This is a genomic window from Pseudonocardia sp. ICBG601 (genome assembly GCF_020496245.1).
On sequence record NZ_JAHLJA010000033.1, the window covers coordinates 1 to 56,777 of the forward strand.

At 74.3% G+C, this 56,777-nt stretch carries 51 protein-coding genes and 9 pseudogenes (1 of these 60 running past the window's edge); 26 read left to right on the forward strand and 34 right to left on the reverse strand.

Annotation, left to right across the window (positions count from 1 at the left end):
- Positions 1-86: 86 nt before the first annotated feature.
- Positions 87-674, forward strand: coding sequence for a C40 family peptidase (locus KPL57_RS69610; RefSeq protein ID WP_308252851.1), 588 nt, complete (start codon positions 87-89; stop codon positions 672-674).
- Positions 675-726: 52 nt separating this feature from the next.
- Here the strand turns inward: KPL57_RS69610 and KPL57_RS12090 are convergent, their stop codons facing one another.
- On the reverse strand, positions 727-1,131 hold the full coding sequence (locus KPL57_RS12090) for an STAS domain-containing protein (protein WP_149662774.1): 405 nt from the start codon (positions 1,129-1,131) through the stop codon (positions 727-729).
- 303 nt (positions 1,132-1,434) lie between these two features.
- Complete coding sequence (locus tag KPL57_RS12095; RefSeq protein WP_226351665.1) at positions 1,435-2,229, reverse strand: SDR family NAD(P)-dependent oxidoreductase; 795 nt, start codon at positions 2,227-2,229, stop codon at positions 1,435-1,437.
- Between the two features lie 154 nt (positions 2,230-2,383).
- Between KPL57_RS12095 and KPL57_RS12100 the strand changes: the two genes are divergently transcribed.
- The gene (locus tag KPL57_RS12100; RefSeq protein ID WP_083696111.1) at positions 2,384-3,016 is read left to right on the forward strand and encodes a TetR/AcrR family transcriptional regulator; all 633 of its coding nucleotides are present in this window, start codon (positions 2,384-2,386) and stop codon (positions 3,014-3,016) included.
- A 9-nt stretch (positions 3,017-3,025) separates the two neighbouring features.
- On the opposite strand, the gene KPL57_RS66310 is transcribed toward KPL57_RS12100, so the two are convergent.
- Together KPL57_RS66310 and KPL57_RS69615 are read right to left on the reverse strand one after the other, a co-directional pair.
- The gene (locus KPL57_RS66310; RefSeq protein WP_308252852.1) at positions 3,026-3,379 is read right to left on the reverse strand and encodes an SDR family oxidoreductase; all 354 of its coding nucleotides are present in this window, start codon (positions 3,377-3,379) and stop codon (positions 3,026-3,028) included.
- A gap of 67 nt (positions 3,380-3,446) precedes the next feature.
- Positions 3,447-4,028 (reverse strand): annotated as a pseudogene (locus KPL57_RS69615) (SDR family NAD(P)-dependent oxidoreductase); the annotation flags it as partial.
- Between KPL57_RS69615 and KPL57_RS12110 the strand changes: the two are divergent.
- From KPL57_RS12110 to KPL57_RS12120, 3 genes are read left to right on the forward strand one after another with little or no spacing between them, the layout of a single operon-like run.
- Positions 3,921-4,850, forward strand: coding sequence for a hypothetical protein (locus KPL57_RS12110; RefSeq protein WP_226351666.1), 930 nt, complete (start codon positions 3,921-3,923; stop codon positions 4,848-4,850). The pseudogene KPL57_RS69615 and the gene KPL57_RS12110 sit on opposite strands and share 108 nt — an antisense overlap.
- Positions 4,787-5,245: a CdaR family transcriptional regulator gene (locus KPL57_RS12115; protein WP_226351667.1), complete on the forward strand. Its 459-nt coding sequence runs from the start codon at positions 4,787-4,789 to the stop codon at positions 5,243-5,245. Before KPL57_RS12110 ends, KPL57_RS12115 begins: the two co-directional genes overlap by 64 nt.
- Complete coding sequence (locus tag KPL57_RS12120; protein WP_226351668.1) at positions 5,215-6,045, forward strand: alpha/beta fold hydrolase; 831 nt, start codon at positions 5,215-5,217, stop codon at positions 6,043-6,045. Before KPL57_RS12115 ends, KPL57_RS12120 begins: the two co-directional genes overlap by 31 nt.
- 6 nt (positions 6,046-6,051) lie before the next feature.
- Here KPL57_RS12120 and KPL57_RS12125 read toward each other — a convergent pair whose 3' ends face one another.
- A complete protein-coding gene (locus tag KPL57_RS12125) occupies positions 6,052-6,804 on the reverse strand; it encodes an IclR family transcriptional regulator (protein WP_226351669.1) in 753 nt (250 codons plus the stop codon).
- A 65-nt stretch (positions 6,805-6,869) separates the two neighbouring features.
- Here KPL57_RS12125 and KPL57_RS12130 point away from each other — a divergent pair.
- A pseudogene (locus KPL57_RS12130) lies at positions 6,870-7,767 on the forward strand (IS5 family transposase).
- Here the strand turns inward: KPL57_RS12130 and KPL57_RS12135 are convergent.
- The 3 genes and pseudogenes from KPL57_RS12135 to KPL57_RS12145 all read right to left on the reverse strand — a co-directional run bounded on the left by KPL57_RS12135 (position 7,764) and on the right by KPL57_RS12145 (position 11,720).
- On the reverse strand, positions 7,764-8,762 hold the full coding sequence (locus KPL57_RS12135) for a cytochrome P450 (RefSeq protein WP_308252853.1): 999 nt from the start codon (positions 8,760-8,762) through the stop codon (positions 7,764-7,766). The pseudogene KPL57_RS12130 and the gene KPL57_RS12135 sit on opposite strands and share 4 nt — an antisense overlap.
- Positions 8,763-9,014: 252 nt before the next feature.
- Positions 9,015-9,995, reverse strand: a pseudogene (locus tag KPL57_RS12140) (2Fe-2S iron-sulfur cluster-binding protein).
- Between the two features lie 54 nt (positions 9,996-10,049).
- Complete coding sequence (locus KPL57_RS12145) at positions 10,050-11,720, reverse strand: FAD-binding dehydrogenase (RefSeq protein ID WP_226351670.1); 1,671 nt, start codon at positions 11,718-11,720, stop codon at positions 10,050-10,052.
- A gap of 530 nt (positions 11,721-12,250) precedes the next feature.
- On the opposite strand from KPL57_RS12145, the pseudogene KPL57_RS72030 reads away from it, so the two are divergent.
- Positions 12,251-12,709 (forward strand): annotated as a pseudogene (locus KPL57_RS72030) (serine protease); the annotation flags it as partial.
- Here the strand turns inward: KPL57_RS72030 and KPL57_RS66320 are convergent.
- Complete coding sequence (locus tag KPL57_RS66320; RefSeq protein WP_264198017.1) at positions 12,643-12,798, reverse strand: hypothetical protein; 156 nt, start codon at positions 12,796-12,798, stop codon at positions 12,643-12,645. The pseudogene KPL57_RS72030 and the gene KPL57_RS66320 sit on opposite strands and share 67 nt — an antisense overlap.
- 173 nt (positions 12,799-12,971) lie before the next feature.
- Here KPL57_RS66320 and KPL57_RS12155 point away from each other — a divergent pair, with 173 nt between their 5' ends.
- The gene (locus KPL57_RS12155) at positions 12,972-13,865 is read left to right on the forward strand and encodes an arsenic resistance protein (protein ID WP_308187818.1); all 894 of its coding nucleotides are present in this window, start codon (positions 12,972-12,974) and stop codon (positions 13,863-13,865) included.
- A gap of 13 nt (positions 13,866-13,878) precedes the next feature.
- Here KPL57_RS12155 and KPL57_RS12160 read toward each other — a convergent pair whose 3' ends face one another.
- Both KPL57_RS12160 and KPL57_RS12165 read right to left on the reverse strand, forming a co-directional pair.
- Positions 13,879-15,078, reverse strand: a complete 1,200-nt coding sequence (locus KPL57_RS12160; RefSeq protein ID WP_226351671.1) for a homogentisate 1,2-dioxygenase — start codon at positions 15,076-15,078, stop codon at positions 13,879-13,881.
- A 130-nt stretch (positions 15,079-15,208) separates the two neighbouring features.
- Positions 15,209-16,621: pseudogene (locus KPL57_RS12165) on the reverse strand (FAD-dependent monooxygenase); the annotation flags it as partial.
- A gap of 36 nt (positions 16,622-16,657) precedes the next feature.
- Between KPL57_RS12165 and KPL57_RS12170 the strand changes: the two are divergent.
- Positions 16,658-16,999, forward strand: a complete 342-nt coding sequence (locus tag KPL57_RS12170; RefSeq protein ID WP_308252854.1) for a PrpF domain-containing protein — start codon at positions 16,658-16,660, stop codon at positions 16,997-16,999.
- A 73-nt stretch (positions 17,000-17,072) separates the two neighbouring features.
- Positions 17,073-18,368, forward strand: a complete 1,296-nt coding sequence (locus tag KPL57_RS12175; protein ID WP_226351673.1) for an SLC13 family permease — start codon at positions 17,073-17,075, stop codon at positions 18,366-18,368.
- A gap of 180 nt (positions 18,369-18,548) precedes the next feature.
- On the opposite strand, the gene KPL57_RS12180 is transcribed toward KPL57_RS12175, so the two are convergent.
- The 9 genes and pseudogenes from KPL57_RS12180 to KPL57_RS12220 form a co-directional block, all read right to left on the reverse strand.
- Positions 18,549-18,998 carry a hypothetical protein gene (locus KPL57_RS12180; RefSeq protein ID WP_226351674.1) on the reverse strand — a complete coding sequence of 150 codons (450 nt, stop codon included), beginning with the start codon at positions 18,996-18,998 and terminating at the stop codon, positions 18,549-18,551.
- Entirely contained in the window at positions 18,947-19,282 is a 336-nt protein-coding gene (locus tag KPL57_RS12185; protein ID WP_226351675.1) for a nitrile hydratase subunit alpha, read from the reverse strand. Before KPL57_RS12185 ends, KPL57_RS12180 begins: the two co-directional genes overlap by 52 nt.
- A gap of 5 nt (positions 19,283-19,287) precedes the next feature.
- On the reverse strand, positions 19,288-20,139 hold the full coding sequence (locus tag KPL57_RS12190; protein WP_226351676.1) for a hypothetical protein: 852 nt from the start codon (positions 20,137-20,139) through the stop codon (positions 19,288-19,290).
- 53 nt (positions 20,140-20,192) lie between these two features.
- A complete protein-coding gene (locus tag KPL57_RS12195) occupies positions 20,193-20,603 on the reverse strand; it encodes a nitrile hydratase accessory protein (protein ID WP_020625487.1) in 411 nt (136 codons plus the stop codon).
- Positions 20,600-21,238 carry a nitrile hydratase subunit alpha gene (gene nthA / locus KPL57_RS12200; protein WP_226351760.1) on the reverse strand — a complete coding sequence of 213 codons (639 nt, stop codon included), beginning with the start codon at positions 21,236-21,238 and terminating at the stop codon, positions 20,600-20,602. Before nthA ends, KPL57_RS12195 begins: the two co-directional genes overlap by 4 nt.
- A complete protein-coding gene (nthB, locus tag KPL57_RS12205) occupies positions 21,235-21,939 on the reverse strand; it encodes a nitrile hydratase subunit beta (RefSeq protein WP_226351677.1) in 705 nt (234 codons plus the stop codon). The genes nthA and nthB overlap by 4 nt, the downstream gene beginning before the upstream one ends.
- Positions 21,936-23,471: pseudogene (locus KPL57_RS12210) on the reverse strand (amidase); the annotation flags it as partial. The gene nthB and the pseudogene KPL57_RS12210, both read right to left, overlap by 4 nt.
- Positions 23,472-23,606: 135 nt before the next feature.
- Positions 23,607-25,037 (reverse strand): substrate-binding protein, encoded by a 1,431-nt coding sequence (locus KPL57_RS12215; protein WP_226351678.1) that lies wholly within the window; start codon positions 25,035-25,037, stop codon positions 23,607-23,609.
- A gap of 28 nt (positions 25,038-25,065) precedes the next feature.
- Entirely contained in the window at positions 25,066-25,770 is a 705-nt protein-coding gene (locus KPL57_RS12220) for a helix-turn-helix transcriptional regulator (RefSeq protein WP_226351679.1), read from the reverse strand.
- An 80-nt stretch (positions 25,771-25,850) separates the two neighbouring features.
- Here KPL57_RS12220 and KPL57_RS12225 point away from each other — a divergent pair, with 80 nt between their 5' ends.
- Positions 25,851-26,690 carry a hypothetical protein gene (locus KPL57_RS12225; RefSeq protein WP_226351680.1) on the forward strand — a complete coding sequence of 280 codons (840 nt, stop codon included), beginning with the start codon at positions 25,851-25,853 and terminating at the stop codon, positions 26,688-26,690.
- Positions 26,681-27,457 (forward strand): hypothetical protein, encoded by a 777-nt coding sequence (locus tag KPL57_RS12230; protein ID WP_226351681.1) that lies wholly within the window; start codon positions 26,681-26,683, stop codon positions 27,455-27,457. The genes KPL57_RS12225 and KPL57_RS12230 overlap by 10 nt, the downstream gene beginning before the upstream one ends.
- A 91-nt stretch (positions 27,458-27,548) precedes the next feature.
- Here the strand turns inward: KPL57_RS12230 and KPL57_RS12235 are convergent, their stop codons facing one another.
- The 7 genes from KPL57_RS12235 to KPL57_RS12265 form a co-directional block, all read right to left on the reverse strand.
- Positions 27,549-29,108, reverse strand: a complete 1,560-nt coding sequence (locus tag KPL57_RS12235) for a CdaR family transcriptional regulator (protein WP_226351682.1) — start codon at positions 29,106-29,108, stop codon at positions 27,549-27,551.
- Positions 29,109-29,126: 18 nt separating this feature from the next.
- The gene (locus tag KPL57_RS12240; protein WP_226351683.1) at positions 29,127-30,374 is read right to left on the reverse strand and encodes a M20 family metallopeptidase; all 1,248 of its coding nucleotides are present in this window, start codon (positions 30,372-30,374) and stop codon (positions 29,127-29,129) included.
- Entirely contained in the window at positions 30,371-31,285 is a 915-nt protein-coding gene (locus KPL57_RS12245) for a DUF1028 domain-containing protein (protein ID WP_226351684.1), read from the reverse strand. The genes KPL57_RS12240 and KPL57_RS12245 overlap by 4 nt, the downstream gene beginning before the upstream one ends.
- Positions 31,282-32,115: an alpha/beta fold hydrolase gene (locus tag KPL57_RS12250; RefSeq protein ID WP_226351685.1), complete on the reverse strand. Its 834-nt coding sequence runs from the start codon at positions 32,113-32,115 to the stop codon at positions 31,282-31,284. Before KPL57_RS12250 ends, KPL57_RS12245 begins: the two co-directional genes overlap by 4 nt.
- A 41-nt stretch (positions 32,116-32,156) precedes the next feature.
- The gene (locus KPL57_RS12255) at positions 32,157-32,633 is read right to left on the reverse strand and encodes a nuclear transport factor 2 family protein (RefSeq protein WP_226351686.1); all 477 of its coding nucleotides are present in this window, start codon (positions 32,631-32,633) and stop codon (positions 32,157-32,159) included.
- Between the two features lie 62 nt (positions 32,634-32,695).
- Complete coding sequence (gene fgd / locus KPL57_RS12260) at positions 32,696-33,700, reverse strand: glucose-6-phosphate dehydrogenase (coenzyme-F420) (RefSeq protein WP_226351687.1); 1,005 nt, start codon at positions 33,698-33,700, stop codon at positions 32,696-32,698.
- A gap of 6 nt (positions 33,701-33,706) precedes the next feature.
- Positions 33,707-34,696 (reverse strand): LLM class flavin-dependent oxidoreductase, encoded by a 990-nt coding sequence (locus KPL57_RS12265; protein WP_226351688.1) that lies wholly within the window; start codon positions 34,694-34,696, stop codon positions 33,707-33,709.
- A 223-nt stretch (positions 34,697-34,919) separates the two neighbouring features.
- Between KPL57_RS12265 and KPL57_RS12270 the strand changes: the two genes are divergently transcribed.
- The 3 genes from KPL57_RS12270 to KPL57_RS12280 all read left to right on the forward strand — a co-directional run bounded on the left by KPL57_RS12270 (position 34,920) and on the right by KPL57_RS12280 (position 38,800).
- Positions 34,920-37,304: a xanthine dehydrogenase family protein molybdopterin-binding subunit gene (locus tag KPL57_RS12270; RefSeq protein WP_226351689.1), complete on the forward strand. Its 2,385-nt coding sequence runs from the start codon at positions 34,920-34,922 to the stop codon at positions 37,302-37,304.
- Positions 37,301-38,182 carry a xanthine dehydrogenase family protein subunit M gene (locus KPL57_RS12275; RefSeq protein WP_226351690.1) on the forward strand — a complete coding sequence of 294 codons (882 nt, stop codon included), beginning with the start codon at positions 37,301-37,303 and terminating at the stop codon, positions 38,180-38,182. Before KPL57_RS12270 ends, KPL57_RS12275 begins: the two co-directional genes overlap by 4 nt.
- Positions 38,183-38,311: 129 nt before the next feature.
- The gene (locus KPL57_RS12280) at positions 38,312-38,800 is read left to right on the forward strand and encodes a (2Fe-2S)-binding protein (RefSeq protein ID WP_226351762.1); all 489 of its coding nucleotides are present in this window, start codon (positions 38,312-38,314) and stop codon (positions 38,798-38,800) included.
- 19 nt (positions 38,801-38,819) lie between these two features.
- On the opposite strand, the gene KPL57_RS12285 is transcribed toward KPL57_RS12280, so the two are convergent.
- Both KPL57_RS12285 and KPL57_RS12290 read right to left on the reverse strand, forming a co-directional pair.
- A complete protein-coding gene (locus KPL57_RS12285) occupies positions 38,820-39,791 on the reverse strand; it encodes a DUF3048 domain-containing protein (protein ID WP_226351691.1) in 972 nt (323 codons plus the stop codon).
- A gap of 31 nt (positions 39,792-39,822) precedes the next feature.
- Positions 39,823-40,635, reverse strand: a complete 813-nt coding sequence (locus KPL57_RS12290) for an IclR family transcriptional regulator (RefSeq protein ID WP_226351692.1) — start codon at positions 40,633-40,635, stop codon at positions 39,823-39,825.
- A 51-nt stretch (positions 40,636-40,686) separates the two neighbouring features.
- On the opposite strand from KPL57_RS12290, the gene KPL57_RS12295 reads away from it, so the two are divergent.
- Entirely contained in the window at positions 40,687-41,130 is a 444-nt protein-coding gene (locus KPL57_RS12295) for a nuclear transport factor 2 family protein (RefSeq protein ID WP_226351693.1), read from the forward strand.
- A gap of 556 nt (positions 41,131-41,686) precedes the next feature.
- On the opposite strand, the gene KPL57_RS12300 is transcribed toward KPL57_RS12295, so the two are convergent.
- A complete protein-coding gene (locus KPL57_RS12300; protein WP_226350737.1) occupies positions 41,687-42,484 on the reverse strand; it encodes a transposase family protein in 798 nt (265 codons plus the stop codon).
- 39 nt (positions 42,485-42,523) lie between these two features.
- Positions 42,524-43,375: a ferredoxin reductase gene (locus tag KPL57_RS12305; RefSeq protein ID WP_308252856.1), complete on the reverse strand. Its 852-nt coding sequence runs from the start codon at positions 43,373-43,375 to the stop codon at positions 42,524-42,526.
- A 173-nt stretch (positions 43,376-43,548) separates the two neighbouring features.
- On the opposite strand from KPL57_RS12305, the gene KPL57_RS12310 reads away from it, so the two are divergent.
- From KPL57_RS12310 to KPL57_RS72040, 7 genes and pseudogenes are all read left to right on the forward strand, one after another.
- The gene (locus tag KPL57_RS12310) at positions 43,549-44,334 is read left to right on the forward strand and encodes a MerR family transcriptional regulator (RefSeq protein WP_226351694.1); all 786 of its coding nucleotides are present in this window, start codon (positions 43,549-43,551) and stop codon (positions 44,332-44,334) included.
- A 22-nt stretch (positions 44,335-44,356) separates the two neighbouring features.
- Complete coding sequence (locus tag KPL57_RS12315; RefSeq protein ID WP_226351695.1) at positions 44,357-46,126, forward strand: FAD-dependent monooxygenase; 1,770 nt, start codon at positions 44,357-44,359, stop codon at positions 46,124-46,126.
- Positions 46,123-48,009 carry a maleylacetate reductase and hydroxyquinol 1,2-dioxygenase domain-containing protein gene (locus KPL57_RS12320; protein ID WP_226351696.1) on the forward strand — a complete coding sequence of 629 codons (1,887 nt, stop codon included), beginning with the start codon at positions 46,123-46,125 and terminating at the stop codon, positions 48,007-48,009. The genes KPL57_RS12315 and KPL57_RS12320 overlap by 4 nt, the downstream gene beginning before the upstream one ends.
- An 86-nt stretch (positions 48,010-48,095) precedes the next feature.
- On the forward strand, positions 48,096-48,329 hold the full coding sequence (locus KPL57_RS12325) for a hypothetical protein (RefSeq protein WP_226351697.1): 234 nt from the start codon (positions 48,096-48,098) through the stop codon (positions 48,327-48,329).
- 42 nt (positions 48,330-48,371) lie between these two features.
- Positions 48,372-50,190 (forward strand): annotated as a pseudogene (glmS, locus tag KPL57_RS12330) (glutamine--fructose-6-phosphate transaminase (isomerizing)).
- Between the two features lie 41 nt (positions 50,191-50,231).
- Positions 50,232-50,498 carry a hypothetical protein gene (locus KPL57_RS72035; protein ID WP_374203701.1) on the forward strand — a complete coding sequence of 89 codons (267 nt, stop codon included), beginning with the start codon at positions 50,232-50,234 and terminating at the stop codon, positions 50,496-50,498.
- Entirely contained in the window at positions 50,471-50,680 is a 210-nt protein-coding gene (locus KPL57_RS72040; RefSeq protein ID WP_374203705.1) for a hypothetical protein, read from the forward strand. The genes KPL57_RS72035 and KPL57_RS72040 overlap by 28 nt, the downstream gene beginning before the upstream one ends.
- 184 nt (positions 50,681-50,864) lie before the next feature.
- On the opposite strand, the pseudogene KPL57_RS12340 reads toward KPL57_RS72040, so the two are convergent.
- Positions 50,865-51,974, reverse strand: a pseudogene (locus KPL57_RS12340) (MFS transporter); the annotation flags it as partial.
- 265 nt (positions 51,975-52,239) lie between these two features.
- Positions 52,240-52,701: pseudogene (locus tag KPL57_RS72045) on the reverse strand (TetR/AcrR family transcriptional regulator); the annotation flags it as partial.
- Positions 52,702-52,828: 127 nt separating this feature from the next.
- Here KPL57_RS72045 and KPL57_RS12350 point away from each other — a divergent pair.
- Genes KPL57_RS12350 through KPL57_RS12360 form a run of 3 tightly spaced genes read left to right on the forward strand, consistent with a single transcriptional unit; the run spans position 52,829 to position 56,234 of the window.
- Positions 52,829-54,646, forward strand: a complete 1,818-nt coding sequence (locus KPL57_RS12350; protein WP_226351699.1) for an NAD(P)/FAD-dependent oxidoreductase — start codon at positions 52,829-52,831, stop codon at positions 54,644-54,646.
- Between the two features lie 35 nt (positions 54,647-54,681).
- On the forward strand, positions 54,682-54,966 hold the full coding sequence (locus KPL57_RS12355; RefSeq protein ID WP_226351700.1) for a hypothetical protein: 285 nt from the start codon (positions 54,682-54,684) through the stop codon (positions 54,964-54,966).
- Positions 54,963-56,234 (forward strand): hypothetical protein, encoded by a 1,272-nt coding sequence (locus KPL57_RS12360; protein WP_226351701.1) that lies wholly within the window; start codon positions 54,963-54,965, stop codon positions 56,232-56,234. Before KPL57_RS12355 ends, KPL57_RS12360 begins: the two co-directional genes overlap by 4 nt.
- On the opposite strand, the gene KPL57_RS12365 is transcribed toward KPL57_RS12360, so the two are convergent.
- Positions 56,210-56,777 carry the 3' portion of a TetR/AcrR family transcriptional regulator gene (locus KPL57_RS12365; protein WP_226351702.1) on the reverse strand. 101 nt of this gene lie beyond the right edge of the window, so only the last 568 of its 669 coding nucleotides appear in the window; its start codon lies beyond the right edge, outside the window — the gene reads right to left on this strand; the stop codon is at positions 56,210-56,212. The two genes, KPL57_RS12360 and KPL57_RS12365, sit on opposite strands and share 25 nt — an antisense overlap.

Sequence of the window (56,777 nt, forward strand, 5' to 3'; positions counted from 1 at the left end):
TCCCGTCCCTAGGTTCGGCGCAGGTCACCGCCCGGTGACCTGCGCCGCACCCGCCGACCGCGGGCGACCGGGAGGAACCGACCGGGATGAACATCGTGCCGCTCCGGTCCCCGTTCGCGACGACGCTCGTCGCCATGGTCCTGCTGCTCGTCACCGGCGGTGTCGCCGCGGCCGGGCCGCCGGGGACGCCCGAGCAGCGGGTGGCCACCGCGGTCGAGGTCGCCCTGCGCCAGGTGGGGCTGCCGTTCGTCTGGGGTGGCAACGGGCCGGAGAACGGCGACCGCGGATTCGACTGCTCCGGGCTGACCGCCTTCGCCTACGGCAAGGCCGGCATCGTCCTACCGCGGACCGCGCACGACCAGTACCGCCGCGGCCCGCAGGTGCCCGCCGGGGCCGCGCTGCGCCCGGGTGACCTGGTCTTCTACGGCACCGTCGACAAGGTCCAGCACGTCGGTCTGTTCGTCGGGCAGGACCGGATGGTCAGCGCGCCGACGTTCGGGATGCCGGTGCAGACCTCCTGGTACCGGTGGCGCGGCGACGACTACCTCGGCGCGACCCGCCCGGCGCAGGCCACCGACGGCGTCCCGGACCCGGCGGTGCGCGAGACCCCGGACCCGTCGATCCCGGACGAACCCTGGTTCGACGCGCCCGCCGCGCCACCGCTGCCCCGCTGACCGCGCGACCCGCCGGCCCGCGGGACGACGACGCTGCCGCCCACGCGCCGGGTCAGGACGCGTCGGCGACCGGCACGTCGACCGCGACCACGGTGAGACCGGGGCCCGGGACCAGCCGCAGCGCGCGTGCCGCCGGCGCGGCCGGGTCCAGCACCACCACCAGGGAGGCGCCCGTGGCCCGGGCGCGGTCCGCGGCCGCACGCAGCATCGCCACACCACGCAGCCCGAGGAACCCCACCGCGTTCAGGTCCAGGACGACCCGGCCACCGGGCGCGGAGTCGACCGCGGCGAGCACCCGCGCCTCGACCGAGGGGCCGGTCGCGAGGTCGATCTCGCCGGACACGCCGATGACGACGGTCGCGGCAACGCCGCGTCCGACGTGGACCTGCGGGTCGGTGGTGACGGTGTCGGGCGCCGGGACGGCGAGGAGACGACGGGATGGCGTGGGCGCGGTCATGTGTCCGCCAGGGGGAGGTGGGGTCGGTCCCCCACTACGAGGACGGTCGACCCGTGGTGCCGTCGGAGCACGGAGCTGTACCGGACGGCCGAACGGCGACGGCCCCCGAGAGGGTGTCGCCCGTGAGAGACATCGAGCAGATCCGGTCGTCGGATCGACGAGCCCGGACCGTCACCGTAGCCGTCGTCGACACCGGGTGTCCAGGGCGCGGTCCGCTCCTCCGCCGGACCGGCGCCCCGATGCACTCCGCGGGGGCCTCGCCGCCCGGGCCCGGTGCTCCCGGGCGGCGAGGACCCCGGCGGGTCACATGCCCATGCCGCCGTCGGCCGGCAGGCCGGCACCGTTGACGAACCGGGCGGCGTCCGACGCCAGGAACGCGACCACGTCGGCGATGTCGGCGACCTCGCCGAGCCGACCCGACGGGGTCAGCTCGACCACCGCGCCGACCGCGGCCTCCGGGCTCTCGAACAGCCCGAGCCCGGCGGTCTCGACCGCGAGCTTCTGCCCCATCGCGGTCGGGACGAGCCCGGGGTACACGCAGTTGACCCGCACCCCGTAGCCCAGCTTGCCCGACTCCATCGCCGCGACCCGGGTGAGCCGGTCGACGCCGGACTTGGTCGCGGAGTAGCCGCCGATGGCGGGGAACGCGATGGTCGCGGCCACCGAGGCCACGTTGATCACGGCCCCGCCGCGGCCGGCCGCGCCACCCGGGCGCATGGCGCGGAAGGCGTGCTTGATGCCGAGCATCGTGCCGAGCAGGTTGACCTCGAGCATCCGGCGGACGTCGTCGGGCTCGGTGTCGGCGAGCAGCTGGGTGACCTCGACGCCCGCGTTGTTGACGACGACGTCGAGTCCGCCGAACCGCTCCACCGTCTCGGCGACGGCGCTGGTCCATGAGGCGTCGTCGGTGACGTCCAGGTGCACGAACCCGTGCTGCTCGCCGAGGGACTTCGCGAGCGTGCCGCCCGCCTCGTCCTGCAGGTCGGCGACGACGACCCGGCCACCGGAGTCGGCCAGCGCGCGGGCCATCCCCTCGCCCAGTCCCTGTGCTCCCCCGGTCACGAGCACGGTGCGTCCGGTCAGGTCGATCTGCGTCACGGCGACTCCAGTGTCGATCGGTGATGTGGGCCACAGGCTGCCGCGATCTCTGACCAGTTGTCAAGACATCGTCGGGCAGGCGTCCAGAACACCGGCGTCGGAGGCGCGCCGGTCGGTTACAGTGGCCCCCTGGCGGACGACGGGAGGGGGCCGCGTGGCACGGGCGAACCCGGTCGACAAGCACGACGCGCGCCGTCGCGCACTGGCGGACTCTGCCCTGCAGACCCTCGGCGAGCTCGGCTACGCGCGGGCGTCGCTGCGCGAGATCGCCCAGAACTCCCCGTACAGCCACGGTGTCGTGCACTACTACTTCGCCGACAAGCTGGAGCTGATCGTCTACTGCGTGCGGCAGTACAAGGCGGTGTGCGTGACCCGCTACGACGGCGCCGTCGCCGACGCGACGACCGCGGACGGCCTGGTCACCGCGTTCGCGGACACCCTGTGCCAGACGATCGTCGACGAGGCCCCGATGCACCGCCTCTGGTACGACCTGCGCGCCCAGAGCATGTTCGAGCCGAACCTGCGCGAGGCCGTCGGGCAGATCGACCGCACCCTGGAGGACATGGTGTGGCGGGTCGTCACCCGGTACGCCGAGCTCGCCGGCACCACGGTCGCGCTCAGCCCGCACGCCGCCTACGGGATGGTCGACGGCGTGTTCCAGCAGGCCCTGCTGGGGTTCCTCACCGGCGACGACCCGCACGCGCTGGACACCCTGCGCACCGAGGTCCGCGACCTGCTGCCGCTGACCCTGCGCCCGGTGCCGGTCGGCGCGGGCGCCGGGGCCTGATCCCGGATCTCACCGGGACCGCGCGGACAGCCCGCCGTCCACGGGCAGGCAGACGCCGTTGACGTAGGCGGCGCGGTCGGACGCGAGGAACACCGCGGCCTGCGCGACGTCGTGTGGCGACCCCATGCGGCCGGTCGGGCTGGCCTCGTGTCGGGCGGCCAGCGCATCGGGGTCGTCGACGACCTGCTCGCGCACCATCGGGGTGTCGATCAGCCCGGGAAGGACCGCGTTGGCGCGGATCCCCTCGCGTGCGTACGTCAGCGCCAGCGACACCGTGAGCTGGTCCAGGCCGGCCTTCGCCGCGCTGTAGACCGGGTAGACGTAGCCGGTGTCGCGGATGGCGGCCAGCGACGACACGTTCACGATCGCCCCCGCGACCGGCGGCGCGCAGGTGCGGCAGCGTGTGCCGGCAGGTCAGGTAGGCGCTGGTCAGGTTGATCGCGAGCCCCCGGTTCCAGTCGGCGAGGTCCAGCCCGGTGACCTCGCCGGGCACCACGGCACCGACGTTGTTGTGCAGCACGTGCGGCACACCGAGGGTGTCGACGATCCGGGCGACGGCGCGGGCGACGGCGCCGTCGTCGGTGACGTCGGCGGTGACGGCCAGCGCCGTGCCACCCGCGCCGGTGATCGCCGCGGCCACCCGGGCCGCCTCCGCGGCGTCGCGGTCGACGGCGGCGACCACCGCGCCGGCGTCGGCGTAGGCCAGCGCCGCCGCCGCGCCGTTGCTCAGCCCCCGCCCCGCGGACCCCGCGCCGAACACCACGGCCACCCGGCCCTCCAGCTCCCGCACCGGACCCTCCTCGCGTCGCCGTCCCCCGTCACCCTGCGCCCGCGACGGGGAGCTCGGACACCGACCGCCGACGAGCACCCCCGCCGCCGAGTGCTCCGTCTGTAGGATCGCGGCGTGCTCGGCGACGCGGCGACGACGCTGATCGACCGGCTCGCCGACGAGCTGTCCCGGTCGGTCGTCGTCGACGACCCCGCCGTGCAGGTCCTCTACGCCAGCGCGCACTACGGCGATGCCGACGAGACCCGCGTCGCGGCCGTGCTCAACCGCGGCGCCGAGCCGCGGATCCGCGGCTACGTGCTGTCCCAGGGGGTCCTGACCTGGACCCGCGCCGGGATCATCCCGGCCAGCGAGGAGCTGGGCATGCACGCCCGGGTCTGCGTCCCGGTGCGCTGGGAGGGCAGGCTGCTGGCGCTGCTCATGGTGATGGACGCCGACGGCTCGCTCACCACCGGCGAGCTCGGCCGGATCACCGAGGTCGCCGACCGGCTCGCGTTGCCGCTGCTGGACCTGGCGCGCACCGCCGACGCTGCCCACGAGGACGACCGCCGGGTGCTCGACCTCGTCGGCGACGACCCGGCGGCCCGGTCCCGGGCCGCCGCCGCGCTCGCCGGGACGGGCCGGGCCCCACGGTCGGGCGCGGTCGCCGACGTCGTCGCGGTCCCCGGGGCCGGTGAGGACGAGGAGCACGCCCGGATCGCCCTGCGGACGGCCCTGTCCGGGCGCCGCCCCGACCCGTGCGGGTGGCTCACCGCGGTCACCGGCAGCGCCGCGGTGCTGCTCGCCGACCCCCCGGCGGCGGGCGGCGGGGACCTTCCCGGGCGGGTGCACCGGGTCGTCGAACGGGTCGCGGAGCTGGCCCACGGCCGGTTCCGCTGTGTCGCCGGATCGGCGGGCCGGCCGCCGCGCCGGAGCTGCTCGCCGGGTCGGTCGCGCAGGCCCGGACCGCGTGCACGGCCGCGGAGCTGGGCCTGCGGCCCCCGGTGGCCCGGTGGTCGGAGCTCGGGGCGCTCGGCCCGCTGCTCGCGGTCCCGCCGGACCACCTGACCGAGGAGACCCTCCCGGCCGAGGTGCACCGGCTCCGCGCCGCCGACCCCGACGGGCGGCTGGTCGCGACCGTCCGCGCCTACCTCGACGAGGCGGGCAACGGCCCGGCCGCCGCCGCCCGCCTGCACATCCACCGCACCTCGCTCTACTACCGGCTCGACCGGGTCACCCGGCTCACCGGCCTCGACGTCTCCGACGGCGCGACCCGGCTGGCGCTGCACCTGGGGCTCACCGCACTCGACGTCATCGAGGCCGGGCTCGCCTTCGACAGTCGGAGCACGGAACGGCCTGATCACTCGTCCGGCGGAGGTGGTGACCGGAGCCACAGCGCCCCAGACTCTCCGCGGACCCGAGGAGGACACCGATGCCCACCTTCACCACCGCCGACGGCGTGACGCTCGACTTCCGCGACTCCGGCGGCGACGGCGTCCCGCTGGTGATGCTGCACGGCTGGGGACAGACCCAGGCGATGTTCGCCCACCAGCTCACCGGACTCGGCGCCGGCCGCCGCGTGGTCACCTACGACCAGCGCGGGCACGGCGTCTCCGACAAGCCCCACCACGGCTACCGCATCGCCCGGCTCGCGCAGGACCTCGTCGAGCTGCTCGACCACCTCGGGCTCGACCGCGCCGACCTGCTCGGCTGGTCGATGGGCGCCTCGGTGCTGTGGAGCCACATCGACACCCACGGCACCGGCCGGATCCGCAGGCTGGTGCTGGTCGACCAGCCGGCGGCCGTCGCGGCGGTGCCGTGGATGTCGGTGGACGAGCAGGCCGGGTCGGGGGCGATCTTCGACGTCGGCGGCCTGCTCGACCTGGCCGCGAACCTCGCCGGACCGGAGGGCCCGAAGGTGCGGGAGGCGTTCGTCCGCTCGATGTTCTCCGGCACCCCCGCCGAGGACGTCTGGTCCCTGGTCGCCCAGGAGATCACCCACACACCCGCCCACGCCGGAGTGCCGCTGCTGTTCGACCACTGCGCCCAGGACTGGCGCGACGTACTGCCCCGGATCGACGTCCCGACGCTGGTCGTCGGCTGCGAGGGCAGCCACGTGAGCCCGGAGTCGCAGCGCTGGATCGCCGAGCGCGTCCCGGGTGCGCGGCTGCACGTGTTCGGGACCGACGAGGCGAACTCGCACTTCGTGTTCCTGGAGAACCCCGCCGCGTTCGACGCGGTGGTCGAGGACTTCCTGGGCTGAACGCCCTCACGGCGCGGGGTCTCCCCCGGCGTGCGCCCGGGCGATGCCGTGGGCCGCGGCGCGCAGGGCCGGGACGAGGGTGCGGGCCCGGCCGTCGCGCGGCTGCACCGTCGACAGCGCCGCGACGACGGCCCCGTCCCGGCCCCGCACCGGGACCGCGACGCCGGTCGCGTCGGGGTGCACATGGCCCTCGGTGACGACGTGGCCGTCACGCCGGACGCGGGCGAGCAGGACCCGCAACCGGGCCGGGTCGGTCACCGTGGCGGACGTCCGCCGTTCCAGGGGCGCCGCGAGGACGCGTTCCTGCTGGTCGGGCGATGCGTGGGCGAGCAGGACCAGACCGGACGACGAGACGTGCAGCGGCAGCCGCCCGGCGATCCGGGTCAGGTTGACGACGGCCCCGGGGGCGGAGAGGCGTTCGAGGAAGATGACCTCGTCGCCGTCGAGGACGCCCAGCTGCACGTGGTGCCCGACGACGGCGTGCAGGTCCCCGAGGAACGGCAGCGCGGCGGCCCGCAGGGTCAGCGTCGGCGACGCCCGCTGCCCCAGCTCCCACAGCCGCATCCCGATCCGCAGCCGACCGGAGCCGGTCCGCGTGAGCAGGCCCAGCTCGACCAGCTGCCCGACCAGCCGCGACGCGGTGGCGACGTGCAGCCCCGATGCCCGGGCGATCTCGGCGACGCCCAGCTCGGGCCGCCCCGGCTCGAACACCGACAGGATCCGCACCGCCCGGGCCAGTACCGGTTCGCCCGCGACCACGGGTGGAGTGTGCACCTAGGGCGTGTCTCCCAAATAGGCGGACCGGGGTGCGCGATGCTTGATCGGTGCCGCGCACCGCTGTCCTGACCGATGCCCAGTGGGCCCGTCTGGCGCCGCTGTTGCCCTCCTCCGAGGGGCGTCGCGGGCGCCCGTTCCGCGATGACCGCCGGGTGCTCGAGGGGATCATCTACCGGTATCGGTGCGGGCTTGCCTGGCGAGACGTCCCGGCCGAGTTCGGGCCGTGGCAGACGTTGTGGAAGCGGCACCGCCGCTACAGCGGAGACGGCACCTGGGACCACATCCTGGCTGCTCTTCTGGTCGAGGCCGACGCCGCCGCGGTGCTCGGGTGGGCGGTCAGCGTGGACTCCACGATCATCCGTGCCCACCAGCATGCCGCGACCCTCAAGCGCGACACAGGGGGCCGGATCGAACTACACGAATCTGCTCGCCGAACCAGCAGATCACGCGCTGGGACGGTCCCGCGGAGGGCTGTCGACGAAGATCCACCAGCTCGTTGACGGGCACGGCCGCCCGCTGGTGGTCCTCCTCGGCCCCGGCCAGGGCGGCGACTCGCCAGTGTTTCCGCACCTGATGGCGCACCTGAGCATCGCCCGACCGGGCCCGGGACGACCCCGGACCCGGCCCGAACGCGTGCGCGCGGACAAGGCCTACTCCTCACGCGCGATCCGCCGGCACCTGCGCGAGCGCCGGATCATCGCTGTCATTCCGGAGCCCTCTGACCAGCAGGGGCACCGCAAACGACGCGGCTCACGCGGCGGCCGACCGCCCGCATTCGATCCGGTCGACTACCGAAACCGCAACGTCGTCGAGCGCGGGTTCTGCCACGTCAAGCAGTGGCGCGGTCTGGCCACCCGTTACGACAAGCTCGCCCTGACCTTCCGCGGCGGCGCCGTCCTGAAAGCGATCCTCACCTGGCTCCGCGCATTGGGAGACACGCCCTAGGCGGGGGTGACCCGCAGCGGCATCGACGCCCAGGCCCGCATGGTGTTGTTGGGCCGCCGGCGCGGCGGACCGGCGGGCTCGATGGTCGCGACCCGCGCGGCGAGCGCCCGCAGCACCGACTCGGCCTCCAGCCGGGCGACGTGCTGGCCGACGCACTGGTGCAGGCCCATCCCGAACCCGACGTGCCCGGACGGGTCGCGGCCCAGGTCGAAGGTGCCCGCGTCGGGTCCCCAGAACCGCGGGTCCCGGTTCGCCGACCCCAGGAACATCAGCACCTTGCGTCCGGCCGGGACACCCACGCCGGCGATCTCGGTGTCGGTCGCCGTCGTCCGGAAGAAGGTCTGCACCGGCGACTCCCAGCGCACGGCCTCGTCGAACGCGACGCGGGCGAGCCCGGGGTCGGCGCGCAGCCGCGCCCACTGCTCCGGATGCGTGGCGACGGCGTGCAGCACCGCCGCGAGCCCGGTGACGGTGGTGTCGACCCCGGCCGACAGCAGCGACCGCACGACCAGCGGGGCCTGCTCCGGGGTCAGGTCGCCGCGGTCCGCAGCGGCCCAGATGTCGGCGCCGAAGCCGTCGGCGGCCAGCGCCTCCCTGGCGCACTGCGCGTTCACCCACGCCGAGAGCTCCCCGAGCCGCGGCAGCTTCTCCTCCAGCAGCGCGTTGCGCGGCCCGAACGCGTTGAACAGCAGGTCGCCGTAGGGCAGCAGGTTCTCCCGGCCCGCCTCGGGCAGCCCGACGGCGTCGGGGAACACCCGCAGCGGGAACGCCTCGGCGATCGCCGGGACGGCGTCGAACTCGTTCCCGCCGGCCAGCACCTCGTCGACGAGCGCCGCGGCGTCGGCGGCCCAGCGGTCCCGCAGCACGCGCAGCGCCCGGGGGCCGAGGACCTTCCCCAGCACCCGACGCGGCGCGTCGTGGTGCGGCGGGTCGGCCTCCAGCAGCAGCGACGGCGGCCGCCACGGCGCCTCGGTGTGGAAGTTCGCCAGCCCCACCCGGCCCCGGACCGGAAGGACTGCCAGTCGACGAGCGCGGCCCGGACGTCGGCGTGGCGGCCGAGGGCGAGCACGTCGTAGCGGGTGAGCCGGACCAGCGGGCCGGCCGCGCGCAGCTGCTCGTGGAACGGGAGCGGGTCGGTGAGGACCTCGGGGGCGAACGGGTCGACGTCGGTGGTGGGCAGGTGGTCGAGCGCGGCCGTCATGGGCGCTGCCTTCCGTTCGGGGCGGGTACGGCTCAGACACGACCCGTTAGAGGTCGAGGACCAGACGTGGGCCGACCGAGCGCGAGACGCAGACGAGCATGCAGTCGGCGGCGGCGCGCTCGTCGTCGTCGAGGACGGAGTCGCGGTGGTCCGGGACACCGGCCAGGACGGTCGTCTCGCAGGTCCCGCAGGTGCCCTGCCGGCAGGAGGACAACACGTCGACGCCGGCGGCGGCGACCGCGTCGAGGACGCTCCGCCCGGGTGGCACGGTCACGTCGGTCCCGCGCCGGGCGAGGTTGACCTCGAACGCGGGTCGTCGCGACGGCGCGGTCGCCCGCGGGACGAAACGCTCGGTCCGCACGGTGTGCGACGGCCATCCGGCCGTCGCCCGTGCCAGCGCCGCGAGCAGCGGGGCGGGTCCGCAGCCGTAGACCCGGTGTCCGGGGCGGGCGCACCCAGGAAGCCGGGCAGGTCGAGCAGCCCCTGTTCGTCCTGGGGGACGATCCGGACCCGGTCCCCGTGCGCCGCGAGCTCCGCGGTGAACGCCATCGACCCGCGGGTGCGGCCGCCGTAGAGCAGCGCCCAGTCGGCGCCGAGCAGGTCCGCCGTGGCGATCATCGGGAGGATCGGGGTGATCCCGATGCCGCCCGCGACGAACAGGTAGCGCGGGGCCGGGACCAGCCCGAAGTTGTTGCGCGGCCCGCCGAGCCCGATCTCGTCGCCGACGGCGAGCCGGTCGTGGACCCAGGCCGAGCCGCCGCGCCCGGGCGCCCTCGCGCAGCACGGCGACGCGGTAGCGGTGGGCGTCCCACCGGTCCCCGCACAGCGAGTACTGGCGGGTGTGCCCGCCGGGGAGGACGAGGTCGACGTGCGCGCCGGGGGTCCAGTCCGGCAGCCGCCCGCCGTCGGCGGCGACCAGCTCCAGCGACACCACGCCGTCGGACTCGCGCCGGCGGCCCGCCACCCGGACCGTGCGGTTCTCGGCACCGGTCACCGTTTCTCCCCTCGTCGTCGAGGAGCCGAGCATCCGTCGCGCGACCGCCCGCCGGGAAGGCGGGTCTCGCTCAGTGAGAGACGGGGTTCAGAGGGCCCCGGCGAGACTGCGCCCGGCGGCGCGGCCGGAGAAGATGCAGCCGCCGAGGAACGTGCCCTCCAGCGCGTTGTACCCGTGCACCCCGCCCCCGCCGAACCCGGCGGCCTCCCCCACCGCGTAGAGCCCGGGGATCGGCTCGCCGCGGGTGTCGAGGGCTCGGGACTGCAGGTCGGTCTGGATCCCGCCGAGGGTCTTGCGAGTCAGCACGTGCAGCTTCACCCCGATCAGCGGCCCGGCGGCAGGGTCGAGGATCCGGTGCGGCACAGCGACCCGCCCGATCCGGTCGCCGAGCGAGCGGCGGGCGTTGTGGATGCCCTGGACCTGGGCGTCCTTGCTGTAGGGGTTCGCCAGCTGCCGGTCGCGGGCCTCGATCTGGCCGCGGATCAGGGCCGGGTCGAGCGGCGGGGCGTCGGTGCGGGCGTTCATCCCCGCGACGAGCTCGCCGAGGGTGTCGGCGACGACGAAGTCCTCCCCGTGGGTCGTGAACGCCTGGACCGGGCCGGGCGCGCCCTTGCTGAGCAGACGTTCGCGGAGGAAGGCCGCGCGGCGCCCGGAGGTGATGTCGGGGTTCTGCTCGGAGCCCGACAACGCGAACTCCTTCTCGATGATCTTTCGGGTGAGCACGAACCAGGAGTGGTCGTAGGGCGCGATGTCCGGGGTGGTGCGCAGGTGGCGCAGGGTGCCGAGGGTGTCGTAGCCGGGCAGGTACGGCGCGGGCAGCCGCCTGCCCAGCGCGTCGAACCACATCGACGACGGACCGGGCAGGATCCGGATGGCGTGGCCGGGCCAGACCGGGTCCCAGTTCACGACGCCCTCGGTGTAGTGCCACATGCGGTCGCGGTTGACCAGCCGCACGCCCGCGTCGGCGGCGATGTCGAGCATCCGCCCGTCCACGTAGGCCGGCACCCCGGTGATCATCGACGACGGCGGCGTGCCCATCCGCTCCGGCCAGTACCGGCGGACCATCTCGTGGTTCGCGCCGATCCCGCCGGTGGCCAGCACCACCGCGGGCGCGGAGAGCGTGAACTCCCCCGTCACGTCGCGGTTGCTGGGCGCCCCGCGCGGCGAGTCGTCCGGGGCGAGGAGGGCACCGCGGACGCCGGTGACGACGCCGTCGGTGCGGACCAGCTCGTCGACGCGGTGCCGGTGGTGGAAGGTCACGAGGCCGGCCTCGGCGGCCCGCAGCGCGGAGTCGACGAACGGTCCGACGACGCCGGTGCCGGTCCCCCAGCTCACGTGGAAGCGGGGCACGGAGTTCCCGTGGCCGGTCGCGGTGAGGTCGCCGCGCTCGGCCCAGCCGACCGTGGGGAGGAAGGAGATGCCCAGCTCGGTGAGGTAGGAGCGCTTCTCCCCGGCGGCGAACTCGACGTAGGCGCGGGCCCAGCGCGCGGCGTGGGTGTCCTCGTCGTCGAGGCGGTCGAACCCGGCGCTGCCCTGCCAGTCGCTCCAGGCCAGCTCGACCGAGTCGTGCACCCGCATGCGGCGCTGCTCGGGGCTGTCGACGAGGAAGATGCCGCCGAAGGACCACCACGCCTGCCCGCCGAGGTCGACGGGTCCCTCCTGGTCGACGACGGCGACCCGGCGGCCCCGCCGGGTCAGCTCGTGCGTGGCGACCAGTCCGGCCAGCCCGGCCCCGACGACGATCACGTCCGCGTCCATGCCACTCCGTTCGTCGCCGGCCCACCGCACCCCGCCGGGGCGGCCGGTGGACACAGACGTATCAGATCCGCTCAGATCCGCGCAGGACGACGGGAGACGGGCGCGCCGCCGACCGGACCGGATTCACAGCACGTCCACAGCGGTCCGCCCGACGGAGCACAGGGGTGCCCTCTACCGTTGATCGGGTCAGCGGAGGTGAGTCGAGGGAGGTGGACGTGCGGACCGACACCCGGCCCCGCGACGGCCGGTCCCGCCCGCGGTGGCGCCTGCCGGGGCTGCTGGCCGCCGCGCTCGCGGCGTCCGCCGCCGTCGTGCTCACGGTTCCGTCGTGGACACCCGGGCCGCCGCCCCAGGTCGCGACCGCGGCGTCGGCCACGGCGGCCGGTCCCGCCGCCACCCCGGCTCCCCCGACCTCCGCGCCGGCCCCGGCCGGTGCCCCGGTCCCCGCGGGCCCGGCGACGGCCACGCCGGCCGGGCCCGCCGTGCCCGGACCGTCCCTCCCGGTCGTCACCGGTGCCGACGGCACGCCGGTGGCGCGGCCTGCGACCGGCGCCCTGTTCGACGGCCCGGCCGACGCCCCCGGCGACCACTTCTGCTCCGGCTCGGTGGTCGAGTCCGCCACGGGTGACCTGGTCGTGACCGCCGCGCACTGCGTCGCCGACGGCGACGGCACGCCCGCCAGGACGGGCATGAGCTTCGCCCCCGGCTACGACGACGGCACCGCCCCCTTCGGCTACTGGACCGTCACCGCCGCCGCGGTCCCCCCGGGCTGGCTGGAGAGCGGCGATCCCGACTCCGACGTCGCGTTCCTGACCGTCTCACGGCCGGACGGACCGCCGATCCAGCAGGTCACCGGGGCCTACCGGATCGCCTTCGGTACGCCCGGCACCGACGGCGACGACACCCCGGTGACCGCGGTCGGCTACAACGACGGCGACGACGACGCGACGACCGTGTCGGGCACCGCCGGGACGCTCGACGAGGACCAGTGGCAGCTCGACCAGCCCGGCCTGGACCAGGGCGCCAGCGGCGGCCCGTGGCTGACCGGCCCGGACGACTCGGAGATCCTGGCCGTCACCGGCGGCTACCAGCAGGGCGGGGACTCCCCCGACGTCTCCTACGGCGCCGACCTCGGCCCCGCCGCGCAGGCGGCGTACCGCTCGGCGGGGGGACCGACTGAGCCGGCTCGTCGCGTGGTGGGACCGTCACCAGGTCCCGCTGTACCTGGCCGCGATCCTCGCCGGGGCACTCCTGGGTCTCGCCGTCCCGTGGGCCGCGCCCGCGCTCGGGGCCTCGGTCACCCCGGTACTCGCGCTGCTGCTGTTCGCGACGTTCCTCGCGGTCCCGCTGGTCGACCTGGCGCGGGCGTTCACCGGTGCCCGTTTCCTGGTCACCGTGCTCGTGGCGAACTTCGTGCTGCTCCCGCCGGTCGCGTTCGGGCTGTCCTCGTTCGTCGCCGACGACCGCGGCCTGCTCCTGGGGGTCCTGCTCGTCCTGCTCACCCCGTGCGTCGACTACGTCGTCGTGTTCACCGGGCTCGCCGGTGGCGCGCGGGCGCAGCTGCTCGCGGCGACACCGCTGCTCATGGTGGCCCAGCTCCTGCTGCTGCCCGGCTACCTGTGGCTGGCCGCCGGGCCGGAGGCGCTCGCCGTGGTCGAGGTCGGGCCGTTCGCCGAGGCGTTCGTGGTGCTGGTCCTGCTGCCGCTGGCCGCGGCGGCGCTGGTGCAGGTGCTGCACCGGCGACGGCCGGACGGGCGGGTCGCCCGGGTCGAGGGCGCCGCCGCCGGGGCGATGGTGCCGCTCATGGTGGCGACCCTGGCCCTGGTCGTCGCGTCCCAGATCGCCGACGTCGGCGCGCAGGCCCTCACCCTGCTGCGGCTGGTCCCGCTCTACACCGCGTTCGCCGTCGCGGCGGTCGTCGTCGGCCTGCTCGCCGCCCGGGTGGCGCGCCTGGACGTCCCCGCCACCCGCGCGACGGTGTTCTCGGCGACGACCCGCAACTCGCTGGTCGTGCTGCCGCTCGCCCTCGCCCTGCCCGGCCCGCTCGCCCTCGCCCCGCTGGCCGTCGTCACCCAGACCCTGGTCGAGCTCGTCGCCCTGGTGGTGCTGGTGCGGCTGGTGCCGGTGCTCGTCCCCGCCCGGTGAGCCGGCGGCCCCGTCAGCTGTCGGGGCCGCGACCCGCCCAGCTCCACGCGTAGGACGGGTCCTCACAGGCCCGTCCGCCCTCGCCGAGGGCCAGCGGCCGGAACGTGTCGACCATGACCGCGAGCTCGTCGAAGGACTCCGCCCCGAGTGCCCGCTCGACCGCGCCGGGCTGCGGGCCGTGGCTGTGCCCGCCCGGGTGCAGCGAGATCGAGCCCTGCCCGATCCCGGAGCCCTTGCGGGCCTCGTAGTCGCCGCCGCAGTAGAACATGACCTCGTCGGAGTCCACATTGGCGTGGTAGTAGGGCACCGGCACGGCCAGCGGGTGGTAGTCGACCTTGCGCGGCACGAAGTTGCAGATCACGAAGTTCTGGCCCTCGAAGACCTGGTGCACCGGCGGCGGCTGGTGCACCCGCCCGGTGATCGGCTCGAAGTCGGCGACGTCGAACGTGTACGGGTACAGGCAGCCGTCCCAGCCGACGACGTCGAACGGGTGGGTGGGCACCACGTAGCGGGTGCCGGTGATCCCGTGCGGCCCCCCGCGGTGCTTCACCAGCACCTCGACGTCGGTGTCCTCGACGAGCAGCGGCTCGGTGGGACCGTGCAGGTCGCGCTCGCAGTACGGGGCGTGCTCGAGCAGCTGGCCGTGACGCGACAGGTACCGCGCCGGCGGGGTGATGTGCGACGACGCCTCGATCGCGTAGGCGCGCAGCGGCTCGGACCCCGTCGGGACCCACCGGTGGGTCGTGCCCCGCGGGAGCACCACGTAGTCGCCCTGGTCTGCCTCCAGGGCTCCGAACACCGTCTCGACGGTCGCCGAGCCCGACTCCAGGTAGACGACCTCGTCGCCGACGGCGTTGCGGTAGAGCGGGCTGACCTCCCCCGCGACGACGTAGGAGATCCGCACGTCGGCGTTGCCGAGCACCAGCCGGCGTCCGGTGACGACGTCGACCGACTTCCAGTCCGGCGATTCGAGGTCGTGCAGCATCAGGTGCCGCGGCACGAGGGGCCGGTTCTCGGTCAGCGACTGGTCGCCCGGGTCCCAGGGGGTGGCGTCGACGATCGCCGACGGGACGCCCACGTGGTAGAGCAGCGAGGAGTCCGAGGAGAAGCCCTCCTCCCCCATCAGCTCCTCGCGGTAGAGCCCGCCGTCGGGGCGTCGGTGCTGGGTGTGCCGCTTCGGCGGGACGTCACCGGCTCGCCTGTAGTACGCCATCGTGGCCCTCCTCCGGTCCGGTCGATGTCGGTCTCCGCCCCGGTGCCCGCCTCGGCGCCCGCCCCGGCGCCGGCGGCGAGGACGACGGCCCCGTCGGTGGCCCGGGCGGTGGCCCGGGCGGCATCGGAGGCGGGGTCGGTCGCGCGGTCGTGCCGCGGGCGGTCGCGCGGGCGAGGGCGGCCGCGACGTCGTCGCGGGTCGGGGCGGGGAGCACGGCGGCGACGTGGGCGTCCGGGCGGAGTAGCCACACCTCGTCGGGCCGGGCGGCCAGGGCCGCGGACACCGTCGGGCCGGCTCCGTCCCCCGCGGGGGCACCGGCTCCCGCTCCGGCCGGGTCGGCAGCGGATCCAGGGCCGGCTCCCGCTCCGACACCGGCGGCTCCACCGGCGGCGGGGTCGGGGTCGGGGTGGCCGTCCAGCTCGGCGAGGGCGAGCACGCGGACCGGGCCGGGCGCCGCGGACGCCGCCGCGGTGACCGCGTCCGCGTCGGCCAGCGGGCCGGTGAGCAGCAGGAACCCGTCGCGGGCGAGCGCGCGCAGCCGTCCCGGGCCGGCCGGGGTGCGGACCGGGGCGTCGGGGACGAGCACGCCGGGCCCCGCGGGCGGGACCTCGCCGCGGGCGGGCCGCCCGGCGAAGGGACGACGGGCGTCGGCGGTGGTCAGCGGGGAGTCGACGTACCAGAACGGCTCGGACAGCCGGCCGGAGTCGACCCGCGCCCTGGCCCCGGGGTCGGTCGCCGCCGCGGCGAGGACCTCGGAGCGGGCCCGCACCTGCTCGGCGCTGCGCGGGACCAGGAAGTCCATCGTCGCGGTGGTCACGGCGACGTTCTCCCGTGCCGCCGCGTGCCGCTCGGCGTGGTAGCTCTCCAGGAACTCCTCCGGTGCCCAGCCGTGACCGACCCAGGCGATCTTCCAGGCGGCGTTCTCCGCGTCGGCGACGCCGGAGTTCAGGCCGCGGGCACCGAACGGGGACACCAGGTGCGCGGCGTCGCCCGCCAGCAGGACCCGGCCGCACCGCATCCGGTCCACCACCCGCGAGTGGAACCGGTAGACCGAGGACCAGACCACCTCGTGGTCGACGTCGCCGATGACCGCCCGGATCCGGGCGTCCAGCGCGCCGGACGCGGTCTCGGCGTCGAGGTCGTACCCGGCCGGGACCTGCCAGTCGATCCGGTACGTCGAGTCCGGGCACGGGTGGACCAGCACCTGGCGGCCCGGGTTCGCGGCCGGGTCGAAGTGGAAGCGGCGCTCGGCCGCCCATCCCGGGAGGTCGGCGCGGACGTCGCAGATCAGGAAGCGGTCGTCGAAGCTGGTGCCCTCGAAGGTGACCCCGAGCAGCTCCCGCAGCGCATCACCGCGGGCGCCGGCACAGACGACCAGGAAGCTCCCCGCGACCCGGCCACCGCCGTCGACGGTGACCGTGACGCCGTCGGCGGTCTGCTCGACACCGACAACGTCGTGCCCCCAGCGCAGGTCCACCAGTGCCTCGTCGGCGATCCGCTCGTCGAGGATCTCCTCGGTGCGGGCCTGGGAGAGGTTCACGAAGGCCTGGCCCGCACCCCGCGCGAGGCCGCCCGGGCCGTGCCGAAGCTGGCGCTGGTCGCCGAGGGTGCGCCCGGCCGGTCCGACGTGGCCGTCCGCATGCTGTCGATGGGGCGTACGCACCCGGCGCTGGCCGTGACCGGCTCGATCGCACTCACCCTGGCGGCCCGCACTCCCGGTACCGTGCTGCACGACCTCGTCGCGACGGAGCGGGAGGACCTGCTGATCGACACCCCGGCCGGCGTCATCGCCACCGTGCACGGCAGCCGGGACGGCCTGCCCGCGGTCGCGGTGCGGCGCACCGCGCGCCGGATCGCGGACGCCCTCCTGGCCCTGCCGGAGGCCGCGACCGCGGCCGCCGCGGCGGCGCACGCCGCCTGAGCCCCCTCCGGGAGCGGCACGCCGACCGGCTCCCACCCATCACCGGACCGCTCCGCTCACCCGAAGGACAATGATGTCGCCCCAACTCCTCTCCATCCTGGTCCTGGCCGGCATGTTCGTCGTCGCGACGATGCTGCCGATCAACATCGGGATCCTGGCCTTCGTCGCCTCGTTCGTGGTCGGGACCTTCGCTCTCGGTCTCGACGAGAAGGAGATCTTCGAAGGCTTCCCGGTCTCGTTGTTCATCACCGTCGTCGGCGTCACCTACCTGTTCTCGGTGGCGAAGCTCAACGGAACGATCGACCTGCTGGTCGACCAGGGGATCCGCCTGGTCCGGGGCCGCGCGATCCTGGTGCCCTGGGTGCTGTTCGCCGTCGCCGCGGTGCTCACCGCGCTGGGCACCTTCACCCCGGCCGCCGTCGCGCTGCTGGTGCCGATCGGCATGAACTTCGCCTTCAAGTACCGGATCAGCCCGCTGATGATCGGCATGATGGTCATCTGCGGTGCGCACGCCGGCGCGTTCTCCCCGATGGCCGTCTCCGGTGCCCTGGTCTTCGGGATCGTGGCCGACTCCGGCCTCGCGGTCTCCCAGGCCGTGCTCTTCTTCGCCAGCCTCGCGTTCAACGCCCTGCTGGGCGGCATCACCTACCTGCTGCTGCGCAACCGGGGCGAGGAGAGCTTCGTCGAACGGCCCGAGACCACCGACACCGACGACGACCTGCCCACCGGGGGCGGCGGTGTCGCGACACTGGTCCGTACCCGGCCGCAGGTCATCACCTGGCAGCAGCGCGCCACCCTGGTCGCGCTGGTCGGCCTCGTCGTCGGCGCGCTGGCCTTCCACCTGCAGATCGGCTTCCTCGCACTGGCCGCCGGCGCCGTCCTGGCCCTGCTCGACCGCGAGAACCTGGGCAAGGCGATCGACGGCATCAGCTGGCCGACGATCCTGCTGGTCGCCGGCATGGTGACCTACGTCGGGGTGCTGGAGCACGCCGGGACGATCGAGTGGGTCTCCGAGGGCGCGGTCCACCTGGGCGCGCCGCTGCTGGTCGCGCTGGTCCTCTGCCTGGTCGTCGGCATCACCTCGGCGTTCGCCTCCTCGACCGCGATCCTGACCGCGGTGATCCCGATGGCGATCCCGCTGCTGCTCACCGGCTCGCTGCCCGCCGCGGGTGTCATCGCGGCCATGGCCATCTCGACCACGATCGTCGACGTCTCGCCGTTCTCCACCAACGGCGCGCTGGTGCTGGCCAACGCCCGGGGCGGCGACCGGACCCGCTTCTACCGCCAGGTCATCACCTACACCTGCGGCATCGTGGCCCTCGGGCCGCTCGCCGCGTGGGCGGTCCTGGTCCTGCCCGGGGCGTTCTGAGGTCCCCCCGACGTCGGTCCGGGTCCCTCCACGCGACCTGGGGCCCGGGCCGACCCGCACCGTGTGCCGGTACCTGCTCGCAGCGGGTACCGGCACACGGCCCTGCGGGGCCGGTCGTGCGTCGTCGCGGGCCGTCGTCCTGGTCGGGCGGCGGTCGGGCGGCGGTCGGCGCTGCCCCGCTCAGGCGGTGAGCCGGACGGCCTCGGCGGCGGCGCGCACCCAGCCCGCACCGACGTCGTCGACCGGGGCGGTCACCGCGGCCCCGACGAGGGCGGACCGCAGGCCCGGTCGGTCGGTGCCGATCGCCAGGACCAGGGCGAGGGCGCGGAGCTCCCAGGGGTGGTCGAGGAGCCGTTCGTCGAGCACGTAGCCCGGTAGCGCCCTCGCCCACTCCGGGTCCCCGGGCGTTGCCGGGCCGTCGGACGCGACGGGCACGCCGCGCAGGGCAGCCCGTCCGACCTGCGACTCGAGGTCGGCCGGGCCACGGGTCTCCCCCGCCGGCACCCGAGGGACCACGAGGTGGTGGGTGCGGGGCGAGTCGGTCCAGATCGCCGTGCGCACCGCGGGGTCGTCCGGCGTCACGGTCTCGAACAGGTACTCCGAACGCGGCCGGTACCAGCTCGGCGGCACCCCGAGCACCGGCCGCTGCAGCCGGGGGCGGCGGGCAGCACGACGTTGCGCACGGTGTCGGTGTCGTGGTGGGCCCGCCAGATCCGGCCGCAGGCGCACCGGCCCAGGTCGTCGCCCAGCGCGCCGGCGCCACCGTCGCGCGCGGCGCCCGACCAGACCCGGGCCACCGCCCGGGCCCCGGTCCGGGGCCCCACCTCGTCGGCGTGGTGGTCGTACCAGCGGTCGACGGCCTCGGTGGTGGTGAGCCCACGGCGCAGCGCCGCGCGACCGACCAGATCGACCATCAGCATCACGGTGTGCTCCCCGGTGGGTTCGGCGGCGGGTTCGGCAGCGGGTTCGGCTGGGTCGGCCGCGGGTCCGGCGCCGCGCGGGCGCGGAACGAGCGGGCGGCGTCGGCCAGGTCGGACTCGACTGCGGCGGCGGGGCGTACCGGGCAGGCACCGCAGTACCGCCCGGCGGCGGAGGTGGTCCGGAAGGCGAGGCAGCACGCCCGGCGACGCACCGACATCCAGTCGGTGCCGTCGACGCGCACCGCACCGACGACGACCAGACCGCCCAGCCCGGCGTCGTGCAGCAGCGCCCGGGTCGGCCCGACGAATGCGTCGGGACGCGGGCGCCGCCAGGACAGGTGCAGCATGCTCAGCGCCACCGCGTGCGCAACCGCGGCCCGCAGCGTGCGACGCCCGGCCCGGGTCCGTACCGCGAGGTCGTCGGCGAGCGGCAGCAGCGCCCCGTCGAGCAGCGACGCCCGCAGCGCTGCCCGGTCCCCCCGGGCGGGGCGCCCGGGAGCGGCGAGGGCGAGCCAGCCCGGGGTGTGGGGGTCCGGGCCGAGGGAGACCACCTCCGGCCGGGCGTCGAGCAGGACGTCGAGCTCGTGGAACGCGGCCAGGACCGGGGCGGTGAGGCGCAGGGCGTAGCGGTCGAGCAGCAGGACCGCCGCGACGGCACGGCGGTCGGTCCCGCGCTCGTCGGCGACGCGGTCGAGGGTGTCGTCCAGCTCCGGCCCGAGGACCCGGTGGGCCGGGGACCAGCCCCGCGGACGACCGGACCGGGCGACGAAGCGGGGCCCGAGCGGCACGCGGGAAACCAGCACCGTGCCGGGTCCGCCGTCGGCGGGCGCGGATGCGGGGAGCGGCGTCATGACGACGGCACCGGCCCGGTCCGTGGGGAGACGGACCGGGCCGGCGACCGGGTTCAGCGCGTCGCCGGCGAGATCGCGACCGGCTCGCGCCGCGCCTCGTGGTGGTTGGCGTTGCGCGGGGTGGACAGGACCTGGCGGGTCCGCTCGTCGAGGGCGAGGGAGTCCGACAGGGCGCCGCTGGAGGCCAGGGTGGTCTCCAGCGCCTCCAGCCAGTGCAGGTAGTAGCTCCACGGCTCGCCGCCGTCGCCCTTCTCCCACGAGCGGATGGAGTCGATCAGCGAGAGCTGGAACTCGCTCCACTCGTAGTGGCCCTCGTGGTATGCGGCGACGGCCATCGCGAAGGCCCGCACCTCCCACGGCTCGGAGAACGGCTTGTCGGCGCCGGGCATGTCGCACACCAGCTTCTCGATCCGCCGGCGGGCGTCGCCCAGCTCGGTGGCGTCGGTGCGCACCCCCTCGCTCATGCCCCGGCCGCCTCGGTGACCACGGGCTTCGGCGCTCCGACCCCGATCATCGAGTCCCGGGTGACGAGCGCGGCGAGCTGCTCCTCCGACAGGTGCTCGCTGCCGGCCGGGCGCTGCGGGAGCACCCAGTAGCGCAGCTCGGAGCTGGAGTCCCAGACGCGGATCTCGACCGAGTCCGGCAGGGGGTAGCCGAAGTCCTCGGCGAGGACCTTGCGGGGCTCGCGGACGATGCGCGCCCGGAACGGCGGCGCCTTGTACCAGTTCGGCGGCAGGCCCAGGACCGGCCACGGGTAGCAGGAGCACAGGGTGCAGACGATGACGTGCTGGACGGTGTCGGTGTTCTCGACGACGACCATCTCCTCGCCCTGCAGGCCGCCGATGCCCAGCTCGCGGCAGGCCTCGGAGGCGTCGGCGAGCAGACGCGCCTTGAACTCCGGATCGGTCCAGGCCTTCGCGACGACCTTCGCGCCGAGCTGCGGACCGACCTCGTTCTCGTAGACCTCGACGAGGCGGTCGACCGCCTTCGTGGTCACGACACCCTTCTCGATGAGGACCGACTCCAGGGCCTTGACCCGTGCGGCGATCTCCTCCTGGTGCGGAGCGGGGTGTCGGTGGGGTTCGCGGTCATGGGTCAGGCTCCCTGGGCGGCGGGGACGGGGGTGAGGTAGGGCTCCCACACGTCGAAGTAGTTGACGCCGTTGGGGTCCGCGGCCTCGGGACCCCACAGCTCGGCGGCCGTGAACTTGACGGTGTAGAGGTGCTCGGGGCAGTCACCGAGGCCGTTGCCGGCGGTGTCGGGGTAGAGGAAGGTGCCGTGCGCCGCGGTGATCACGCCTCGGTGCCCGCGGATGTAGCGAGCGCGGCGGGTGTGTCCGTACGGGCTCTCGTTCCCGATGACGACCTCGTCGCCGACGGAGAACCGGGCCTCCTTGTCGGACTCGCGGTTGGCGGGGAACCCGTTCGTGACCGCCCAGTCGACGAACTCGACGATCTCGGGGTCGGTCTCGCGCTCGGGCAGCGGCGCGTCCGGGTTCTCCAGATAGTACTGGGTGCGCTTCTCGAGATCGGCCGGGTCGAGGATGCCCGCGACCTCGGCGTAGTGCTCGATCGTGTGCATCCAGTGCTCGTAGTAGTTCGAGAGCAGGTACTCCGCCGGGTCCATCTTCTCGATGCCGTGGCGGAACTGGTCCACGTTGAAGAGTCCGGCACGCGCGCTCTGGGCGAACATGGGGAAGACCCGCTTCTCCCACTCGGCGCGGAACACGGGCTCGCTCATGTGGTCGTTCTCGACCGGTCCGAGACCGTCGGTCCCGCCGAGGTCGAAGACTCCGTTCACTGCTGTCCTCCTACTGTGGCGAGGGCCGGTGGGGCGGGGAAGCCGCCGACGGCCTGCTCGAAGGTGTGCGCGACCCGAAGGACGGTCGCGTCGTCGAAACGCCGGCCGACGATCATCAGACCGACCGGGAGCCCGTCGACCAGCCCGGCCGGCACCGAGACGGCGGGGTGACCGGACACGTCGAACGGGGCACAGTTGCCGACCATCCCCAACGCGGTCGGCAGGTAGGTGTCCAACCCGGCATCGAGCCCGATCAGCTCCGGCGCGGTGTAGGGCAGGGTCGGCATGACCAGCACGTCACAACCACTCAACGCCTGGTCGTAGGCCGCACGCAGCTCGAACGCGAGGTTGCGGGCCATGCCGTAGTAGACGCCGCCGCCGTGGCCGAAGGTGTAGCCGCCCGAGAGCCCGACCAGCTTGACCGTCTTGGACAACTCCGCCCCCCGGGCGAGGCGCTGACGGTGGTAGTGCGCGATCAGCTCCGGATCGTAGAGACCCGGATAGTTCATGCCGTAGGCGTTACCGTCGACCATCTGGTAGGCCGCACCCTCGGTCGCGATGACGTTCCACACCGCCATCCCGTCCAGATGCCACGGGATCGACACCTCCTCCGCCACCAACCCGGCCCCGGCCAGAGCGCCGACCGCGGCACGCACGGCCTCGTCGACGGCCGGGTCGCTCTCCGGGCGACCGAAACCCTCGACCACGATCCCGACCCGCAGGCCGGCGGCCGACTGCTCCAGTGCGGCGAGGTAGTCGACCGGGTCCAGGACAGTGGGCTGACGGGCATCGAACCCGTCGACACCCGCCAGGACCGTCAGCATCAGCGCGGCGTCGGACACCGTGCGGGTGATCGGCCCGAGGTGATCGATCGTGGCCTCGATCGGGAACGCCCCGGTGTAGGGGACCAGCCCGTGAGTGGGCTTGTGCCCCACCGTCCCGCAGAACGCACTCGGGATCCGGATCGAACCACCCTGATCCCCACCCACGGCCAGATCCACCGCACCCGAGGCCACCAGTGCCGCGCTCCCACTCGACGAACCACCGGCATTACGGCCGGTGTCCCACGGATTGCGCACCGGCCACGGCCGCGAGGTGAAACTCGCACCCGAGAAACACAGGTCCTCACACACCGACTTCCCGGTGATCGTCGCCCCCGCCGCCAGCAGCCGGGTCGCCACCGTCGCATCCCGCGACGGGACGAAACCCTCGACCGTCGCCGACCCATTGGTCATCGGCACCCCGGCCAGACAGATGTTGTCCTTCAGCGCCACCGTGCGCCCAGCCAACAGACCCTCAGCAGCACCCGGCACCGACGTCGTCACATACCAACCACCGAGAGGGTTGTCCGCAGGCTCCGACCACACCCGCTCCGGGGCGGCCGGCGCACTCGCGGTGTACAGCTCCTCGACACGATCGGACGCAGCCAGCGTCGCCGCGACCGCCGGACCGAACTCGGCCAGCTCGGCCTCGGACAGGCCGAACGCGTAATGCTCGTTCAACGCCGCCAGCCGGGCGGCATCGGGAGGGGGGTATCGCCATCGGGGTGGTGCTCCTCACGTCGGGGGATGCGAGAAACCTAGGACCGACCCCTCATCGTGTCAACGCTTGCAGACACATTGACAAGATCCGGAAACACGGCGACCCACGCCGGCAACACGGCGTGGTCAGGGGTGCGCGGGGCCGTCGTCCATCGAGCCGAAGGTCGTGCCGCGGGCCTCCGCCAGGTACAGCGGCTGGTCGACGTGGTGCTCGCCGTGCAGGTCCAGGGTCCCGCGGGGCAGGTCGTAGCGGCCGCGCCGGATCTCGTCGGCGACGGCCACCGGGTCGGTCGAGCGGACCTGCCGGGCCGCCGCGGCCCACACGTGGATCGCCTCGAACATCGACTCCGACAGCGACGACAACGGCGGCGCCCACCGACCGAACCGCTGCCGGTACCGCTCCAGGAGCGTCCCGTTGCGCTCGGTCTGCAGGTGCTGGAAGTAGCCGGACACCCCGTGGATCCCCTCGGCCGCGGCCGGCCCGATCCGTTCGAGGGTCGCCTCGTCCATGGCGGGGCCCAGGCTCACCGTGCGGTCCCGCAGCCCCAACGCGTGGCACCGGCGCTCGAAGGCCGCGGCGTCGGCGCCGACGAAGGTGCTCAGCACGACGTCGGCACCGGACGCGGCGATCCGCTCGACGAGCGGGGTGACGTCCCCGCCGCCGAGGGGTGCGTACCCCTCGCCGACCAGCACCGCCCCCTGGCCGGGGAGGATCTCGCGGGCGACGGCGTTGACCGAGCGTGGCCACACGTAGTCGTTGCCCGCGAGGAACCAGCGCCGGCCGCCGGCCGCGCGCATGACCGGACGGGCCGCCGTCGCGAGCTGGGTGGCCGGCCGCTCCCCCAGCCGGATCCGCAGACGGGACTCCCCGCCGCCCTCGTTCATGTTGGTGTGCACGACCAGCACGTCCTGCCCGGACAGGGCGGCCGAGACGGCGTGGTAGGTCGCCGAGGTCGTCATCAGGAAGATCGTGCGGCAGCCGGCCCGGACCAGCCGCATCGCCTCCAGGGCCCCGGTGCCGGGGTCGGTGGCGTCGTCGGCCTCCAGCAGCTCCAGCGGTCGCCCCCCGATCCCGCCCGAGGCGTCGATCTCCTCGACGGCGAGCGCGGCCACGTTCCCCACGGCCGAGGCGAACAGGCTGCCCGACCCGGAACGGCTGGTGATCACCCCGATCCGCGGTCCGTCGGCGGGGCCGTCGGGCAGCGGATGGCCGCGGCGGCGCATCAGCCACTCCAGCCCACGGCGGTCGATCTCGGCGTCGAGCCGGACGCGGGTCCCACCGGGCGCGTCGTCGAACCGCAGCCGGATGCGGCCCCGCCAGGGCTGGTCGTGGGTGATGGTGATGGCCCGGGAGACACGCAGGTCGCTGATCCGGCCCAGCACGTCCACCGGGGGCCCGCCGGCGATCGGTGCGCGCAGCGCGACCGGGGCACCGACGGCGACCCGGTCGCAGACCGCGTCGAACAGCCAGCCGGCGCCCTCGGTGCCGAACCGGTCGAAGACCACCGTCGGGGCCGCGGCGGCGAACCTCTCGACCGCGAGCGCGATCGACCCCACGGTCAGCGCCGATGTGACGACACGCCGGTCATCCGGTCGCGTCGGCCCGATACGTCATGCCCTGATCCTCCACCGCCGCCCCCACCTCGTCGAGGGTCGACTGGAACAAGGCCCGCAGCAGGGCGATCACGTCGGCCGCCGCGCCGTGCGGATCGATCGCGTAGTAGCGGAACCGGCCCGAGCGGCGCTCGGTGACCAGCCCCGCGACGCGCAGCACCCGCAGGTGGGTGGACACCGCGGTGCGCCCGACGGAGGTGATGCGCTCGGCGAGGTCTCCGGCGCTGCACTCCTCCTGCTCGGCGAGCACCGTGAGGATCTCCCGGCGGACGGGATCGGCGAGCGCGTCGAAGGCGAGGCCCGCTTCCTTGCCGCCGCCGCCCGAAGCGTCATGATCTGATGACACGTCAGGATAGTAGCGTGAACCGCTCCGCGACGCGTGCCCGTGTCGCGGTGCTGTGCCCACGGCCACCGAGACCGCGTGCAGGTGGCTCAGCGACCGCCGCATCGCCGGTGCCGACGCACAGGCCTGCCTGTGGGGGGTCGACATCCGCCCCCGAGACAGCGGCATCGAGCCGATCACCATGACGGGATGGACATCATCGAGGTCCGCGGCGGGCAGCTGTCGCGGGACGAGGCGTTCATGGACCGCCTGCCCGTGCAGGTGTTCGCCTGACCGACCCGCACCTGGTCGTACCGCACAGCCGAGGACCGCCAGCTTCTCCGCACCGTGCATGCCGGACCGCCGTTCCCGCCGCCACTGTTGCCTGCGTCGTCGCACCGACCCTCCGACGACCCGACACCCGCGGAGAACCGATGTCACAGGCAAGGAACCGCCCCGTCCCCGAGCTGGAACTCTCCTCGACCGACGACCCGGTGGTCGTCGCCGCGGCGGCCACCGAGGACTACACCCTGCACGCGACGCCGCTGTCGTGGCGGATGAGCCGCTGGTCGCTGGCGAGCGTCTGGTGGGCACTCGCCAGCGCGATGTTCTGGCTGATCCTCGGAGCCCTGGTCGCGCTGACCGTGGGCACGGTGGACGCCATCATCGGCATGGTGCTCGCGGCGCTGGTCTACTCCGCGATCTCCTGGCTGTTCGTCGGGTACGCGGCGCGGACCGGGCTCACCGCGAACCTGTTCTCCCGCGCCCTGTTCGGCTCGCGCGGCTCGGTGATCACCCCGTTGCTGGTGGCCGTGACGGCCGTCTACTTCGCGTGCTTCGGGGGCTCGGTCATCGCGGTGGCCCTGCAGGCGTACTTCGGCGGTCCGGTCGTGCTCTGGTACGCCGTCGTCGTCCTCTACAGCGTCCCGTTGATCCTCGGTGCCGCGCGTGTGTTCCTCGACCGGTTCAACGGGTGGCTGTTCCCGCTCTACCTGGTGGGGCTCGTCGTCGCCGTCGTGTGGGCCGGCCTGGAGTTCGGGTTCGACGGGTCCTGGGCGGACTCGGGGCCCCGCGAACTGGCCGTGAGCGGCCCCGGCTGGTGGTGGGCGTTCACCACCTACCTGGCCGACTTCGTGCTGCTCCTCGCGGCCTGGGACTTCGCCCGGTTCGCCAGGGTCGGGGACGGCGACGTGCGGTTCCACCGCGTGGTGACGTTCGGTCCGATGTTCTACTTCTTCACGATCCTGGTCAACGGCGTCGTCGGGTGTTCGTAGCCCTGACCATCCCGACCGACGGCGCGCTCAGCGAGACCTCCGGGGTGCTCGGCATCGTCGGGCTGATGGGGTTCGTAGGCCTGCTGTTCGTGTGGGTGAGCCAGACCCGGATCAACACGATGAACTTCTACCTCGCCGTCACCAACCTCGAGGGGTTCGTGGCGCGGCTGTCGCGCGTCCGACTCCCTCGGGCCGGGTGGGGCGTCCTGGTCGGGGTGATCGTCTTCGCGGTCATGCTCAGCAACGTCTTCGACTTCATCCTGGTCGCGCTGCGCTACCAGGCCGTGCTCACCGTCACCTGGACGGCCTGCGCGCTGGCCTTCCTGCTCGCCGGTCGGCTCGGTGACGACGCCGACCCCGAGTGGCGGCCCGGACGGGTCGCCCGGTTCGACCCGGTCGGTGTCGGTGCCTGGTCGGCGGGCAGCGTCGTCGGCTTCGCGCTCCTCACCTTCCTGCCCGCGTCGTCGTGGGCAGGCACGTGGGCGCTGCCGCTGGCCTTCGGTGTCTCGCTGCTCGTGCAGGTCGCCGGCATGTGGCTGCGCGGATCCCGTCAGGCGCTGCTGCGGCGCCCGCACGATCCCCGCGACGAGGTCGTCGACGCCTGGTCGGTCCACGTGCGCTGTCACGTCTGCGAGCGGTTCTACGTCGCGGTCGAGATGGACCGGGACCCGTCGGCCGGGCACCGGCCGATCTGTGCCGAGCACGCCCAGGACAGCGCGGCCTACGCCGACGCCGTCCTGGAGGAGGCCAGGGCCACCGGGGCCTGAGCACGGACGGGTCGTCGGCGCCGCGCACTCCCGCGGCGCCGACGGCCCCGGCCTCGGTGCAGGGCTCGGTGCAGGGCTCGGTGCCGGCCGGTCAGTCCGGCACCGAGGCCACCGCGGGCAGCGCGGCCCGCAGCTCGGGGCGCTGCGCGAAGACCGAGGTCTGGAGCTCGGCGACCAGCCGCTGCGCCGGGTCGTCGACGTCGACACCGAACGCGTCGCGGATGCGGGTCAGCCGGTACTTGAGGGTGTTGCGGTGCACGAACAGGGTCTTGGCGGCGGCGGTCAGGTCACCGCAGGCGTCGAAGTAGGCGCGCAGGCTGGGCAGGAACTCCGTCCCGCGGTCGCGGTCGCTGACGACCATCGCGGCGACCCCGCCCTGCAGCAGGCGCGGACGCTGCAGCATCACCTCGGTGAGCTCCGACAGCACGGCGTGGGCGACCGAGTCGTCGAACGACACCACCCGCCGGGAGTCGTCGAGCAGCGGGGTGTTGAGCAGCCGCTCCACCTCGCACCGGGTCTCCCCCAGCTCGTCGAGCCGCGGGAACTCACCGCTCACGGCGGCGCGGACGTCGAGGTGCAGCTGCCGGCCCGCCTGGCCGACGATCTGCTCGGCGAGCGCGGCGACGTCGCTGTCGGGCCCGTCGTCGGAGGGGAGGACGGCGTAGACCCGGCCCTGCCGCGACGTCGCCACGCCCCGGCGGCGGGACGCCTCGACCCGCAGGGCCACCAGGTCCTCCAGCGGGCGCAGCTCGGCCAGCCCACCGGCCGCCCGGCCGCCCTGGGCGTCCGTGGCGAAGGCGAGCAGCCGGAACCGGCTGGTCCCGATCCCCAACCGGGACTCCAGCACCGCGGTGTCGCCCCGTCCGTCGAGGGCGCTGCGCAGCAGGTCGCCGCGGACCCGACGGTCGAGGTCCTCGCTGATGCGCGAACGCAGCATCTGCACCGCGGCCAGCCGGGCGATCTCGGCGAGCAGGTCCTCGGAGTGCTGGTCGAGCTCGCGCTTGGACTCCGCGACCCACACGTAGCCGAGGATGTCGCTGCCCGCCCGGATCGCCGTCACCAGGAGGAACTCCCGGGGCGGACGGCGCTGCAGGATGGACTGCTGCCGGATCTCGTCGATCGGGTCGCCCAGGCTGGAGAACGCGACGACCTCCATCCGCTCGTCGTCGACGATCACCGGGCCCTCCAGCGCGGCGGCCGCGGAGTTCGCGAGGGCGAACAGGTCCCCGAACGGCACGCCGCGCTGGTCCGGGACCGTCGCGACCGCGGCGGACACCGCGGTCCGGGCCAGCGCGTGCAGCTGGTTCCACGACATCTCCGGCGACACCGCGAGCACGGTCGCGCCGTGTCGCTCGGCGAGCGCCCGCAGCGCGGCCCGTTCGGCGTCGCTGTCCACCTTGTAGGCGAACACGATCCCCGGGTCGGCACCGTCGATCGCCGCCTCGGCCTCGGGCGACGCCGGATGGACCCCGATGCCCAGCACGAGGTCGCCGCGCTCGATGCGCTCGACGATCACGGTGTCGGCGATGACGATCGCGCTGACCGGGATGGTGACACCCAGCGGGGCGTGCACGACCTCGACGAAATCGCCGCCGAGCACCCCGAGCAGGTTCTCCAGCCCCAGTGCGGGACCGCCTCCGGAGACCGCCATCGATGCCCTCCGCTCAGCTCACCGGATCGTTCCCCCCACGTCAGTGTGGTGGCGCCGGTCGAGCCCAGTGTCACGCAGCCGTTTCGTGCCCGTAAAGCTGCTGTAGACCAGCGCGTACACGCCGACCGCCTCGACCAGGGCGTCCACCTCGACGTACTCGTCGACGGTGTGGGCGACGGCGAGCTCGCCCGGCCCCAGCACGACCGACAGGATCCCGAGCTGGTTGCGCATGAACCGGGCGTCGGTGGTGAACGGCAGCCCGGTCCGCTCGGCCGGTCGCCCGGTCATCGCGCTCGTCGCCTCGGCGACCTCGGAGACGAACGGATGGTCCCCGTCGATCTCCGAGGCCTCGCAGAACGTCTCGACCTCGATCTCGTAGTCGGCCCCCCGGGTGAGCCCCAGTGACGAGATGCGGTCGACGATCCCGGCGAGCGCGCCGTCGACGGTGTCGCCGGGCAGCATCCGCCGGTCGATGCGCAGCTCGCACTCCTCGGGCACCACGTTCGGACCCGATCCGCCGCGGATGGCACCGACGTTGCACGTCGTGGTCCCCAGCAGCGGGTGCGGGGTCTGGGGGTAGACGTTGTCGTGCAGCACCTGCGCGATCCCGGCGGCGGAGATGATCGCGCTCCGGCCACGGGAGGGTTCGCTGCCGTGCGCCGGGACGCCGCGGGTGAGGATCCGGGCGAACAGCAGACCGCGCTCGGCCAGGCACAGCCGCATGCCGGTCGGCTCGGGGTCCAGGCAGGCGTCCGCCCGGACCAGACCACGCTCCACCAGCGCCGCGGTCCCGAGCCGGCCGCCCAGCTCCTCGTCGGCGACCAGGTGGAAGACCACCTCGCACGGTAGCTCGCGGCAGGTGCGCAGGGCGACGACCGCGGCGGCGACACCGCCCTTCATGTCGGCCGATCCGCGGCCGTAGAGCCTGCCGTGGTGCACGGCCCCGCCGAACGGGTCGTGCCGCCACGCCTCCGGCCGGACGGGGACGGTGTCCAGGTGACCGTTGACCAGCAGCACCGGTTTGCCGGAGCGTTCGGCGTCGCCGGTGCCCACCACCAGGCTCTGCCGGCCCGGGGCGGGCTCGACGACCTCGCCCCGCATGCCGAGGCCGTCGAAGACCTGCTGCAGGTGGGACACCACCTCGGTCTCACCGCCGGGCGGGTTCTCCGAGCGGATCCGGACGAGATCGCGGGTGAGCCCGACGACGTCGTCGACGTCGACCGCGGCCCGGATCCGCCGCGTCGTCGGTGTGGGGACCGTCGTCACAGCAGCTCCTCGATCTCGCCGTGGTCCAGGAAGCCGGCCTCGGCCATCCGGCCGAGGAACCCGCGCAGGCGTGGGTTCTGCCGCAGCGGCCCGGCCAGCCGCTCGCGGGCCGCGGACCGGTCACCGGACCGGGCCAGCAGGACCGCCGCCCAGAAGTCGGCCTCCGGGTTGCCGACCATCACCCGCGCGGCGGCGTCGAGCCGGGCGAGCGCCCGGTCGCGGTCGCCCGGGGACGGCTCGTGGTACGGGCCGACCATCAGGCCGGGGGCGAACATGGTGGAGGACACCGCGTCGAACGCGCGGCGCTGCCCGAGCAGCCGGCGCAGCTCGCCGACCGGGTCGGGGTGGTCGTCGACGCGCAGGTCGACGGGCCGGTGGTTCCAGGGGTCGGAGACCGGTTCGCCGTCGACGACGACCAGCGAGGCGCCCTGGCTGCCCCGCACGTCGCCGCCGGCCGCCTCGGCCGCCTCCATCGCGACCATCAGGCGCTCGGCGAGATCACCGGGGGCCGACCGGTAGGCCGCGAGCATCTCGGGGAGGACCCGGTCGGAGGCGAGCATGTTGCCCTGGACCGCGACCGGCCCCTCGACGATCCCGCCGCAGAACCCGATGCACGATCCGCCGGTCCGGCTCGCCGCGTCCCCGGACCGTCCGACCAGGGCGACCTGCCGGACCTGCGGGTGCGGGTCGGCCGCCACGAGCTCGTCGAGCACCTCGGCCGCGGGGCGTCCCTCGGCGAGCGCGGCCATCCCGGCGCCGGCGTAGCGCCCGTCGACGAAGGCCTGGGTGGCGATGGCACCGACACCGGGGTCCGCCCGGGTGACCCCGGCACCGGGCGCGAAGAAGTGCGACTCGCACCCGACCCCGAGCTGTCCGGTGGCCGGGTCGCGGGCCACGATCGAGTAGGTCACCGCAGCTCCTCCTGGAAGCGGCGGACCGACTCGGCGACTCCCCGGGGGTCCTCCAGCATCGGCAGGTGCCCGATGTCGGGGACGGTCTCGACGTCGACCACGCCCCGGTCGCCGCCGAGCGCGGCGGCGAGCTCCCGGGCCATCTCCGGCGGGCAGGTCGGGTCGTGGGTCCCGACGACGACCCGCGCCGGGGGACGGTCGGTGAGACCGGCCGCGGTGGCCCGGGCGTCAGCGGCGCCGAAGGTGGTGCGCAGCACCGTCACCACGGTGTCGAGGTTCCGGTCGCCGTCGCGACCACCTGCGGCCAGGCCGGTCAGCTCGGCCGCGGCGTCCGCCCGGGCGGCCGGGCCGAGGATCTCCGCACCGTGCGCGTCGAACCACCCGCGGACGCCGAGCGCCCGCAGGTCCTTCTCGGTGTCGTCGAGCACGTCGTCGGACCAGCCCAGGTGCAGCGTGGCACCGAACGCGACGATGCTCGCGACCCGGCCGGGGACGGCCGCGGCCAGCTCGACCGCGACCGCTCCGCCGATCGACCCGCAGACCACGTGCACGCGGTCGAGGCCCTCGGCATCGATCGCCGCGAGCGCGTCACGGGCGTAGTCGGCGGGCAGGTAGGACCCGCCCTCCTCCGACCGCCCGTGCGCCCGGTAGTCGACCGCGACCCGCACCGGCCCGACCTCGGAGACGTCGACCGTGGCCCGCCACACCGCGGCCGCGGTGTTCACGGGATGCAGGTAGAGGACGGCCGTCCGGGTCCTGTCCCCCGCCCAGAGGAGGTAGGAGACCTCCCCCACCGGCCCCCGGGTGTACCGGCGTTCTCCGTACGGCATCGTGCGGTTCTCCTCGACGTGGTCGTCGGTGTGGGGGTGGGTCAGGCGTCCTGCGGGAACCGCGGGCTGGTCGGGTCCGCGACCGGCGACGCGTGGAAGTGCCAGATCCTCCACTCGGGCTTGCCCGTGCCGTCGTCGCGCCGGTAGACCTCGGTCACGCGGAACACCAGCGGCTCGGGGTCGGGCTCCATCAGCCCGGTGCCCTTCTCCTTCTCCCCGGTGACGATCGTGCTCCAGTACGTCGTGAGGTACCCCAGGTTCCCCTCGACGTGGATCTTGGGCTCCTCGACGATCGTCATGTCGGAGAGGTTGAAGCCGATCTGGTGCAGGCCCTCCCAGAGCTTCCACTTCTCGTCCGGCCCGTTGTACTCGTGGCCGTTGAGGTTGAACTGGAGGTACCCGGGGTTGGCGAAGTTCGGGTACATCTTCTCCGGGACCAGCCCGTTGTTGGACTCCAGCCAGGACTGGTGCACCGCGCGGATCGCCGCGACGTCGTCGGGGTTGTTGACCTCGGTCATGGGTCTCTCCTTCTCGTGGGGTGTCAGCGCTCATCGGGGAGCGGCTCGTCGGGGAGCGGGGGTCAGGACAGCTCGCGCAGCCGCGGCAACAGGTCGGCGGCGAACTGGGTGAGGAAGCGCTCCTGGTCGTGGCCGGGGCCGTGGAACACCAGGTGGGTCATCCCGGCGTCGACGTAGGGCCGGATGCCGGCGAGTGCCTCGTCCGGGTCGGAGGCGACGATCCAGCGGCGCGCGACCTGGTCGATCGGGAGCGCGTCGGCGAGGCGTTCCATCTCCTCGGCGGAGGTGACGCTGTGCTTCTGTTCCGCCGAGAGCGACAGCGGTGCCCAGAACCGGCAGTTGTCGCGGGCGGCGGCCGGGTCGCGGTCGTAGGACAGCTTGATCTCGATCATGCGGTCCATACCGGACGGATCGCGGCCGGCGCCGGTGGCACCCTCCTCGACCGCCGGGAGGAGCTTGTCGGTGTAGAGCTCCATGCCCTTGCCCGAGGTGCAGATCATCCCGTCGGCCTGGCGTCCGGCGTAGCGGGCCACCATCGGGCCGCCGGCGGCGATGTAGACGGGCACGGGTGTCGCCGGCCGGTCGTAGATCTTGGCGCCCGCCAGCCGGTAGTACTCGCCCTCGAAGTCGACCGAGCGCTCCGTCCAGAGGGCGCGCATCAGTCGTACCGACTCGCGCAGGCGACCGAACCGCTCCTTGAACTCGGGCCACTCCATGCCGGAGACCGCGACCTCGTTCAGCGCCTCCCCGGTGCCGGCACCGAGGACGACCCGTCCCCCGGTCAGCAGTGCCATCGAGGCGAAGCTCTGGGCCATCACGGCGGGGTTGTAGCGGAAGGTCGGGGTGGTCACCGAGGTGCCGATGACGACCCGCTCGGTCCGCTCCCCCACCGCCGCCATCCAGGTCAGTGCCGACGGGGCGTGCCCCCCGGTGTCGCGCCAGGGGAGGAAGTGGTCCGAGACCCAGACGCTGTCGAGGCCGACCCGCTCGGCGAGCACGGCGTTCTCGACGAGGTCACGCGGGCCGAACTGCTCCGCCGAGGCCTTGTAGCCGATCCTGAGTGTCATCGCCGGTCAGACGAACCGGGGCAGGACGGTGGAGGCGACCAGCTCCAGCTCCTCCGCGGCGGTCTCGGCGACCACCGGGGAGAGCACCACGCTGGTGGCGCCGGCGGCACGGAGCTCGGTGATCCGGCGGGCGACGTCGTCGGGGTCGCCGGCGACCGCGAGGGTGTCGATCCACTCGTCGGGAAGCTCCTCGGCGAGGGTGTCCGGATGGGCGGTGAGCAGCTCGGCGATGGTGTCGTTGTAGCCGAAGGCGCCGGTCAGCGGGTTGTGCGGGCCGACGGCGGTGATGTAGGCGGCCAGGGCCGGACGGACCGCGGCCCTGGCCTTCTCCCGGTCGGTGCCGACGCTGGTCAGCGCGAAGGTCGGGACCAGGTGCGTCGTGCGGCCCGACCGCGCCATCCCGGCCTTGATGTGCTCCAGCGCCGACTCCAGGTAGGCGGTGCCGGCGAGCACGCTCATCACGGTGCCGTCGGCGATCCGGCCGGACAGCGCGAGCGACTTCGGGCCGAGCACCCCGGTCAGGATCGGGACGTCGCCGTCGACCGGATGTGCCGCGGTGACCTGGCGGAACGTGAACTGCTTGCCCTCCCGGTCGACGGTCCGCCCGGCCAGGAGGTCGCGCACACCCTCGACGCACTCGGTCAGCGCGGCGAGCGGGGACCGGGCGGTGACGCCCATCTGGTCGGTCCAGAACGGCACGCCGTGGCCGATGCCGGGGAGGAACCGTCCGGGGAAGGCGCGGGCCAGCGTGGCGGTCTCCATCGCCAGGACCGCCGGATGGCGGGCGACCGAGGCGACGATGCCGACGCCCACCCGGATCCGCTCGGTGGCGGTGAGTGCGAGCGCGGCACCGGTGAAGCCGCCGTAGCAGAAGTAGTCCTCCGCGACCCAGAGCTCTCCGAAGCCGAGCCGCTCGGCCGCGGCGGCGATCGCGGGGATCTGCTCGGGCGGGGTCGAGGTGGCGACGAAGACGCCGATGGGCGCGGGGTCGGTCATGGGGTCCTCCGGTGCGGTCCTGCCGATCTCGACCGCGGACGTCGCGATGCGGTCCGCCGGTCTCGGCGCTGGTCGTCGACGAGTCTGTGGGTCGCGACTGACGGTCGACAATCGTCACAGCGACGAATCGGAGCCCCTCGTTCTGCCGATCTGTCAATGGACGCCGGAGGTGACCGGCACGACGCTGGCTCACAACCTGACGTCCCCCACCGAAGGACCCACCGTGACCCAGCAGCATCACCGACCCGGGCTGATCGGTTCCCGGGTGCGCCGCAAGGAGGATCCCCGCCTCCTGACCGGACGGTCCTGTTTCGTCGACGACGTCGTGCTCCCCGGCATGCTCGAGGCCGCCGTGGTGCGCAGCCCGCACCCGCACGCACGGATCGTCTCGATCGACGTCTCCGCCGCGCTGGAGCTGCCCGGCGTCTTCGCCGTGCTCACCGGTGAGGACGTCGCGGCCGCCTGCGCGACGCCGCAGACCGTGGTCTGGCGGATGATCCCCGACCAGCTGATGACCGAGCAGTACGCCCTCGCCGTCGACAAGGTCCGCTACGTCGGCCAGCCGGTCGCGGCCGTGGCGGCCGTCGACCGGTACGTCGCCGAGGACGCGCTCGGCCTGATCGAGGTCGAGTACGAGGAGCTGCAGCCGGTGGTGACCCTCGACGAGGCACTCGCCGAGGGCGCGCCGAAGCTCTACGAACAGTGGCCGGACAACATCAGCTGCCGCCAGACGATCCCGAAGGGCGACGCGGCGACGGCCTTCGCCGAGGCCGACGTCGTCGTCTCCGAGACCCTCCACTACGGACGGCAGATGGGCACCCCGCTGGAGACCCGCGGGGCGGTGATGAGCTGGGACCCGTTCACCGGCCACCTCGAGGGCTGGATGTCCACCCAGTCCCCGAACCTGACCCGGGACCTGCTCGGCGAGGTCCTGGGGCTCGACGTCGACCACATCCGCGTCATCACCCCCGACGTCGGCGGCGGGTTCGGCAACAAGTTCGACTTCTACGGTGAGGAGGTCCTCGCGGCGCTGCTGTCGAAGCGGACGGGCCGGCCGGTGAAGATCATCGAGGACCGGCTCGAGAGCTTCGTCGCCAACGCCCACTCCCGCGAGCAGCGGATCGAGGTGTCGGTCGCGGCGAAGGCCGACGGCACCATCACCGGGATGCGCGGGACGGTGTACGCGGTGCTCGGCGGCTCGCTCGCCACCGTGGGCATCGGGCCCTGCTGGCTGTCCATGGCGCTGATGGCGGGCCCCTACGACATCCCCAACGTCGAGGGCACGGTCGTCGGGGTGGTCACGAACCGCTCGCCCTACGGCTCCTACCGGGGCTGGGGGCAGCCCAAGGCGAACTTCGCCCACGAGCGGATCATCGACAAGCTGGCGCACACCCTCGGCCTGCCCGCCAACGAGGTGCGGCGACGCAACCTGATCGCGCCCGAGTCGTTCCCCTACCCCAGCCCGGTCTTCTTCTACGACAGCGGCAACTACGCCGAGTGCCTCGACACCGCCGAACGTGCGGTCGCCGAACGCGGCTGGGCCGCCCGTCGCGAGCAGGCCGCCGAGGAGGGCCGCTCGCTCGGCATCGGGTACGCGTTCCACATCGAGATCAGCGCGCTGGGCCCGACCAAGATCATGAACCAGGCGGGGTTGCAGCACGGCTCCTTCGACGAGGAGGTCGTCCGGATGGACTCCGCGGGCGGGGTCACCGTCCGCACGGGGCTGTCCGCGATGGGGCAGGGCATCGAGACCGCTCTCGCCCAGGTCGCCGCCGACACCCTCGGCGTGCCCCTGTCCTCGGTGACGGTGCTGTCCGGGGACACCCGGACCAACCCCTTCACCGGCTACGGCACCGGCGCCAGCCGGGGCGCCGCGCTCGGCGGCGGCGCGCTGCTGCGGGCGAGCAGCAGGCTCCGGGACAAGATCCTGCGCATCGCCGCGCACATCCTGGAGGCCTCCCCCGACGACCTGGAGGTCGCCGACGGGCGGATCTCGGTGCGTGGCATCGCCGACGGCCGGTCGCTCACCATGCGCGAGATCGGCGACGCCGCCTACCGCCGCCTCGACGGCGCCCTGCCCGACGGCGAGGACCCCACCCTGGAGGAACGCGACGTCCTCGACCCGGAGAACGTCGCCTTCTCCTACGGGACCAGCGCCGTGCTGACCGAGGTCGACCGCGAGACCGGGCGGGTGACGCTGCTGGACTACCTGGTGGTCCACGACTGCGGCACGGTGATCAACCCGACGATCGTCGACGGCCAGATCCACGGCGGCGCGGCGCAGGGCATCGGCGGCGCGCTCTACGAGGAGATCGTGTACAGCCCCGAGGGCCAGCCGCTGACCACCACGTTCATCGACTACCTGCTGCCCACCGCCTCGGAGATCCCGCCCTTCGAGACGCTGCACATGACCACCACCGCCGACCACATCCCCGGCGGGTTCAAGGGGATGGGCGAGGCCGGGACGATCGGCGCCGCGTCGGCGATCGTCGCCGCCGTCGAACACGCCGTGGAGGACCTCGGCGTGCGCCTGACCCGGCTGCCGGTGACCCCGCCCCGGCTGCTGACGGCCATCGAGTCCGGCACCCCCACGGAGGAACTGTCGTGAAGCCCGCACCGTTCGACCACGTCCGGGCGCGCAGCGTCGAGCACGCCGTCGAGATCCTCGCCGCGGAGGACGGCGACGCGAAGATCCTCGCCGGGGGCCAGAGCCTGGTGCCGCTGCTCGCCATGCGGATGGCGCAGCCGACCGTCCTGGTGGACCTCGGCGGATGCGCCGACCTCGCCTACGTCCGCGACGGCGGCGACCACGTCGAGATCGGGGCGATGACCCGCACCCGCGACGTCGAGATCTCACCGCTCGTCCGGAGCACGGTGCCCCTGCTGCCGCTGGCCCTGTCCTACGTCGGGCACGTCACCATCCGCAACCGGGGCACCTTCGGCGGCACCGTCGCCCACGCCGACCCCGCCGCGGAGGTCCCCGCCGTGCTGCGGGCGCTCGACGCCACGGTCGTCGTCACCGGCCCGCGCGGCACGCGGACGGTCCCGGCTGCCGACTTCTTCCTCGGCTTCCTGCTCAGCGCGGTCGAGCCCGACGAGGTGCTCACCGCGGTCCGGGTCCCCACCCAGGCCCCGGGGACCGTCGCCGCCGTCGAGGAGTTCACCCGCCGGCACGGCGACTTCGCGATGGCCTCGGTGCTCGGCGCGGCCCGGATCGGTGCCGACGGCACCGTCGCCGACGTCCGGCTGGTCCTCGGCGGGGTCGGCCCGACCCCGGTGCGGGCCGACGACGCCGAACGGCTGCTGGTCGGGCGGGCGCCGTCCGAGGAGCTCGTGCGCGCGGCCGCCGACGCCGCGGTCGAGGCGACCGACCCCACCGGCGACGTGCACGCCCCCGCCGACTACCGCCGCACCCTGGCCCGCGTCCTGACCCGGCGCTGCCTGTCCACCGTGCTCGCCGACACCACGAGGAGCCACGCCGCATGAGCGCATCGACCGACACCGACCGTGACGCCGGGACGCCGGGACGCCGGGACGCCGGGACGCCGGGACGCCGGGACGCACGACACCACCGACGGCGACACCGCTGACGGCGACACCACGCGTCCGGTGCGCATGACGGTGAACGGGCAGCCGGTCCGCCACCACGTCGAGCCGCGCCGCACCCTCTCCGACTTCCTGCGCCGCGACTGCGGCGCCACCGGGGTCCACCTGGGCTGCGAGCACGGGGTGTGCGGGGCGTGCACCGTCCTGCTCGACGGCCGCACGGCCCGCTCCTGCTGCACCCTCGCGGTCCAGGCCGACGGCGGCGCGGTCACCACCGTCGAAGGACTCGCACAGGGCGGTGAGCTGGATCCGTTGCAGGAGGCGTTCTGGCGTCACCACGGCCTGCAGTGCGGGTTCTGCACGCCCGGCATCCTGCTGACGGTCACCGAGTTCCTCGCGGAGAACCCCGATCCCAGCGACGAGGAGATCCGCGCGGCGATCTCGGGGAACATCTGCCGGTGCACGGGGTACCAGTTCATCGTCGACGCCGTCCGCAGCGCCGCGGCCGTGCTGCGCGGCGAGCCCGCGCCACAGGCCCCGGTGGACAGGGAGGGGTGACGGCCGCCCGGCCGGCCGGTCACCGCGCGGCGAGCAGCACCCAGGTGTGCCCCGGACGCACGGGCATCTCACGGCCGTCGGGGGTCGTGAGACGGAGGGGGTCGGCGACGGCGGGACGGGACCACCGTGCGGGGAAGGAACGCCCCTCGCGCAGGACCTCGGCGTCGCCCGCCCCGACGGTGAGCGCGATCGGGGAGACCGAGCCTGCGCTGTCGCGGACCGACGACTCGGCGACGGCGACCCGTTGCACGACCACCGTGTCCGCCCGTACCGGCCTCCGGTCCGGACCGGAGACCGCGGTCCGGTCGCCGGTCGCGACCGTCCAGGTGTCGTCCTGCGCGCTCCAGGTGACGGTGACGGTGGTGGCCCCGACCCGGACGGAGCGCTGCGGGACGGGGGCTCCCCCGTCCGGCGCCGGGCCGAAGCGCAGGCCGATGTCCTGGACCGGCCCCGCCTGCGGCACCCGTCCGCGCAGTGCCGTCAGGTCCACGTAGACGTTCAGCGGCGCCGGCCGCCGGTCGTCACGCCGGAACGCCTCCGGCAGGTCGCGGGGCACGACCGGGACCACCGCGGCCGCGCGGAGCCGGTCCATGACCGGTGGCGCGGCGCCGGAGAAGACGAGGGCGGGCCGGCCGTAGGCGCCGAGGACGCCGATGTCGGTCTCCCGGGCGCTGCGCACCGGCCCCACCGAGCGCGGCAGCTGCGAGGCGAACACCGCGAGCAGTCGGGTGAGACCACCCTCGACCGGCTCGACGTAGACGACGTCGGCCGCCTCGACGCCGTCCCACGGGCGCGCCGCCGCGGTGTTGTCGATCTTCACGGCGAACACCCGTGCCCCCGGCTCGGAGGGCAACCCGGTGAGCGGTGACAGCAGCGGTGCCGGTGTCGCCGGAGCGGTAACCGGCCCCGGGACCGCGGGCGACGCCGCGCATCCGACGGCGCCCGTCAGCACCAGCCCGAGGAGGGCCGCGACCACCGGATGTGCACGCACCGGCGCACGGTACTCCCGCGCCGCCCGTGCGTCAGCGGTCGAGCGGCGGGTGCTCCGGCGGCAGGACGTCGAGTGCGTACCGGCGTCGGGTCGCGTCGGGGCCCAGCATCGCCGACAGCGGACCCGCGATGTCGTCGGCGGCGGCCCGCACCGTGCCCGCGAGCCTCCGGAGACCGTCCTCGTCGACGGCGGCCTGGGGCCCGGACAGCGACAGCGCACCCATCACCTCCGACACCGACGTCAGCGGAACCGAGATCCCACGCCGACCGGCGTGATTGGCGGCGGAGGAGAAGGCGAACCCGTCGTCGCGGATGCGGCGCAGCTCCGTGCGCAGTGCGCCGTCGTCCTCCCCCGCGCGGGCCCCCAGGACGGCCTCGATCTCCGACTCGGGAAGGTGGGCGAGGATGGCCCGGCCGCTGCATCCCCGGGTCAGCGGTGACCGCTCGCCGATCCGAGTCCGCCACGACGGGTCGTGGTCGTGCGGAGGCACGGCGGCCAGCAGCAGGACCCGGTCGTAGCCGCTGCGCACGTGCAGCCGCGCGCTCAACGACGTACCACCCGCGAGCCGGACCAGGACCGGGTAGGTGAGCGCGCGGAGCTCGGGCCAGGGACCGAGCAGGGCACCCAGCCCGATCGCCCGGGTCCCGACCCGGTACCCCCGGCGGCCGACGTGGTCGACGAAACCTTCCTCCTGCAGGGCCCGCAGCACGCGGTAGGTCTGGCTGACCGGTGCGCCCAGCCGCTCCGCGACGGCGGGCAGCGCCGCCGGCTGCTCCATACCCGCCAGCGTCTCCAGGACCACGACCGAGCGTGCGAGGACCGACGTCGTCGGCGTAGTTGTCACGAGGTGCAACTTAGGTCGTCCGGCGCCGTCGCCCGACTCCAGACTGGATCCATGCACAACGACACGATCTCCGAAACGATCACCGACCGCACCGAGCTCTTCGCCCACCTCGCCGACCCCGCCACGGCCGCGACGTTCTTCGAGCGGGTGGCCGACGACGTGTCCTGGACGGTCGAGGGCACCCATCCCCTCGCCGGGCACTACGCGTCCAAGACCGCCTTCACCACCGCGACCTTCGACCGCCTCGGCCCGCTCATGCGGGACGGGGTCCGGCTCGAGGTGGTCGACCTGCACGTCGCGGGAGACGTCACGGTCGCCGAGTTGCACGCGACGTCGACGACCCTCGACGGAGCCCCCTTCGACAACGACTACTGCTGGGTCTGCCGGTTCGACTCCCCCGAGCCCGACGCCCGCATCGTCGAGGTCCGCGCCTACCTCGACAGCGCGATGGTCGCGTGGACGGTGAACCGCAACGAGGCGCTGAAGTCGGGCTGACCCGCACGGCGGCGTGTCCGCCCCGGTCGCGCATCACGGGACCAGCGGTGGTCGGGCCGTGCCGGTCGTCCTCCGCCCGATCGAACCCGCCGGGCAGGAGCCCGACGCGGGGCCGGGCCGCCCGCGGATGCGGTGCCGCCCGCCGCTGACCGATCGCCACCTCTGGGTCGTCGCCGGCGAACGGTGGTCAAGCGTGTTCTGCAACCCACGTTCACACCCGGCCCGACCCGGCGGATCAGCCTCTTGCGGACCGAGGCGCTGCCTCCGCCGGCGCGAGTCGCAACACCACTCCGAGGAACGACGGAGAAGGGCTTGACCCGAGCGACGGCGATGGTTAACTTCGCACCCGCGAAACGTGAACGACCTGAACGCCAGAGGGACGGCGAAGGATCGAGACGAGCGGGAGGGTGATCATTAGAGAAGCCCCCGGACATCTGGATCAGTAGAAGTGTCTCTGTAGTTGCGGGGCCCGGCCATCAGGCCGGGCCCCGCACGGCGTCATGGGTCATCGACGGTTGCGGGCAGTGAGCCTTTTTCAACCTGACGTTTGTGCTGGTCAGGTAGCTGTGATCATGAGGGTCTGGACCGCGGCGACGAGCTGGGTGGCCTGGTTGGGGCTGGAGCGGATCTTGCGGAGGATCTTCCAGTTCTTCAGCTCGGCGTTGACCCGTTCACCGGGTGCCCGTCGTCGGGCGTGGGCGGCGTTGACCGCTTTCTGATTCGCTGACAGGGGCCGGTACCGGCCGGTGTCGAGGTCGCGGCGGCGGCGTCGGTGGGGGACGGTGATCGCGGGCCCGCCGCCTTGGTAGGCGGTGTCAGCGATCGCCCGCACCCCGGCGGTGTTGACCGCGTCGATGATCCCGTGGGCGCGGGCGGCACCCATGTCGTGCCGGGCTCCGGGTAGCGGTGGGGAGATCCACACCAGCCTGCCGACGGGGTCGGCGATGACCTGCACGTTCAGGCCGTGGCACTTGTGTTTGCCGGAGTAGAACGCCCGGTCGTAGCCGGATGTCATGCCGACCCGGTCGATACGCAGCAGCGTGCCGTCCAGGATCACGAACGCCTTCCCAGCGGCGACGGTGATGGCCTGTTCCAGGGTCGGGGCGAGCGCGGCGAGCAGACCGATCGCCTCGGTCAGGTACCGGTACACCGTCGCGGTGCTCACCGCGAACCCGCAGGCCAGGGCAGCGTAGGTCTCGCCCTTACGCAGGTAGGCGAGCACCAGCAAGGCCTGCCGACCGGCTGAGAGCCGGCGCCAGCGTGTTCCACGCTGACGCCGATGCCCCCGGAGAAGATCAGCAAGATCACGGACGCTACGGCTGGACACGTTCATCCCGGATGGGTAGGACAGCACACGGGGCTCCTGGCAGACGACGGTTCGCCACCCATCCGTCTACCAGGAGCCCCACCCCGGCCGGCCTTCACGCCCCTGACCAGCACAAACGTCAGGTTGAAAAAGGCTCAGTGCTTCGCCCCGGCCCGCGGACTCCCACAGCTCCTCGGCCTCGTCGAGCATCGCCTCCGGCCCGCACGCCCAGGTACTGCGCTCGCGCCAGTCCGGGCAGTACTCGGCCAGCCCGGCGGGGGTGAGCCTGCCGCGCTCCCCGGTGAGGTGCAGCTGCACCCGCAGCGACGGGTGTCGCGCGGACAGCGCGTCGAGCTCGGCGGCGAAGATGACGTCGCCGTCGCGCGGAGCCGAGTGCACGAGCACCACGTCGGTCACGGTGTCGCGACGGTCCAGGGTGCGCAGCATCGCCATGATCGGGGTGATGCCGCTGCCCGCGGTGAGGAACAGCAGCTGCTCCGGTGGCGGGTCGGGAAGCACGAACTCGCCCTGCGGCAACGCGAGCCGCACCACCGTGCCGGGCCCGACGCCGTCGACGAGGTGGCGGGACAGGAAGCCCTCCGGCATCGCCTTCACGGTGATCGAGATGTGCCTGCGGTCGCGGCGCGGCTCGGAGGTCAGCGAGTAGGAGCGCCAGTGGAAGCGGCCGTCGACCTCGACGCCGATGCCGACGTACTGGCCGGCGCGGTGGTCGAACGACCAGCCCAGGCCGGGCCGGATGACCAGGGTGACGGCGTCGGCCGTCTCGGGCACGACCTTCACCACCCGCCCGCGCAGCTCCCGCACCGACCACAGCGGATTGAGCAGCAGCAGGTAGTCGTCGGGCAGCAGGGGCGTGGTGAAACGGGCGGCCGCCTTCCGTGCGCGGCGCAGTCCCCTCGGCAGTACGGCGTCGGTCATGACCCACCTCGTCGTCGCGGTCGGGACCATCGGACCCGATCTCGATGGCGACGGCAAGTTGGGATGGCGACACCCTCGCCACCAGTGAGGACGAGGTCGGCCCCCGACCTGCGGGAACGTTACATCGGTTTCGTCGACAACGATGTCGAGATCGGCTGTCTAGGATCGTCGAGGTGGCGGACTTCCCGATCGAGGAGCTGGCCCGCCGGGCGGGGATGACCGTGCGGACGGTGCGCTCCTACATCACGCGCGGGCTGTTGCCGCCGAGCGGACGGGCCGGGCGGGCCGCCCGCTACACCGAGGCCCACCTCGACCGGCTCGACCTGGTCAACGGGCTGCGGCGGCGTGGTTTCTCCCTCGGGGCGATCGAGGTGCTCGTCACCCAGGACCCCGGACGGACCGCCGAGGAGGCGCTGCGGCTCTACCGCGGGATGCTCGCCCCGTGGCAGCCGGAGGAACCCGTCGAGGTGGACGGGGCGGAGCTGCCCGGGCATCTCGGGCTCACCCCGGACATGGTGTCCGCCGACGAGCTGGTCCGGCACCTGTGCGAGACCGGCGTCGTCGAGACCACCGAGGACGCACGGCTGCGCATCCTGCGACCGGACCTCGCCCGGGCCGCGGCCGAGGCCGTGCGGCTGGGCATCCCGCCCGCCGCGCTGGTGGGGCTGCGCCGCAGGCTCGACGACCACACCGGCGCCGTCGCCGAGATGTTCGTCGAGCTGTTCGCCCGGCAGGTGTGGGACGGCTACGTCGAGGCCGGGCTGCCCGCCGGCGACGCACCCCGGATCCAGCAGACCGTCGAACAGCTGCAGCCGGTCGCCACGCTGGCGCTGCTGTCGTCATTCCGCTCGCGCATGCAGGACGCGATGGACGCCTTCATCACCCGGATCTCCGACGACATCTCCGCCGACGCCGGGCGCGCCATGGGGATCCGGACGACCGACCTGGACGATCGTTGACTGCTCAACCATAATCCGGTCCGTGAGCGACACCGTGACGACCGACGTCCTCGTGATCGGCAGCGGGCCCGCGGGCTCGTCGGCGGCCCTGTTCCTCGCCGGTCTCGGCGTGGACCACCTCGTGATCACCAAGTACCGGTGGACGGCCGACACCCCGCGCGCGCACATCACCAACCAGCGCACCGTGGAGATCCTGCGCGACCAGGGGGTGGAGGCCGACGTCGTCGCGGAGGGGACGCCCTCGCACCTCATGGGCGACACGGTGTTCTGCACCGCGCTGGCCGGCGACGAGCTCGGCCGGGTGCGGACCTGGGGCACCCACCCGGCGCGGCGCGCCGACTACACCCTGGCCAGCCCGTCGTCGCACTGCGACCTGCCGCAGAACATCCTCGAGCCGATCCTGGTCGGCCGGGCCGCCGAGCGCGGCAGCCGGATCCGCTTCGACACCGAGTACCTCCACCACGTCCAGGACGACGACGGCGTCACCGTCACCGCGCGGGACCGCATCACCGGCGCCGAGCTCACCATCCGGGCCCGCTACGTGATCGGCGCCGACGGTGGGCGCAGCGCCGTCGCCTGGGACGCGGGCCTGCCCTTCGACGGCCGCGGCGAGCTCGCGGGCAGCATGAACATCGTCTTCGACGCCGACCTCACCGCGCTGGTCGAGCACCGGCCGAGCGTCCTGTACTGGGTGCTGCAGCCGGGCGCCGACGTCGGCGGCATCGGGATGGGCGTGCTGCGCATGGTGCGGCCGTGGACCCGCTGGATGGCGATCTGGGGCTACGACCTCGCGGGTCCACCGCCGGAGCTCGACGACGCCGCGGCCACCGCGATCGTGCACGACCTGATCGGTGACGACTCCGTGCCGGTGACGATCCGCTCGACCTCGGTGTGGACGGTCAACGAACAGTGGGCCACCCGCTACCGGTCGGGACGGGTGTTCTGCGCCGGTGACGCCGTGCACCGCCACCCGCCGTCGAACGGGCTGGGCTCCAACACCTCGATCCAGGACTCCTACAACCTGTGCTGGAAGCTCGCGATGGTGCTGCGCGGCACCGCCGGGCCCGGGCTGCTGGACTCCTACGACGCCGAGCGCGCCCCCGTCGGCGAGCAGATCGTGCGCCGCGCCAACCGCTCGGTGGAGGAGTTCGGGCCGATCTTCGCCGCGCTCGGGCTGGAGCCCGGCGCGGACCCGGCGGCGATGCGTGCCTCGATGGCCCCGCGCCGCGCCGACGACACCCCCGCCGGGGCCGCGACCCGCGCGGCGCTGCGGGCGGCGCTGGAGCACAAGGACTACGAGTTCAACGCGCACGGCGTCGAGATGGGGCAGCGCTACGCGTCCGGCGCGGTGGTGCCCGACGGCACCCCGGAGCCCGCATACGACCGCGATCCCGAGCTGTACTACCACCCGACGACCTGGCCGGGGGCGCGGCTGCCGCACTGCTGGCTGGGCCGCGACGGGCACCGCGTCTCCACCCACGACCTCTCCGGCAAGGGCCGGTTCGCGCTGCTCACCGGCATCGCGGGCGGAGCGTGGGCCGCGGCCGCGCGGACCGTCGCGGCCGAGCTGGGGATCGAGCTGGCCGCACACGTGATCGGCCCCGGCCGCGAGGTCACCGACGTCTACGACGACTGGGCCCGGCTGCGTGGGGTCGGCGAGGACGGCTGTGTGCTCGTCCGCCCGGACGCCCACGTCGCCTGGCGCGCCGAGGCGCTCCCCGACGACCCGGCCGACGCGCGGCGCCGGGTGCTGGGGCGCATCCTGGACCGGACCCCGGAGGTGACCGCATGACCGGCTTCGTCCACGAGCCCTCCCCCGCGCGGGTGGTGTTCGGTCCCGGCACGCTCGACGACCTCGCGACGGAGGTGACGCGGCTCGGACGGTCGCGGGTGTTCCTCGTCGCCGGCCGCCACCCCGCCGGCGCGGCGGACCGGGCGCAGGCCGCGCTCGGGTCGCTGCTCGCCGGGCGGTTCGACCGGGCCGCCGTGCACACCCCGGTGACCGTGACCGACGAGGCGCTGGCGGCGTTCACCGCGGCCGGGGCGGACTGCGTCGTCGCGATCGGGGGCGGCTCGCAGATCGGGCTGTCGAAGGCGCTCGCCGTGCGGACCGGCGCCGACCAGGTCGTCGTCCCCACGACGTACTCCGGTTCGGAGTGCACCGCGGTGCTCGGCGAGCTGGGGGTGGACACACCGGGGGTGAAGACCACCCGGACCGACCCGGCGATCCGGCCGGAGACCGTCGTCTACGACCCGACGCTCGTCGCCGACCTGCCGTCGCAGGTGGGGGTGCCGAGCGCGGTGAACGCGCTCGCGCACGCCGTCGAGGCGCTGTGGAGCGTCGACCGCGACCCGCTGACCGACGCCGCCGCGCTGGAGTCGGTGCGGCTGCTCACCGCGGGGCTGCGCGACGGCGACACCGACGCGCTGCTGCGCGGGGCCTGGCTGGCCGGGACCTGCCTGGACCGGGCCGGGATGGCGTTGCAGCACAAGCTCGCCCACACCGTCGGCGGCACGCTGGACCTGCCGCACGCGCCGACCCACGCGGTGTTGCTGCCCCACGTGATCGCCCACAACGCGGCCGCCGCTCCGCGGATCGCCGAGGCGCTCGGGCCGGACCCGGCCGGCGCGGTGTACGACCTGCTCGTCGCCGCCGGCGGGCCGACGTCGCTGGCCGCGCTGGGTGTCGACGAGGCCGACCTGGACCGGCTCGCCGAGCAGGCCGTCGCGCGGCCGTACCCGAACCCGGTGCCGGTCACCCGTGACGGCGTGCGCGCCCTGCTCGGGCGGGCCTGGGCCGGTGAGCGGCCCGGCGACCCGGTGCGCGCCACCCTGGACGCACTGACCGCGCAGGTCACCGCATCGTTCGGTGGGCCCGACGAACGGCTGCGGACCCTGCTGGCCGGGCTCGCCGCCACCCTGCACGGCTACGCGCGCGAGTACGACCTCACCCAGGACGAGTGGCAGACCGCGATCGACTTCCTGACCCGCGCCGGACACGTCACCGACGAGCGGCGCCAGGAGTTCGTGCTGCTGTCGGACACCCTGGGGCTGTCCAGCGTGGTGGACGTGCTGACCAACTCCCGCACCCCGGACACGACGTCCTCGGCGGTGCTCGGGCCGTTCTACACCGACGGACCGCCCGAGCTCGACCAGGGAACCGACGTCTCCGCGGGGAAGAAGGGCACCCCGCTGTGGGTGGACGTCGTCGTCACCGACACCGATGACGAGCCGGTGCCGGGGGCGGTCGTCGACATCTGGCAGTCCGACGAGGACGGCTTCTACGACCTGCAGCTGCCCGAGACCGAGGGCCCCGTCCTGCGCGGCCGGTTCCGCACCGACGACGCGGGCCGGCTGCGGTTCCGCTCGATCCTGCCCGCCGCCTATCCGATCCCCGCCGACGGCCCGGTCGGGGAGATGCTGGACGCCACCGGACGGCACCCCTTCCGGGCCCCCCACCTGCACTTCCTCATCGAGGCACCGGGCCACCGCAGGCTGATCACGCAGCTGTTCGTCGCCGGTGGGGAGCACCTCGACTCGGACACGGTGTTCGGGGTGAAGGACGACCTGGTGGTGGAGTTCGCCCCACGCACCGGCCCGATGCCCGACGGCGTCGAGCCCGACGGGGAGTGGCGACTGCTGGAGTTCACCTTCCGGATCGCCCGCGATCGCTGATCCCTGCCCGATTCCGGGCAGAGTTCTGGCCCTTCGTCCCGCACCCGGTCAGGATCGACGGCGTGGATCCGGATCTCGTGCGACACGTGGCCGCCACCACCGGGCTCACCGAGCCGGTGGCGGCCCGCGTGGTCGCCGACGTCGTCGCCTACTTCGGCGAGACCACCGAGGAGTTCGTCCGTCGCCGGCACCGCGAGCTCCAGGCCCGCGACCGGCGCAACGACGAGATCTGGCCGCGGATCGCGGCCGAGCTCGCCGCGCGGGTGGTCGCCCCCGGGGACGTCTCCCAGCGGCGGCTGCGTCGGATCGTCTACGGCTGACACGACGACGGACACGACGGACACGACGACAGAGGGACGTGCATGTGCGGGATCCTGGGTTACGTGGGGCCGCGGGAGGCCGCGGGCGTGCTGCTCGACGGGTTGTCCCGGCTGGAGTACCGGGGCTACGACTCGGCGGGCCTGGCGGTGGCGCACCGCCGGAAGGTGACGGTGCGGCGCACCGCGGGACGGGTGGAGGACCTGCGCGCACTGCTGGGTGAGGCCCCTCCCCCGGGCCGGTCGGGCGTCGCGCACACCCGGTGGGCGACCCACGGCGAGCCGAGCGAGGCCAACGCGCACCCGCACACCGACGCGTCCGGGCGGGTCGCGATCGTGCACAACGGCATCGTCGAGAACGCCGAAGCGCTGCGTGCGGGGCTCACCGCCCGCGGGGTCGTGCTGCGCAGCGACACCGACTCCGAGGCGCTCGCGCACCTGGTCGGCGAGGCGCTCCAGGGTGGTGCCGCCACCCTCGCCGACGCGGTGCGCACGGCGCTCGCCGGCGTCGAGGGCACCTACGGGCTCGCGGTGCTCGACGCCCGCACCCCCGACGAGATCGTCGTGGCGCGCAACGGCAGCCCGATCGTGCTCGGCATCGGCGACGGGGAGATGGTCGTCGCGTCCGACCTCGCCGCGGTCGTACGGCACACCCAGAAGGTGGTGTTCCTCGACGACGGCGAGATCGTCACCGTGCGCGCCGACGGCATCGAGGGCTCCACCCGGATCAGCCCGACCACCGTCGACACCGGGTCCGAGGACTACGCGCTCGGCGGGCTCCCCGACTTCCTGGCGAAGGAGATCGCCGAGCAGCCCGACGCCGTCCGCCGGGCGCTGGCCGGGCGGCTCGACACCCGGTTCGCCACCGCCCGGCTCGGCGGGCTCGGGATGGACCCCCGCGAGCTGCGCGGGGTGCGGCGGGTGCTGTTCCTGGGCTGCGGGTCGGCCTACTACGCCGGGGAGATCGGCGCCGGGCTGGTCGAGCAGCTGGCCCGCATCCCGGCGGCGGCCGAACCGGCCGGGGAGTTCCGTCACCGCAACCCGGTCGTCGACCCGGACTGCCTCTACGTCGCGGTCAGCCAGTCCGGCGAGACCGCCGACACCCTCGCCGCGGTGCAGGAGCTGCGCCGCAAGGGCGGCCGGGTGATCGGCGCGGTGAACGTGATCGGCTCGGCGATCTCCCGCGAGTGCGGGGCCGGGGTGTTCCTGCACTCCGGGCCGGAGGTGTCGGTCGCCTCGACCAAGGCCGTCACGACCATGAGCGTGACGTTCGCGATGCTCGCGGCTGCTGGGCCGGGTGCGGGACCTCTCGGTGGCCGACGGGCGGCGGCTGCTCGACGGGCTGGCCGCGCTGCCCCCGCCACGTCGAGGCCGTCCTCGCCGAGGACGCCGCCCACGGCACGGTCGCCGCGGTCGCACAGCGGTGGGCGCACGCGTCGTCGATTTCTTCGTCGGACGCACCCGGGCCAGCCCGGTCGCGCGGGAGGGTGCGCAGAAGCTCAAGGAGATCTCCTACTGCCACGCCGAGGCCTACCCCGCCTCCGAGCTCAAGCACGGCCCGCTGGCACTGGTCACACCGGACATGCCCAGCGTCGTCGTGGTGCCCGACGACGAGCTGCTCGCGAAGAACGTCGGCACGATCGAGCAGATCCGGGCCCGGGGCGGGCCGGTGATCGCGGTGACCGACGCCGAGCTGCCCGCCGGGCTCGCCGACGCCGTGCTGCGGGTCCCGCGCACCGAGCCGGAGCTGGCCCCGATCCTGCTCTGGATCCCGCTGCAGCTGCTGGCCCGGCACACCGCCGTCGCGCTCGGACGCGACGTGGACCGGCCGCGGAACCTCGCGAAGTCGGTGACGGTGGAGTGAAGGTCCTCGGGTTGCACGTCGCCGCGGAGCGGGGTGGGCCGATGCACGACGTCGAGGCGGTCGAGGTGCTCGCGGGCAGCGGCGTCGTCGGCGACCGGTACTTCGGCACCCGGCACCGGCACGTGTCGGTGCAGAGCCGCGACGAGCTCGACGCCGCGGCCGCCGAGCTCGGTGCGCCGGTCCCCTCGGGCCGCACCGGCGCACCGTCACCCTCGACCACGGCACCGTCCCGACGACACCCGGGACCCGGCTACGGCTCGGCGGGGTCGAGCTGGAGGTGGTGCGCCGGGCCGCGCCCTGCCGGGTGATGGAGACCGCCGTCGGACCGGGAGCGCGCCGCGCCCTGCACGACCGTGGCGGCGCGGTGTGCCGGGTGCTGAGCTCCGGCACGATCGCCGTCGGGGACGCGGCGGCCGTGGTCGACGCCGCGGTGCCGGCCCCGCCTGCGGCCGACCGGGGTCTCCGCCGCGGCGCGGCGCCGGACCAGTAGCGACAGCAGGACGGCCAGCACCCCGACCCCCACCGGCGACGGCGAACGCGGCGTGCAGCCCGCTCGCGTCCGGGGAGGCCCCGGCGGCGGCCGAGCCCAGCGCGGCGACGGTGACGAACAACGCCGTCCCCAGCGCGCCCGCGACCTGCTGCAGCGTGGAGAGGATCGCGCTGCCGTGGGAGTACAGCTCGTCGGGCAGCGAGCCCAGCGCCTCGGTCATCAGCGGCGTCATCATCAGCGCGAGCCCACCCATCAGGACCAGGTGGAAGGCCACGACCACGCCGAGCGGGGGCCCGGGCCGAGGGTGGAGAACAGCAGCAGGCCGGCCGCCATCAGCACCGCGCCCGGGATCACCAACGGCCGGGCCCCGACGCGGTCGAACAGCGCCGACCGGACGGCCGAGCAGCCCGAGCAGCAGCCCGCCGGGCAGCACCACGAGCCCGGAGACCAGCGTGCTCGTGCCGAGCACGGTCTGCAGGTAGAGCGGCAGCAGCACCGCCGCGACGCCGATCAGCGACAGCAGCACCAGCGCGGTGAGCACCAGCGCCACGACGAACTGGCGTCGCCGGAACGGGCGCAGGTCCAGCAGGGCACGGCCGTCGCGCATCAGCCGCAGCTGGCGCAGCACGAACACGGCCAAGCGACCAGCCCCACCGACGACCGGCACCCACGGCGGGAGCCCCCCGCCGCCGTGGCCGCCCCAGCGAGGACAGCCCGTAGACCAGCCCACCGAACCCGACGGCGGAACAGCAGCACCGAGACCACGTCGAGCGGGACCGGGCGGCCGCCGCCGTCGATGCGCAGCCACCGGGCGCCGGCCGCCATCGCGAGCACGGCCAGCGGCAGGACCAGCCAGAAACATCCAGCGCCAGCCGAGACCGGACAGGATCGCGCCGCCGATCGTCGGACCGATCGCGGGCGCGACGGCGATGACGATCGTGATCGTGCCCATCGTCGCGCCGCGCCGCTCGGCAGGCACCAGACGCAGGATCGTGGTCATCAGCAGCGGGATCATCATCGCCGTACCGCCCGCCTGCACGATGCGGCCGACGAGCAGCATCGCGAAGCCGGGCGCGAACCCGGCGACGGCGGTGCCCACGGTGAACAGCCCGAGCGAGGCGAGGAAGACCTGCCGCGGGGTGAAACGGTCGAGCAGGTAGCCGGTGGTGGGGATGACCACGGCCATCGTCAGCAGGAACCCGCTGGTCAGCCACTGGGTGGTGGTGGCGGGGACACCGAGGTCGACGCTCAGGTCGCGCAGCGCGACGCTCAGCACGGTCTCGTTGAGGATCATCACGAACGCGGCGCCGACGAGGACGGCGATCAGCGCTCCGGTCCGGCTCGCCGGTACCTGCTCGGTACGGGACGGGGTGGTGGTCACGCGGGGTCTCCTGCCCGGGAAGGGTCGTGGTGGCCGCGCGCAGGGCGCGGCCGAGTCGGTCGACGGGGTCGGCGCACCGCACGCCCGCGGCGAGCTCGGCGGCGAGGTCCTCGCCGCTGATCCGCAGGGCGGCGGCGACGGCGGCGGCGTGCACCCGGACGTCGAGGTCACCGGGTTCGCGGCCGGCGCGGGCCGCGATCACCTCGGCGAGCACCGGCTCGGCCCGCTCGTGCACCGCCAGCCACACCGCCCGCAGACCGGGCTCGGTACGCGAGAGCGCGATGACGGCCATCGCGGCGTCGGCGTCGGCGGCGTCGCGCGGGTCCTCCGGCGGGCGGTACTCGGCGATCAGGTGCTCGTCGAGGCTCACCCCCGCCGGCCAGCGTCGCAGCGTCGCGACGACGGCGTCGATGCTGCGGGCGAGAACGGGCTCGACGCAGCTCTCCTTGGTCCGGAACCAGCGCCACAGGGTGCGGCCGGACAGTCCGACCTCCTCGGCGATCCGCTCGCCGCTGGTGGCGTGCACGCCGTGCTCGCGGAACAGCGCCACGGCCGCGCGGGAGATCTCGAGGCGCTGCAGCTCGCGCCGGCGGTCGCTCATCGGCGCCCGCCCGCGTCGGGTGTCGTCGAGTGTCTTCATGTCACTGCCCGACAGTAATGAGACGGGTCGGGGCCGACCACGAGACGCTCGTCTCACAGTGCCTTTTTGGCAGTTCGTGCCACCCTGGTGCGGCAGCTGATCATGCGATGCCGAGGGAGCCACCAGCGTGACGACGACCGGGACCACCGGGACCACCGACCCCACCGCGGCCGACCTGGACCGGCTGCGGGAGCGCTACCGCGCCGAGCGCGACCGCAGGCTGCGACCCGACGGCGTCGCCCAGTACCGGTCCTCGACCGGGGAGTTCGGCTTCTACGCCGAGGACCCGTGGTGCGAGCCCACCGACCGCGACCCGGTCCGTGACGAGGTGGACGTGTTGGTCGTGGGCGGCGGCTTCGGCGGGTTGGTCGCCGCGGCCCGGCTGCGGCAGGCCGGCCACGAGCGGATCCGGATCGTCGACGTCGCCGGGGATCTCGGCGGGACCTGGTACTGGAACCGCTACCCCGGGATCGCCTGCGACATCGAGAGCTCGATCTACCTGCCGCTGCTGGAGGAGCTGGGCGGGATGCCCAGCCGTCGCTACCCGCCGGGCGGGGAGATCCGGGCGCACGCCCGCGCGATCGGCGAGCACTTCGACCTCTACCGCGACGCCCTGTTCGGCACCGAGGTCACCACCCTGGTCTGGGACGACGACGCGTCGGCCTGGCAGGTCGGCACCGACCGCGGCGACACGGTCACCGCCCGGTTCGTGGTGATCTCCTCCGGGCCGTTCAACCGGCCCAAGCTGCCGGGGATCCCCGGGATCGCCGACTTCGCCGGGCACACCTTCCACACCAGCCGGTGGGACTACGACTGGACCGGCGGCGACGAGCGGGGCGGCCCGCTCGACCGGATCGGCGACCGCACGGTCGCCGTGGTCGGCACCGGGGCGACGGCGATCCAGTGCGTCCCGCACCTGGCCGGGGCCGCGCGGCACCTCTACGTCGTGCAGCGGACGCCGTCGTCGGTCGACACCCGCGACGACGCCCCCTACGACGAGGCCTGGTGGCGGTCGCTGGCCCCGGGCTGGCAGCGACGCCGCCGCGAGGACTTCCTGGCCCTGATGGACATGCGTCCGGCGCCGCACGGCTCGTTCGGCCCCGACGGCGTCGCGGACAAGTGGACCGACACCGCCCCGATCCGGGGCGCGCGGCGGCTCGCCCGGACCCGGGGCGTCGAGGAGCCGGCCGAGGCGCTGGAGATCGCCGACGCCGAGAAGATGGACGAGATCCGGGCCCGGGTCGACGCGATCGTCGCCGACCCGGCGACGGCCGCGGCGCTCAAGCCCTGGTACCGCCAGATGTGCAAGCGCCCCACCTTCAGCGACACCTACCTGCAGACCTTCAACCGGGACGACGTGACGCTGCTCGACACCGGCGGGCAGGGCGTCGAGCGGATCACCCGCGACGGCCTGGTGGTCGACGGCGTCGAGTACCCGGTGGACGCGATCGTGTTCGCCACCGGGTTCGAGCTCGGCGCCGACCCCGCCACCCGGGCCGGGGCCGACATCCGCGGCCGAGGCGGCGTCACCCTCGCCGAGCACTGGGCGGACGGGCTGTCCACGCTGCACGGCTGGGTCAGCCGCGGCTTCCCCAACCTGTTCCACGTCGGGGCCGGGCAGAACTCGGCGTCGCCGAACTTCGCGCACGTGCTGGAGGAGCAGGCCGGGCACATCGCGGCGGTCTGTGCCGAGGCCGCCCGGCGCGGGGTGCGGATCGTCGAACCGACCGCGGAGGCGGAGGCCGCGTGGGTCGCGACGATCCGCGAGCGGGCCCGCGACCAGCAGGGTTTCCTCGCCGAGTGCACGCCCGGCTACTACAACTCCGAGGGCCGCCCGCGACGGCGCTCCGAGCAGTTCGGCGGCGGTCCGGTCGAGTTCCACCAGATCCTGCGCGACTGGCGCGCCGGCGGGATGGACGACGTGCTCTCCGGCGGCGCCCCGTGAGCGTGCGCCCGGTCGCCGGGCCGGACCGGGGGCCCGTGCGGACCGCGCCAGGGCTGCGTGCCGAGCCGCTGTGCCCGCCGAACCCGCTGTGGGCGTCCAACGGGATCGTGGCCGGTCCGGACGGACGGCTCTGGATCGCGCAGTTCCTCGGCGGCACCGTGTCCGCGTTCGACCCGGCGACCGGCGGGCTCGAGACGGTGCTCGGGCCGGACGGGCCGCTCACCGCGCCCGACGACCTCGTGTTCGGCGCCGACGGCGAGCTGTTCGTCGTCGACCTGCCCGCGGGCTGGTGTGGCGCCGGGCACCCGGCGGGGCCATGACCGTCGTCGCCGACGGGATCACCGCCCCGGACGGGATCGCCTGGCACCGCGGACGGCTGTTCGTCAACGAGCTGTGCCCGGACGGCCGGCTGCTGGAGATCGACCCGACCGGCGGGCCGCCGCGGGTGCTCGCGACCGGGCTCGCGCTCGGCAACGCGATGGAGGTCGGCCCGGACGGGCTCCTGTACTACCCGCACCTGCTCTCCGGCGAGGTCTGGCGGGTCGACCCGGACGGCGGCGCCCCCGAGCGGCTGCTCGCCGGGCTGGACCGGCCGGTGGCCGTGCGCTTCGACCCGGGGGGCGGGCTTCGCGTCCTGTCCAACGGCGGCGGCGCCCTGTGGACCGCGGAGGACGGTCGGGTGACCGCCACCCTGGACACCGGCGTCGGCGGCGCGGACAACGTCGTGTTCACCGCCGACGGGTCGGCCTGGGTGACCGGTGCCTTCCACGGCGGGCTGGTCCGGGTCGGCGTCGACGGCACGGCGACCACGGTGCTGCCGCCCGGACTCTGCGGCCCCTGGGGCGTGGCCGCCGACGGGACGGACGCGCTCGTCGCCGACCACTTCTCCCTGGCCCGGGTGGGTGGCGGCGCCGTCACCGCACTCGGCGACGTCGTCACCGAGGTCCGCGGCGGGATCCGCGGACTCACCCGGCACCACGGCGACACGGTGGTGACCACCGGGACCGGGGTGTGGCGCGGCCGTCCCGGTGCCTGGACCCGGGCGGCCGACGGGCTGGCCGGGGCGACCGGCGTCGCCTCCTGCCCCGACGGGCTGCTGGTCGCCGAGACCGGCGCCGGGCGGGTCCTGCACCTCGGCGACGACGGCAGCGTGACCGTGCTCGCCACGGGACTCGACGGGCCGGTGGACGTGGCCGTCGACCCGACCGGCGCCGTGTACGCCACCCTGACCGGCGGCGGGCAGGTCGCACGGCTCGACCGCGACCCCGCCGGCGACCGGGGCGGTGACCGCGGCACCGTCCTCGCCGCGGGGCTGCACCGACCGGAGGGACTCGCCGTCGCCGGGGGCTCGCTGTGGTGCGCCGAGGCCGCCGCGGGACGCCTGCTGCGGATCGACCCGGTGGACCGCACGGTCACCGTCGCGGCGTCGGGGCTGGCCTTCGACGTCCGGCCGCCGCACGTCCCCGCCGACTGCCGCAGCGGCGCGGCCACCCGGCCCGCCCCGTTCGCCGGGGTCGCCGCGGCCGGGGACGGGTCGGTGCTCGTCGCGGTGAACGGCGAGGGTCACGTGCTGCGGGTCGGCCCCTGACCGGCCGCCCGCTCGCCGTCGACGCCGTGGATCGCGGCGTCGACGGCCGCCGACAGCCGCGCGCGCAGCTGGGCGGCCGGCGGGCGGCGCCCGTCGGCGGTGGCGGCGGCGATGTCCTCGGTCGCGACCCGCAGCGCCCCGTTGAGCGCCGCGGCGTGCACCCGCACGGCGACGTCGCCCGCGTCGCGGCCGAACCGGCCGGCGAGGATCCCGGCCAGGACCGGCTCCGCCCGCTCCTGCACGACCAGCCAGATCGCGCGCAGCGCGGGCTCGGAACGGCTCATCCGGATCACCTCGAAGACGAGGTCACCGTCGTCGGGGCCCGCATCGGGGTGCTCGGCGTAGTCCCGTGCGAGGTGCTCGGCGAGCGGGGTGTCGTCGGGCCAGCGGGCCAGGCTCGCGGTGAACGCGTCGGTGGCCAGGCTCAGCACCGGCTCGACGCAGCTCTCCTTGGTGCGGAACCAGCGCCAGAACGTGCGTGCCGAGAGCCCCACCGCCTCGGCGATCTGCTCCCCGCCGGTCGCGGCGACGCCGTGCTCGCCG

Coding starts and splice junctions, on each gene's coding strand:
- KPL57_RS69610 (WP_308252851.1), top strand. CDS start 87: ATGAACATCGTGCCGCTCCGGTCCCCGTTCGCGACGACGCTCGTCGCC.
- KPL57_RS12090 (WP_149662774.1), bottom strand. CDS start 1,131: ATGACCGCGCCCACGCCATCCCGTCGTCTCCTCGCCGTCCCGGCGCCC.
- KPL57_RS12120 (WP_226351668.1), top strand. CDS start 5,215: ATGCCCACCTTCACCACCGCCGACGGCGTGACGCTCGACTTCCGCGAC.
- KPL57_RS12145 (WP_226351670.1), bottom strand. CDS start 11,720: ATGGACGCGGACGTGATCGTCGTCGGGGCCGGGCTGGCCGGACTGGTC.
- KPL57_RS12160 (WP_226351671.1), bottom strand. CDS start 15,078: ATGGCGTACTACAGGCGAGCCGGTGACGTCCCGCCGAAGCGGCACACC.
- KPL57_RS12175 (WP_226351673.1), top strand. CDS start 17,073: ATGTCGCCCCAACTCCTCTCCATCCTGGTCCTGGCCGGCATGTTCGTC.
- KPL57_RS12185 (WP_226351675.1), bottom strand. CDS start 19,282: ATGGTCGATCTGGTCGGTCGCGCGGCGCTGCGCCGTGGGCTCACCACC.
- KPL57_RS12190 (WP_226351676.1), bottom strand. CDS start 20,139: ATGACGCCGCTCCCCGCATCCGCGCCCGCCGACGGCGGACCCGGCACG.
- KPL57_RS12195 (WP_020625487.1), bottom strand. CDS start 20,603: ATGAGCGAGGGGGTGCGCACCGACGCCACCGAGCTGGGCGACGCCCGC.
- KPL57_RS12220 (WP_226351679.1), bottom strand. CDS start 25,770: ATGCACGGTGCGGAGAAGCTGGCGGTCCTCGGCTGTGCGGTACGACCA.
- KPL57_RS12225 (WP_226351680.1), top strand. CDS start 25,851: ATGTCACAGGCAAGGAACCGCCCCGTCCCCGAGCTGGAACTCTCCTCG.
- KPL57_RS12235 (WP_226351682.1), bottom strand. CDS start 29,108: ATGGCGGTCTCCGGAGGCGGTCCCGCACTGGGGCTGGAGAACCTGCTC.
- KPL57_RS12250 (WP_226351685.1), bottom strand. CDS start 32,115: ATGCCGTACGGAGAACGCCGGTACACCCGGGGGCCGGTGGGGGAGGTC.
- KPL57_RS12255 (WP_226351686.1), bottom strand. CDS start 32,633: ATGACCGAGGTCAACAACCCCGACGACGTCGCGGCGATCCGCGCGGTG.
- fgd (WP_226351687.1), bottom strand. CDS start 33,700: ATGACACTCAGGATCGGCTACAAGGCCTCGGCGGAGCAGTTCGGCCCG.
- KPL57_RS12265 (WP_226351688.1), bottom strand. CDS start 34,696: ATGACCGACCCCGCGCCCATCGGCGTCTTCGTCGCCACCTCGACCCCG.
- KPL57_RS12280 (WP_226351762.1), top strand. CDS start 38,312: ATGACGGTGAACGGGCAGCCGGTCCGCCACCACGTCGAGCCGCGCCGC.
- KPL57_RS12295 (WP_226351693.1), top strand. CDS start 40,687: ATGCACAACGACACGATCTCCGAAACGATCACCGACCGCACCGAGCTC.
- KPL57_RS12305 (WP_308252856.1), bottom strand. CDS start 43,375: ATGACCGACGCCGTACTGCCGAGGGGACTGCGCCGCGCACGGAAGGCG.
- KPL57_RS12320 (WP_226351696.1), top strand. CDS start 46,123: ATGACCGGCTTCGTCCACGAGCCCTCCCCCGCGCGGGTGGTGTTCGGT.
- KPL57_RS72035 (WP_374203701.1), top strand. CDS start 50,232: ATGCACGACGTCGAGGCGGTCGAGGTGCTCGCGGGCAGCGGCGTCGTC.
- KPL57_RS12360 (WP_226351701.1), top strand. CDS start 54,963: ATGACCGTCGTCGCCGACGGGATCACCGCCCCGGACGGGATCGCCTGG.